Source organism: Candidatus Ozemobacteraceae bacterium (assembly GCA_035373905.1).
In the GTDB taxonomy this organism is placed as follows: domain Bacteria; phylum Muiribacteriota; class Ozemobacteria; order Ozemobacterales; family Ozemobacteraceae; genus MWAR01.
In genome coordinates this window covers 1-57671 of record DAOSOK010000022.1, presented here as the reverse complement: position 1 = coordinate 57671, position 57671 = coordinate 1, and the positions used below count along the sequence as shown (strand labels likewise).

Genomic DNA, 57671 nt, shown 5'->3' with positions numbered 1-57671 from the left:
TGTCCGCACCAAGCCCGCCGCCGATCTCGCGGAAGCTCTCGAAGACGAGTTATACACCCTCCGTCAGCAGATCGGCCCGGAAACGTTTCCGCGACCGGCCCTGGAGTATCTCAACGAGTGGGCAAAGCCCGAGAAGGGCTGGCTTCGGAAGTTCTACGCCCAGTCATCGGATGAACCCCAGTTCGATCTGACGCCCGCCGCCGAAAAAGCCATCGCCTGGCTGCACTCGCTCATCGAGCGGCAGTTCGTCGGAACCGAGTCGCGCCTGCTCACGCTGTTCGAACTACTCCGGCAGATGGACGAGGGCAGCGAGGCAGATCCCGTCAAACGGGTCGCGGAATTGCGGAAACGCCGCGACGAGATCGATGCCGAGATCCGCCGGATCGAGGCCGGCGACGTGGCTCTTCTCGACGATACGGCGTTGAAAGACCGGTTCCAGCAGTTCGTCCAGACGTCGCGCGAACTGCTCGCCGATTTCCGCGAAGTGGAGCAGAACTTCCGCCGGCTCGATCGCGACGCGCGCGAGCGTATCACCCTCTGGGAAGGCGGCCGCGGCACGCTCCTCGAAGAGATCATGGGAAAGCGCGACGCGATTGCGGAATCAGACCAGGGGCGAAGCTTTCAGGCATTCTGGGCCTTCCTGCTCTCGGACAGCCGCCAGAAGGAGTTTTCCCGGCTTCTCGAAAGGGTCCTGCAGTTGCCCCCCGTCTCCGCGCTGAACCCCGACCCGCGCCTCCGCCGCATCCACTACGACTGGTTGGAGGCGGGCGAGCACGCGCAACGGATGGTGGCGCATCTTTCCCAGCAGCTCCGCCGCTTTCTCGACGACCGGACGCGACTGGAGCACCGCCGCATCATCAATTTACTACACAACATAGAAACAAAGGCGCTGACACTCCGTGCCGAGCCGCCGAAAGGGGATTTCATGGAGCTCGCCGAGCCCGCCGCCGACATCCGGCTCCCCATGGAGCGGCCCTTGTATGTGCCTACGGCAAAGCATGTCGTAACAGACCTCAGACTCGAGCAGGGGGATGCCGACCTCGATGCGGCCGTCCTGTATTCCCAGTTCGTGGTTGACCGCGAACAGCTTTCCGCGAACATCCGCCGCGAACTGCAGACGTCTCCCCACATCAGCCTGAGCGAGCTGGTCGAGAAGCATCCGCTTCGACGCGGGCTCGCGGAGCTCGTCACCTATTTGCAGCTTGGCAGTGATTCCTTCCGAATCACCGTCGACGATGAGAAGACCGAAACCATCTCCTGGCAGAACGCCGATTCCGACGCCCCCACCGTCACGAGGCGCGCAACATTGAAGCGCATCATTTTCACGAGATGAATATGGAACGACACCCCCCCTCCGCCCCTCCCGCCGCCGATCTGTCGACTCTGTGCATCACGCTGCTCAAGGGCATCGTCCATCGGGCCGAAGACGAGCGATTATGGCAGTCGTTGCTGATCCTTCAGAACGACGTGCGCGATTATCTGAGCATCCTTCGACTGGAACTCATTCTCGACGAGTCCGAGGGATATGCCTACCTGCGCAACCGTGTCGACGCCTCGGATGACACTGCCGGGAAGATCCCGCAGCTCGTCGCGCGCAGGCAACTCACCTTTCCCGTGAGCCTCCTGATCGCTCTTCTTCGGAAACGGCTCGTCGAGTTCGATTGCGGCGGAAGCGACACGCGCTTGGTCCTGTCCCGCGACGAAATCGTCGACATGATGCGCCTCTTCCTGCCCGAAACGAGCAACGAAACGCGGCTGATCGACCAGATCGACGCGCACATCAACAAGGTGATCGACCTCGGATTTCTGCGCCGGCTGAAGACCAGCAGCGGGCCCGATCATTTCGAGGTACAGCGCATCATCAAGGCGTTCGTAGACGCCCAGTGGCTGAACGAGTTCGACGCGCGTCTGGCCGCTTACCAGGCCCATCTCGGGCCTGTTTCCACGGGGGAAGACCATGCATGAGTCTCTGACACCTCGACTCGATTTCGCAGCCGATGATGCTCTCACGGGCTTCCGGCTGAAGAGGCTCGAAGTCTACAACTGGGGCACCTTCGACGGGAAGGTCTGGACCTTGGAGCTGAACGGCAGGAATTGCCTGCTCACCGGCGATATCGGCTCGGGAAAATCGACGCTTGTCGACGCCGTGACCACGCTTCTCGTGCCCGCGAATCGCGTCGCGTACAACAAGGCCGCCGGCGCCGACCTCCGGGAGCGTACCCTGCGCTCCTACGTGCTCGGATACTACAAGTCCGAGCGGAGCGAGACGAGCCTTTCGGCGAAACCGGTGAGTCTGCGCGACTCGAACGGGTATTCCGTCATTCTCGGCGTTTTCTATAACGAAGGATATAACAGCACCGTGACGCTGGCGCAGGTGTTCTGGCTGAAAGATCCCCAGGGCCAGCCGGCGCGATTCTACGTCGGCAGCGAGCGAGAGCTGTCGATCGCAGCCGATTTCTCCAATTTCGGCACCGATATTTCCCAGCTGAAGAAGCGCCTTCGCGGTCTCGGCGCGGAGATCGAGGAGAATTTTCCGAAATACGGGGCCTGGTTCCGGCGGCGATTCGGCATCGGCAACGAACAGGCTCTCGAGCTGTTCCATCAGACCGTTTCGATGAAATCCGTCGGCAATCTCACGGATTTCGTCCGACATCACATGCTGGAGGCGTTCGACGTGGAGTCGCGCATCAGCGGCCTGATACGGCATTTCGACGATCTCACCCAGGCTCACGAGGCCGTCCTGAAGGCGAAGCGCCAGACCGAACTGCTCGACCCGCTGATCGCAGACTGCGATCGACACGCGGCCCTCGCGGAAGAGATCGGCGAGCTGCGCCGGTGCCGCGATGCGCTGCGTTCCCATTTCGCCGGCCTGAAGGTGGGCCTGCTCGAGAAGCGTATCTCGGGACTGGCCGAGGAACTGGCGCGTTGCGAGGCCAGGGTGAAGCAGCTCGAACAACGCAGGGATGACCAGCGTCTTCGCGTCGACGATCTGAAGCGCGCCGTCGCCGAGAACGGGGGTGACCGGCTCGAGCGGCTGGCCGCGGAGATCAGGCGGCTGGAAGCCGATCTCGAAATGACGAAAAAACGGGCCGCCCGATATCGGGAGCTTGCGGAGCATGTCGGGGAACGTGCTGCCGAAGACGTCGACGCATTCACCGCACAACGGCGCCGTTTTGCCGACCTTCGGGAGAACTGCCGAAGCCGCTCGGCCGAGGTGCAGAACGAGCTGACAGAGACCCAGGTCGAGTTCAAGGAACTCAGGAAGGCGCACGACGACACGCGAAAAGAGATCGACAGCCTGAAGCGCCGCCGGAGCAACATCAGCGGACCCCAGATCGAGATTCGCGAAGCTGTCTGCAAGGCTCTCGACATTGCCGAGGATGAAATGCCCTTCGCGGGCGAGCTTCTCCAGGTGCGGGAGGAGGAAAGCGCCTGGGAAGGCGCCGCCGAACGAATTCTGCACGGTTTCGGGCTTTCGATGCTCGTTCCCGAGCATCTGTACAAGCGCGTGTCCGAGTGGGTGGACGGAAATCACCTCCGCGGGCGGCTCGTCTACTACCTCGTGCGAAAGGCAAAAGGGGCCCCCCTGCCGGAGCTTCATCCCGATTCGCTGGTCCGAAAGCTGTCGATCAAGCCGGATTCGCCCTTTTTCGACTGGCTGGAGCGCGAAACGGCCCATCGGTTCGACGTGGCCTGCTGCGATTCGCCGGAGCAGTTCCGACGCGAGCCCCGGGCCATCACCAGGGCCGGCCAGATCAAGGATCCGGGCGGACGACATGAAAAGGATGATCGGTTTTCCCTCTTCGACCGGAGCCGGTATGTGCTGGGCTGGACGAACACGGCCAAGATTGCCGCCCTCGAGGCACAAAATCGGCAAAGGGAAGAGAAGATGGCCGGAGTCGCCGCCCGGATCTCCCGGCTCCAGACCGAGCACAAGGGGTTGTCGAATTGCAGTGATGCGCTGGCCAAACTCGAGGAAATCACGGAATTTTCCTCGATCGATTGGCAATCGATTCTTATCGATATATCATCACGAACCGATGAGTTCAGGAAACTCGAAGCTGCCTCCGACCGGTTGAAACAGCTCAATGAAAGCCTCAAGGAGGCCATGGGCGAATTCTCGCTCGCCGAAACCGACCTGGAATCGGCCAGGGAGAAACGGACCAGGACCGATGAAAAAAAACGCACGGCAGAAGCCTTGCATGCCGAAACGAAGGCGCTGATGGCGAGCGAGCCCCCGCAGGCCGTTTCCCCGGACCGCCTGGAGGAAATCCGTCTGCAAGCCCACGGCGAACACGCGCTGACCGTCGAATCGTGCGCCGGAGCGGAGCAGGTCGTTCGCAGCTGGCTGCAGGACAGGATCGATGCCGAGGACCACCGGCTGAGCCGTCTTCGCGAAAAAATCACCAGGGCGATGGTGGCGTTCAACGACGAGTTCAAGCTCGAGACGGCGGAGTTCGACCCCTCGATCGAATCGGCCGCCGAGTATCGCACGCTTCTCGACCGACTGAAACGAGACGACCTGCCGCGGTTCGAGGCCCGGTTCAAGGAACTGCTGAACGTGAACACGATCAACGAGATCGCCAACTTCAACGCCCAGCTGGCCCGCGAACGCGAAACGATCAGGGAGCGGATCGCACGTATCAACGGTTCTCTCACGCAGATCGATTTCAATACCGATCGTTATATCGTCTTGGAATCACAGGATTCTCCCGATGCCGAAATCCGCGACTTCCGGAGCGAATTACGCGCCTGCACCGAAGGCGCGCTGACGGGGTCGGACGACGAGCAGTATTCGGAAGCCAAGTTCCTGCAGGTCAAGAAGATCCTCGACCGGTTCCGCGGCCGGGAGGGATTCGCGGAGCTGGACCGGCGGTGGAGAGAGCGGGTGACCGACGTCCGCAACTGGTTCGTGTTCTCGGCCAGCGAGCGGTGGCGCGAAAACGATGCCGAATACGAGCATTATTCTGATTCGGGCGGCAAATCCGGCGGCCAGAAGGAGAAGCTCGCTTACACGATCCTCGCGGCCAGCCTCGCCTACCAGTTCGGCCTGGAATACGGCGCGGTCCGTTCTCGCACGTTCCGTTTCGTCGTCATCGACGAGGCGTTCGCGCGCGGCTCGGACGAGTCGGCGCAATTCGGCTTGCGGCTGTTCGCGAAGCTCAACCTGCAAATCCTGATCATCACCCCGCTCCAGAAAATCCACGTGATCGAGCCCTTCGTGTCCAGCCTGGGGTTCGTCCACAACGAGCAGGGCCAGTGTTCCAAACTGCGCAACCTTTCCATCGAAGAGTATCGCGAGGAAAAATCGAGGCAGACCTCATGAGCTGGACCCGCCCGCGGGATATTCGGGATCGCGTCTTGAAATGGTGGGAAAGCGGCGAACTGCTCTCGGGGCTCGTCACCGGTGCGGAGACCTTTCCGAAGCGGCTGCCCCTGAAAGGGCCGACCTCGGCGGAAATGACAGACCGGTTCGACGAGGTCCGGAAGTGGATCTCGGAGCTGTCAGCCGTTCCTTTGGTCCGCATCGAAAAGCGGGAACTCGTTCATCGCGTATTCGGCGCGAACGCGATTCCGCGCGAAGCCTGGATCGACACCCTCGACGACGCGCTTTCGCTGATCGGGAAAAAAAGGGAAGCAGCGCGCTTTGCTTCACTGGTCGCCCTGACGAGGGAACGTCTGCCCTGTCTCGTCGGCTGGCTGAGCAGGCGGCCCATGCGTGCGCTCGAGGCGGCAGACGCATGGGCCCGTCTTCTTGACATCGTCGGCTGGATGCTGGCGCACCCTCGTCCTGGCATCTATCTGCGCCAACTCGATCTTCCGGGGGTTCACACCAAATTCATCGAGGCACATCGGGGGCTTCTGGCGGAGCTGTTCGATATCGCCCTCCCCCCGGAGGCAATCGACGTGGCATGCACCGGCATCGGCGGGTTCACAGCCCGGTATGGGTTTCGCAACAAGCCGGAGCGCATCCGGTTCCGCGTTCTCGACGAGCATCTCTCGCTTTTTTCAGGCAGTCGAACCCCCGACATCGCGCTGGACGCGGACAGTTTCGCGGCTCTTTCGCTGCCCCTGCAACGCGTCTTCATCACCGAAAACGAGACGAATTTTCTGGCATTTCCCCCGGTTCCTGGCGCCATCGTGGTTTTCGGGGCTGGCTACGGCTGGAGCGCCCTCTCGAAGGCACGCTGGCTGGAGCGCTGTCCACTCCATTACTGGGGCGACATCGACACGCACGGCTTCGCGATTCTCGACAGTCTGCGCAGTCATTTCGGCCACGCCGCATCGTTCCTCATGGACCGAGAAACCCTGATGGCCCACGAAAGCTGTTGGGGCGAGGAGAAAGAACAGCTCATTCGCGATCTGAGCCGACTGACCGGCCCTGAGCGGGCCTTATTCGACGAGTTACGCTACGACCGTATACGCCCCCGACTGCGTCTCGAACAGGAAATGATCGGCTTCACCCGCCTTGAAACCGCGTTGCAGTCCCTATGCCCGCACATGGTGCAAGCCAGACAAATTTCACTCGGCTCCACAAAGCCAAAATCATTCTGATCCAGGCCATTGCCCGAGTTTCAGGCCGGGAATACGCCGGAAATCACGAAGGTTGTGCGTGACGAGGGTGAAGCCGTGGGCGATGGCCGCGCTGCCGATCCAGAGATCCTGAGAACCGATGATGACGCATTTCGCGTCGAGGCCGGCTCTCTCCACCGCGTCTGCATGATATACATGAGGGCATGAACATACTCGAACCGATGATCAACATGTCTCGCGCGCGCATTCCGAAGGATCTGTTTCAACGACCGCGGTTCTTTCGACGACGCTCCGGCGATTTTCTGATCTTTCTCGTGCTGATCTTCGCCATCTTCATATCTTGGAGAAGCAGCGCAGCCTCTGACAACACCGTTCTGCTCCTGGAAGACCATGCGCGGCTCACGGCGGAGGTTCGGCAGATCGCGAAGACGGGAGTGCCGGGACCGGTCGCCTGCGTCGGCGAGGGGGCGTTTCCCGTCGTTCTCGGCAAGGCGAAGGGATACGATCAGCCGGTTGTCGCTGCGACACGGTTCGGGAACGGGCGCGTCGTCGCGTTCGGGCATGGCGGGATGCTGAACGACGAAGGATTGAAGCAGGGGGACACGAAGCGGTTCGTCGTCAACGCGGCTCAGTGGGCTGTCCGAGCGCCCGCTTCCGGGAAAGGCAAACCCGTCGCGGGGCTGATTTTTGCGCTCGATATCGCCAGGCCGCTGAAGGAAGCGGGATTCGAGGTGACGTTTCTCCGGTCCCCGGGCTGGAAGGACCAGCTCGAGGGAATCGACCTTCTCGTAGGCGACAATATCGCGGTCGACGAAGAGCACGAGAAAGCTCTTACAAGGTTCATCCGCGATGGAGGCGGATATCTGGCCACGGGTCTCGCCTGGGGCTGGATGCAGGTGTATCCCCGGCTCGACTATACCAAAGACTATTCTTTGAACCGCGTTCTCGCCCCGATGGGGATCGCGTTCGTCGACGGCTACATCGACGACATCCCCCCGCTGAAGGCCGGCGATATCGCGTGGCTGCGGCGCGGCCACGCGCTCGACGCCCTCGCGCTGCTCGAGTCGCAACGCGGCGCGGGGGACGACGCATCGGCGGAACAGGCGCTCGCCGTCGTTTCCAGCGCGTATCGCTGGCTGCCGCAGGGAGCGTCGCCGTTCCGCGACCGCGTGCATGCCCTCGTCGGGAAGGCGGCCCGGCCCGTCGTTCCGACCGAGACACAGCCGATCCGCAAGAATGAGCCGCTTCCCCGGCTCGCCCTGCTCGTGGATCAGTTCGATTCGCTTATGAATATATCCTCAGATATACGAGCGGCCGATTCGGCGGCGGATTATCCCGGCGCTCCGCCGGAAGATGCCCCACGTGTCACCCGCGAGATCGACGTCGATCTGTCCGTCCCCGGCTGGGCGAGCACGGGGCTGTGGGCGCTCGCCGGCAACGCGGTCGAGGTCACCCTCCCGGAATCGTGTTCCGGCGAGGGATTCCGCATCAGGATCGGGTGCCATACCGATGTTCTCTGGAACAATCCCGAGTGGAAGCGGCATCCCGAGATCGCCCGCAGTTTCCCAGCCGCGGCGGGCCTCAACCGGGTGGCGAACCCGCACGGCGGGCTTCTCTATATCGATGTCCCCCGTTCCCCGGACGGAACGAATCCAGGTCACGCGAAGATACGCGTCGGCGGAGGGGTCGTCGAGGCGCCGTTCTACGTTCTCGGGAAAACCGGCGCCGCCGAATGGAAGCGCCTGCGCGACGCCCCCGCACCCTGGGCCGAGCTCCAGTGCGACCGCATCATTCTCACCGTGCCTTCCGCGGAGATCCGGTCTCTCGACGATCCGAAGCCGCTCATGGAGTTCTGGCACAAGGCGCTCGGCTGGTATGTCGATCTCGGGACCCGGCCGCTCGACCGGCGCCCCCAGCGCATCGTGACGGACCGCCAGATCTCGAACGGCTGGCTTCACGGCGGATATCCGATCATGGGCAACATCGCAGTATCGTACAAACTGGTGAAGCTCGAGGGGTTGACGAACCCGGAGAAGGACGTCGAAGGGGCGTGGGGCTTCTGGCACGAACTGGGCCACAACCACCAGCGGCCCGAGTGGACCTTCGCCGGGGCAGGCGAAGTCACCTGCAATCTCTTCTCGCTGTTCGTCGAGGAAAAGATCCGGGGAATCCACCCCAAAGACCATCCCTGGATGTCGAGCCATCGGGAAAGCGTCCGCGCCTATCTTTCCCACCCCGATTTCGAAGTCTGGAAGAAGAGCCCGGGAATCGGCCTGTGCTTCTTCGCGAATCTGCAGGCCGCCTTCGGCTGGGAGCCGTTCAAGAAGATGTTCGCCGGGTATGCGGCGGCCCCCGATCACGAACTGCCGAAAACGGACGAGGCGAAACGCGACCAGTGGCTTGTCAGGCTGAGCCGCGCGACAGGAAAGAATCTCGCCCCGGAATTCGACAGGTGGGGCATCCCGGTGTCGGCAACCGCCCGGAAGGAGGTCGCGGGGCTTCCCTCCTGGCGGTCGCCGGACTGAATCGTCCTATTCCTGCACGGGAGCCGTTCCGGATGCCTGGACGGTTTCCGAAGCCTGTTTCGGAGGGGCGGGAATCGTGACGTCGATCTGATGCACCGTTCCGAACTCGTCGAGCTTCCCGTCGAAATCGGCGGGCTTTCCAAGCACGATGATCTTGAGCTTGTCGGGCTGGAGATACTGCTTTGCGACCCGCAGAATGTCAGCCTTTGTGACCTTTTCGATATTCCGCTTCGTGATCTCGAGGAAGTCCCGCGGATAGCCGAAGTATTCCAGCTCCACGAGCCGATCGATGATCTTGGACCTGCTGTCGAAATTGAACACGAACGAGTTGAGATACATATCTTTCGCTGTATTCAGCTCTTCGTCCGTGATTTCCGCGGTGCGCAGATCCTCGATTTCCCGAAACAGCGATCGGATCGCCTTCACCGTGTTTTCCGACTTGGTCGAGCAGCCGAAATAGCAGATGCCTTCGTGATCGTATCCGGAACCGAAGGCGCCGAAAACAGAGTAGGCAAGTCCCTGGTCTGATCTGATCCGTTTGAACAGCCTCGAACCAAACCCGCCGCCCAGTACGTTGTTCATGACCTCGAGCGCAAAATAGTCCGGGTTATTCATCAACCCGCCGAGATGACCGATCAGGATCACGCTCTGGTTCACGTCGTCCTTGGCGATCAGGTTCACCTTCGCGGCGGCGTATTCGTGAACCCCTGGAACCTTGTTCGGAGGCGTATCGCCCCTGGGAAGGCTGCCGAACGCGTCCGTGAGCTTTTTCTTCATCTCGTCGATCTTGAAATCGCCGATGACCGCGACCATCATTCGTTCGGGATGGAAATGTTTCGCGTGGAAAGCGATCATGTCGTCGCGGGTGATCGCATCGATCGTGGCGTATTCGGTGTGCCGAGCGTACGGGCTGTCGGGGCCGTAGACGACCTTGAAGAACTCCCGCACGGCGATCGGAAAAGGCTCGTCGTTCCGGCGGGAGATCTTCGAGCGGGCTTCGATCTTCTTCAGTTCGATCTTGTCTTCCGGAAACGCGGGATTTTTCAGAATATCGATAAGAATAGAAAGTGTCTTGTCCCACTGTTCGACGAGGCTCGAAGCATAGAAACCGCCGCTCGACGTGCCGCCGCTGACCCCGACGCCGGCCGCGAGCCGGTCCAGTTCGAGGTCGATATCGTCGCCGCTCCGGGTGGCCGTGCCGCCGATGCGCATGACGGACGTCGTGAGGGAGATGAGGCCGACCTTGTCGGCCGGCTCGTCACCGACGCTGAACCGCACCATGCCGTACAAGCTGACGGTCGGAAGCTCGTGGTCCTCGAGCAGATACAGAGTCAGACCGTTTTCCAGGACGGTCTGGTCCACCGCCGGAATCTGGAAACTGTTCAGCGGCGGGAAACGCAGTTCCTTGTAGGAAACCTGCGCCCGTACCATCGGCGGCGTCAGGCCGAGAAGGAAGAGGACGACGATCAGACTCGCATACACCCTGTTCATGTTCATTCCCTCCCGTCACTGTTTCGCTTCGGAGCCGGCCGCCGTCCTGATGAGGGCGACCGAACGGTTTCCCGGAACGAAATACGTCTTCGCGAGCTCCCGGATGTCCGCCGCGGTCACCGCCGGAAGCTTGTCCAGGCCGCGGCGGAACATCTCCCGCCAGTCGCCCGCGAGAATTTCATAGTATGCGATATTATATGCAATCTGATCGTTCGTGGCGAGACTGTTGACCAGACCCGATCGAGTCCGGATCTTCGCTTTCTCGAGTTCCTCCGGCGTGACCGGCTCGTTCCTGAGCTTCTCGATCTCCTCGAGGATGGCGGCTTCGCACTCTTCGGGCGTATGGCCCTGCGCGGGCAGAGCGTAGAAGGAGTAGAGATTCGGATATTTGCTGCCGGGATAGCCGCTCCAGGTTCCGATGCTGACGGCGATCTTCTTCTCCTTCACGAGCTTCCGGTAGAGCCTTGAGGAGCGGCCGCCGGAAACGATGTCGTTGAGCACGTCGAACTTCACGGTGGCTGCGTCGTTGAAGTCGGGCACATGGTAGCCGATCACGAGATACGGCTGGCTCTGGAGTTCGAGCGTGACCCGCCGCTCGCCCTTCTGCGGAGGCTCTTCCGTGACCACGGGGTCGGGCTTCGGCTGGAGCGGGAGGCGCCCGAAATACGTTTCGGCCCATGCTTTGCACTGCGCCGGATCGGCATCTCCGACGATGACCGCGGTCAAGTTCGACGCCGTGTAATGCTTCCTGAAAAACTGTTCGGCCTTTTCCCGGCTGACCGCCTTCAGGTCGGACATGTGGCCGATGCCCGGCTCGCCGTAGGGGTGCGCGAGGAAGGCGAGGTGGCCGAACTCCTCGAACAGCTTCCCGACCGGCCTGTTGTCGACATTCATCCGGCGTTCCTCCATGATGACGTCCTTTTCCGTGTAGAACTCGCGGAGGCAGGGGTTGAGAAACCGGTCCGATTCCATCGAAAACCACATTTCGAGCTTGTTCGACGGCAGGCTCGAGGTATATCCGGTGAAATCGGCACTCGTGAAGGCGTTCAGGCCGACGCCGCCGGCTTTCTCGATCGCCTCGGCGAACTCGTTGTTCACGACGAACTGCTTCGCGGCCGCCTTCGCCTCGTCGAGCTCCTTCCGAAGCGCCTCGAGAAACTTCGGATCGGCCCGGGTCCCCTTGATCTCTTCGGCGCGGAGCTTCGCGAAGGCCTGGTCTTCCTTCTTCATGCACTCGAGCTCTTTCGCGAGGTCCTTCGTGCCGATGGTGCTCGTTCCCTTGAACGCCATGTGTTCGAAGATGTGGGCGATGCCGGTGATGCCCTTGGTTTCGTTGACCGAGCCGACGTCGGCGAACGTCATCATCGAGACGACCGGCGCATCGTGCCGCTCGACGACGATGAATTTCATCCCGTTTGCGAGCGTGAAGCTGGCCACCCTCTTTTCGAACTCGGCAAGGTTCTGCGCCCACAGGGCTATCGAGCCCAGAAGCGAGAACACCACGAGAAGCGGAATCAAGCCGTTGCGGTGACGGACCATCGTGCGGGAGCCTCCTGATACGGTGATACGAACAAGTCTGCGATCATGCCCGACATCATACCAGAGATTTTTCGTCCCCTCCGATTCTTCGCAAGGCCTGGAACCATTGGACAGACCGTTCGCGGTTTTACTTTCGAGGTCGACATGAAGTAGTCTTGCATCCGTCAGAGGAGACACTCCCGGCGCACAACCGCCGATTTTCCCCGTAACGCAGCCAAGAATGAGGGATCATCATGAAGCTCAGTCTGTCCCATCTTTTGATCTTCGTCCCCGTCGCGTTCCTGATCCACTTCGTCCCGGCGCTAAGCAACCAGATTGCCCTGTTCGCCGCCTGCTGCCTTGGCATCATACCGCTGGCGAAAGTCATGGGTGACGCGACCGAGATCATCGCCGACAAGTCCGGACCGACCGTGGGGGGCCTGCTGAACGCGACGCTCGGCAACGCGGCGGAGCTCATCATCGGCCTCATCGCCCTTTCCAAGGGGTATACGGACATCGTCAAGGCATCGCTGACCGGCTCGATCATCGGCAACCTCCTGCTCGTCGTCGGTATTTCAATGGTCGCCGGCGGCATGAAATACAAGACACAGTCTTTCAGCAAAACACACACCAATGCGGCCGCCACGGCCCTGATCATGGCGGCGATCTCCCTGTTCCTCCCGACCGTGTATCACTACACGGCTGAGCACTCGCAGGCCGGCTGGAGCGAAGCGAACGGATTCAAGGTGTCGGTTGGTATATCTTTCATTATATTGATCACCTACGCGTCCCAGCTCCTGTTTTCCCTGAAAACCCACGTCACGCCGACGGGAATGCGAGAGGGAACGCCGAAAGAACAGCAAGTGGGCATCGCCGAGCATGCGTGGTCCTTCCGCCAGGCGCTCGGCATCCTGGGGGTTACGACAGTCATCATCGCCGTTCTCTCGGAATATATGGTGGGATCTATAGAAGCCGTGCGGGAAGGGCTGGGCCTCTCCGCGGTGTTCATCGGCGTCATCGTCGTGGCCATCGTCGGAAACGCCGCCGAGCATTCAACGGCCGTCCTGATGGCGCTCAAGAACAAGATGGACCTCTCGCTCGAGATCGCCATCGGATCGAGCATGCAGGTGGCCATGTTCATCGCCCCTCTGCTGGTGCTCTGTTCCTGGTATCTCGGCCATCCGATGTCGCTCGAATTCACCATCCCCGAAGTGTTCGCCGTCATGTCCACGGTCTGGATCACCGCCCACATCGTCAGCGACGGCGAATGCAACTGGGTCGAAGGGGCGCAACTGTTGTCGGTCTATTTCATCCTCGGCGTCCTGTTCTTCTACCTCCCCTGACCACCCTCACGTCCCCGGCATTCCCTTCCTTGGCGCAAAACCTGCCGAAAGGCTTCAATCCATTCGGCAGGCTCATGACAAAGATCAGGTTTTTCGGTCCGGGATCAGTCTCTTTCCTTACCGTTCTTGCGAGGTTTCGAGAGGACGGGTTTCACGCGCCAGATTTCGTCGGCGTATTGGCTGATGGTGCGGTCGGAAGAGAATTTTCCCATCTTCGCGACGTTCAGGATGGCCATCCGGGCCCATGTTTCCTGGTCGCGGTAGGTATCCTCGAGCCGCTGCTGACAGCGCACGTAGTCGTCGAAATCGGCGAGCACCATGAAGTAGTCGCCGCCAGAGAGCAGGGAATCCACGATCGGCTTGAACAGGTCTGGCTGTTCGGGGCAGAAGCTCCCCCCGGCGATCATGTCGATGACCTGTTTCAGCTCGGGGTTCCGCTCGTAATACTCGGAGGGTCTGTAACCTGAAGCTCGGAGCGCCTGCACGTCCTCGGCCTTGAGGCCAAACAGGAAGAAGTTTTCGGGGCCGACCTCCTCCATGATCTCGATGTTGGCGCCGTCGAGCGTGCCGATGGTCAGGGCGCCGTTCATCGAGAGCTTCATGCAGCCGGTGCCGGAGGCTTCCATGCCGGCGGTCGAGATTTGCTCGGAGACATCGGCGGCCGGGATGATGTGCTGGGCCAGGGAGACGGAGTAGTTTTCCAGGAACACGACCCTGAGCCGTTTTCCCACGTCGGGATCGTTGTTGACCACGTTCGCCACCGAATTGATGAGCTTGATGATCAGTTTGGCCATGCGGTATGCCGGCGCGGCCTTCGCCCCGAAGATGAAGGTGCGAGGCACCATGTCGCCCGCCCGGCCAGATTTGATGCGGTTGTAGAGGACGACGATGTGGAGCAGGTTCAGGAGCTGGCGTTTGTATTCGTGGAGCCGCTTGATCTGGCAGTCGTAGATCGAAGCCGGGTCGATCTCGATGCCGGTCAGCTTCTTCACGAGGGCAGCCAGGTCTTTCTTGTTGGCGGCCTTCACGTCGCGGAACTGTTTGACGAACGTCATGTTGTCAGCGAGCGGCGCCAGCTTCTTCAGTTCGTACAGGTCGGTCATGAACTTCCCGCCGATCCGGCTCCCGATCAGGTCGGCCAGGCGCGGGTTGCAGAGTTTGAGCCAGCGGCGCTGGGTGACGCCGTTGGTCTTGTTGTTGAACCGCTCCGGCCAGAGCCGGTAAAAGTCGTTGAAGGTCTTCGCCTTGAGGATATCGCTGTGCAGTTGGGCCACGCCGTTCACCGAGTGGCTGCCGACGATGGCCAGGTGAGCCATCCGGACGGACTTGACGGCGCCCTCTTCGATGATCGAGAGTTTCGCGGCCAGTTCCGGTTCGTTCGGAAACTTCGCCGCCACCTCGTCGAGGAACCGGCGGTTGATCTCGTAGATGATCTCGAGATGGCGCGGCAGGAGTTTCTCGAACATCTGGACGGGCCAGCGTTCGAGGGCTTCGGGCAGGATCGTGTGGTTTGTATAGCCGAAGGTATCGATGCAGACCTTGAACGCTTCTTCCCAGGTGAAATCGTTCTCGTCGACGAGCAGACGCATGAGCTCGGGGATGCCGAGCGCGGGATGCGTGTCGTTGAGCTGGATGGCGACCTTCGTCGGAAGGAGGCGCAGGTTGGTGTTCTTGATCCTGAAGCGGCGAATGATGTCCTTGAGCGTGGCGGAGACGAAGAAATACTCCTGCTTGAGTCGCAGCTCCTTGCCTGCCTGGCGCTCGTCGGCGGGGTAGAGCACCTTCGAGATGTTCTCGTCGAGGATCTTTTCCTGCACGGCGCTCATGTAATCGCCTTCGTTGAAATGCCTGAGCGAGAACTCGCCGGGCGTTCGCGCAGACCACAGGCGCATGGTGTTGACCGTGCGGTTGAGATACCCCGGAATCGGCGTGTCGTAAGCGACGGCGACGACCTGGTCTTCCGGCACCCACCGGCATGTGAGCCGGCCGCGCTCGTCGACATTCTTTTCGACGTGCCCGCCGAATCCGACGTTGTAGCTGAACTCGGGCCTGACGATTTCCCACGGGTTGCCGTATCTGAGCCAGTGATCCGGCTTTTCGACCTGGAAGCCGTCCTCGAACTTCTGCTCGAAGATGCCGTACTCGTATCTGATGCCGTATCCTTCGGCCGGCAGGCTCAGCGAGGCCATCGAGTCGAGAAAACAGGCTGCAAGCCGCCCCAGACCGCCGTTGCCGAGGCCTGCATCCGGCTCGAGCTCGCGCAGCTCCTCGAGGCTGTAGCCCAGCTCAGACAGGGCTTTTCCGGCTTCGCCCGCGATGCCGAGGTTCACGAGGCTGTTGCCGAGCGTCCGGCCCATCAGGTATTCGAGCGAGAGGTAATAGACGCGCTTCACGTTCTCCTCGTAATACGTGTTCATCGTGTCGTTCCACCGCTCCATCAGCCGATCGCGGATCGAGTACGCCAGGCACTGGTAGAGATCGTGTTTCGTGGCGATGTACCGGTTCTTGGCCTGCGAATACTCCAGGTGGTCCGCGAACGACTTCTGGAGCGACTGGACGTCGTTCTCGAGATACGTATCCTCCATCAGCTTCCAGAGCTTCTCGTGCTCGTCCCTCGGCCGTTCCTGCCGGGCCTCCGCCGCGCGCGGCGCCTTCGCTCTCTCGGTGGACTGGGACTTCTTTGCTGCCATCGGCCTCTCCTCCGTCAGATCGTATTTCGGACAATCTATTCAGGCCGCCGAGCGTCTTCGGCGGGCTTTCCCGATCTCACGCGCGGAACCGGCGTGTCCCGGAGCCGCTCATATTATATCTATTTATATATAAGTCGTCCGGCGGTTCTTTCCCGGAAGACATCCTCTCGCCGCTCGCACGTCGATTCGCCCGCAGAGCGCGCATTCCCGCACACCTTACCATGCCCGGACCGGATCCGGCAACAATGCGCGGCCGGCGACTCAGTCGGGGCTTTTCCCGCTTCTCAGACGTATTCCATTCCGAGCAGGGTAATATCGTCAGCGGGTTTCGCCGCTCCGGCGAAGTTCGCGAGGGCCGTCAGGATGGTATCGCCGATCTCGTCGACGGGATCGCCGGCGCTTTTCTTCAGAATTTGCTCGAGACGCTCGAGTCCGAACATGTTCCTCTCGGGATCGTGCAACTCCGTCACCCCGTCCGTGTAGAGAACCAGCTTGTCACCGTGGCAGAGCGTCTCTTCCAGCTCCAGGAACCTGGGCTCACCGATGCCGATGAGAGGCCCGCCCTTGTTGAGATGAATGAGATCGCCGTTTTTTCTCACGATGAGCGGATAGGGGTGCCCGGCGGTGCTGGATAGAACCCTGCCGTTCTTCAGATCGATGACGAGGTACGCGATGGTGAAGCAACTTTGAAACCGGTCGAACGGGAACAACTCGGAGAGCTTGCCCAGGACCGCTCCGGGCCGTGCGATATCCGCCTGCGGCGGACATCCCCCCGCAAGCAGTCCCGAAAGCGGCTGCATGGCCTGGGAAATGGCGAACGTGACCATCGCCGCCGGCAGGCCATGCCCTGCCACGTCCAGGATATAGGCCCCCACGTGGTCCCGGTCCAACAGGAAATAATTCAGCAGATCGCCGCCGACGGTCTCGGAGGGCCGGAACCGCCACCTGCATCGCAGGCGCTCGTCCTTCAGGTCCTGCTTCGGCAGGAGGTTTTCCTGGATGCGCGCCGCCGCCCTCAGATTGTTCTCCAGCAATTCGTTGCGCTGACGGAGCACGTCGCGCGCCTGCTTCAGAAGAAGGTGCGTCCGCACTCTTGCGAGAACGATCGGCGGATGCACGGGTTTCGCGATGAAATCGACCGCGCCGGCATCCAGTCCGGCGGTTTCATCCTCCACGAAATTCCTGGCGGTCAGGAAGATGACGGGGATGTCGGCCAGAGCGGGATCCGCCTTCAGCCGCCGGCAGACCTCGAATCCGTCCATCTCGGGCATCATGATGTCGAGAATGATCAGGTCGGGCCGCGGCCCGGTCGCAAGGATCTTCAGGGCTTTTTCCCCGCTGCCGGCGGCTTTGACCTGGTATGTATCCCTCAGAAGACCGTCCAGCATGATGATGTTGTCCGCGACGTCATCCACGATCAGGATGCACGGTTTTCTTTCTTCGGATTTTTTCATGTTGTTTCCTGTGATCCGGAACGAAGTTTCCCGTCAAGAACGCGGACCATGTCCAGACACGTTTCGAATTCGAGCTTCATGAGCGATTTTTCGAAGGCAGCAACCTCGGATTTCACCCCCAGGCTCATCAGCGCGGGCTTCAGTTCCTCGAAACACGTCATCGAGCGCATGTCGCTGGATTCGAGCAGCCCGGCCAGCATGGAAAGCCGCTCGAAAACGTCGTTTACGTCGACCGGCGGTCCTTCAGCGGTCGCTGCCCCGGGCTTCTCTCCCGTTTTCAGGGCCGACCGGATCCGTGCGAACAGGGAGGCCAGCAACTCGGAAAAACGCCCGATGGTTTCCTCGAGCCGGTCGTCAGGCAGGCCGTCGCGAAGGCCGCGCTCGACGTCGCCGGCCCGCAACGCCAGTTCGAATGCGCCGAGATTTCCGGCAATGCCTTTCGTCGCGTGTGCGATGTGCTGGGCGGAAAGACGGTCCCCCTTCGCCAGGGCTCTTCGTATGTCTGCGGCGGACGCTTCCTGCTCCTCGACGAATTTCGCGAGAAGATTTATATATAGATAGCTATTATTAGCCACCCGACGGAGGCCGCCAGCGACGTCGAGGCCGGGGATTCCCGAAACTTTCGAGAGAACTCCTTCCGCCGTGCCGGGACGGCCCGGCGCATCGGCAAGGGTCTGCCGTTCAATGGGCGTTCGGACTCCGCTTTCGTCTCCGGGGGAGGGGCGGTAATGGCGGGCGAGCGTCAACACGAGCAGCTCGGGATCGATCGGCTTGGAAAGGTGGTCGGTCATTCCGACCTCGAGACACCGCTCGCTTTCCGTGGTCATGGCGCTGGCGGTCATCGCGATGATGGGGAGGTTCGCGAACCGCGGATCCCGGCGGATCGTCTCCGTTGCCGTCAGACCGTCCATGACGGGCATCTGCAGGTCCATGAGGACCGCGTCGTACGGTCTGTCCGGGAGACTTCGGGAAACCATCTCCACGCCCGCCACCCCGTTTTCGGCCACATCGACGATCACGCCTTCGGAATCGAGCAGTTCGACGGCGATCTGCCGGTTCACCTCGTTGTCTTCCACGAGAAGAACGCGCATGCCCGGCAGACGCCCGCAAACGATTCCCGCCTCCGGTCCGCCCGGCTCCCCCGGCGCGGGAACCGTCGCAAACATCTGCGTGATGGAGGCATTCATCTGACGGGGCATGACGGGCTTGTGCAGTACCCCGTCAACCCAGCGTTTTCCGGAGTCACTGTCGGTCAACTCCTGGCCGAACCCGGTCACCAGCAGGATCTTCGGCGGCTGTTTCAGAGAAGACTCTGCCTTGATGATCCTGGCGGCTTCGAGCCCGTCCATGTGCGGCATTTTCCAATCCATGCAGATGAACGCGAACGGTTCGGACGCGTCGGCGGCCTTCACGGCCTCGACGGCTTCATGCCCGGACGAAGCGACCGTCACCCGGAAGTTGGACTCACCGAGCATTTCCGCGAGAACCGCCCGCGCCGCATCGCTGTCATCCGCGACGAGAACGCGACTACCGGCAATCGATGAGGGAACGACGATCGACACGCCATGCGGAGACTCCGCATCGAACCAGGCGGTGAACCGGAACGTGCTTCCCTGGCCGGGCGAGCTTTCCAGGCCGATCCTGCCCCCCATCAGTTCGACCATGCGCTTCGAAATCGCAAGGCCGAGCCCCGTTCCTCCGTATTTTCGGGTGATGGTGCCGTCGGCCTGGGTGAAATCATCGAACAGGCAGCCGATTTTGTCTTCGGGAATCCCGATGCCCGTGTCGCGCACGGAAAACCCGAGTTCGACCCTGTTCCCGCGTTGTTCCGTCAGCTCCACGGAGACGACGATCTCGCCTCGTTCGGTGAACTTGACCGCGTTTCCCACGAGGTTCGTGATGATCTGGCCCAGTCGCAGCGAGTCGCCGTGGAGAATCGAGGGAAGAGCCGGCGAAAGGCGGAACACGAGTTCCAGCCCCTTCTCGAAAGCTCTCGGGCTCGTCACCGTAGCGACGTGGTCAAGAACATCGCCGAGATCGAACGCGGATTTTTCGAGCACGAGCTTCCCGGCCTCGATTTTCGACAGGTCGAGAATGCCGTTCACGATGCCGAGAAGATTATAGCTTGCGGTATGTATTCTGCCGACATACTCGCGCTGTCTGGCGTCGAGGTCGGTCCGGAGAGCCAGGTAGGCCATGCCGATGATGGCGTTCATGGGCGTGCGGATTTCATGGGACATGTTCGCCAGAAAATCCGACTTCGCCTTGCTGGCGGAATTGGCGAGCACCTCGAGATGCTGTGCCTCCTCCAGGGCCCCCTGGAGGAGCGTGTTCGCCTCGATCAGTTCGTGCGTTCTCTTTTCGAGAATCCCCATCATTTCGGACAACTCGACGAGGGAAGGCCGGAATACCATCAGGAATTCGGCGAGAAGAACGGCCAACCCGAGAGCGAGGATGACGAACTCGAGGAATCGCATCGAGTCGACGCGCTCCTTGGCTTCCCGGTCGAACTGGAACGTGATCTTGTCCATCAGGCGAAGAAAATGCGGCTCGTTGGCGATGAGAGTTTCGACGGTCATGCGAAGCGTGCCGGAAGCTGCGGCATCGTTCGCTTTCAGCCGGGCGATCGCTCCGCTGAGAACCTGGACCATGGATGCATAGTACGGCGCGATTTCCGCGAACAGGCTCCGGATCTCCGTGGAAAGCGCCGGGACCGGAAGCCCGAGGCGCTCGTTTCCCCGCTGAAGGCCTTCGTGAGCGGCCGTCCAGTCCGCGAAGGAACTCGCCATCTCTTCCCGAAGCCTGTCGCGCTCCCCGGCAGGAAGCTCTCTCTCGAGCGCAAGGGCGCATTTGGTCAGGCGCTGGCTCAGCATTCGCTGCCTTCCCGACAGGTTGATCACCCGCGAATCACCCCGCGAATGGACGATGATCCGATTCATCAGGAGGGAAGACGACAGAATCGTCATTGCGATCAGGCTGAGCGCGACCGCGTAAATGACTTTCAGTCTCTGAAGCTTGCGTTGGTGCTGAGAAAGAATCTCCATTCGAAGGAATTTCACACCATCCTCCGGGAAAATGCAATCGATTCCCTCCCTTCCCAACTTTCTTTCCAAAATGGCGAAACTTTTTTCCCCGTTTCCTGTATCCTGTACATACGGTGATAACGTGCCGTCGTCCTTCGAACTTAACGAATCTGAGGGAATGGCAGATGAACAAGACGCATGTGGCGATCAGGAACATCCTCCTGTCGATGGTCATTGGAATCTGGGCCTTCGCGGCTCCGGCCTTTTCTGCCGAGGGAGCGGCGTCGACGTTCGGCGGCACCTCCGTCACGGTGACCGACGACATCTTCTCCGCGAGCGACGCGGCCCGGCTGAACGAACTGACCAAGTCCGTCGACGAGTTGACCTCGCTGCTCGACCAGCTGACGAAGATGATCGATCAGCTCGAGCAGGCCGCAGGCACCAGGACGCCGGGCGATTCCACGCCCACGCCGCCCACGGCGCCCACGACGTCCACGACGCCTGCGAGCGATTCCACGGCGCAGGCCGCGTCGTCCGGCGGCGGGACGTATACCGTCGTTCCCGGAGACAGTCTGTGGAAGATCGCCTCGCGCTATCTCGGCAACGGCGCCCGCTACTGGGACCTCGTCGAAGCGAACAAGGATAAATACCCGAGCCTCGCCAAGAATCCGAACCTGATCTACCCCGGATGGGAACTGACGATTCCCGGAACCAGCGGCAACCTCTCTTCTTCGGAAACCCGCTCCACGTCTTCGTCCTCATCAACCCCCTCCAACGCAAGTTCGTTCGTCGCCAACCCGAACGTCGCCGCGCCGGCCGCCGGGGCGAGGGGCGGAAGAGCCCTTTTGGCCTGGCTGGAACGCGCCGGACTGTCAGGCGAGAATCTCAGGATGGCCTGGGCGATCGGCATGGCCGAATCGGGAGGCAACCCGCGGGCCTTCAACGGCAACGCCAGCACCGGCGACAGGTCCTACGGTCTCTTCCAGATCAACATGCTCGGCAACCTCGGCCCCGCACGCCTGAGACAGTACAACCTGTCCTCGAACGAAGACCTGTTCGACCCGGAGACCAACATCCGCGTCATGCTCCAGATGAGCAACAACTGCACGAACTGGCAGCCATGGAGCGTCTACAAGCGCGGCTCCTACAGGTCGTTCTACAACACGTTCCCGCCGCAATGACGCACGGTTTATATATCGGAGAGAATACATGAAACAGGCTTTCGCTCTTCTGATCGTCTCGCTCTGTCTCGCGCTCAGCGGCGCCGCCTGGGCGGCCCCCGTTCGGATCACCGGCGATGTGTCCGCAGACATGCAGCACCTGACCCGGCAGGTTCCTCCGCCGAAGACCGACAACAAGGACGTCATCGCCGCCGAGATCGATATCCGCTACCCCGTCCTGGTTTCGACCGGGAAAGCCGACGCCGCCGTTCCCGATGCCATCAACAAGGCAATCCGTGAGCGCCTGCTGGCCATCGTCGGCGAAACGCCGGCCCCGTCCGTCGAGAAGATGGTCGACCAGTTCGCCGCCGATTACGCCGCATCGGTGCGCGAAACGCCGGAGATGCCCGGCGCCTGGTCGCTCAAATTCGATACCGAGATCCGTTACGCCGACGAGGATCTGCTCTCCCTCTGGACGCTCGATTCGGTGTTCACCGGCGGAGCGCACCCGAACTCGAACTTCATCTACATGGTGTTCTCGATGAAAACGGGCAAGCCCGTCGAGCTGTCCTCCCTGATCGCGAAAGACAAGGCTGCCGAGCTGACCGCGATCGCCGAGAGGCATTTCCGGCGAGTCCGGGAACTGAAGCCCGACGAGACCTACGAACAGGCCGGTTTCCAGTTCGAACGGAACACGTTCGCCCTCAACACGAACTTTCTCGTCTCGAAAGAGGGACTGGCGTTCTGTTTCAACCCGTATGAAATCGCCCCGTATGCCATGGGCGTCACCGAGCTGGTCATCCCCTGGAGCGACCTGAAAGACGTGATCGACCCCGACGGTCCCGCCGCGCGCTTCCTGACGGATACAAAGTAAAACACCGCCGAAACCGGCGAGCCCTCCGCCGCGAAGCGTGGCAGAGGGCTCGTGCTCATTCACCGAGTATCGGCACGCTGGCCGGTCATTTCACCTCGGGATAGATCGGCCTGATGTCCACCGGCACGTGGGTCAGGCGGGTGAGCGCCTCTTTCACCTCGGCCGTCGGGGCGCCGTATTTTTTGATCAGGGCATCGGCGGCGGCGTAGTCACCTTTCGTTTCTATATCAAGCAGAATTCGGGCGAGTTCCCGGAAATGGCCGCGGATGTCGGCGGCGTGGGCCACGAATTTTTTCGTCGCCGCGTCGTAGGAGATCGCCCCCTTCTTGGCGAGGAAGTTGAACTGGATCATGACGCCCGTGCCGTGCGCCTCCTCGAGGCCGAACCGGATCGTCCGGAACAGCCCGGCCAGGTAGGTGGGAAGCAGCGTCTTTTCGAGTTCCTTCGCGACCGCGCCCTTGTCGAGCAGATACAGGGTGTTCAGCATCGAAAGCGTGTCGGCCTTCGCTTCCTCGATCGCCGAGTATTTTTCCTTCAGGAACTTGCCCACCTCGTCGGTCTTGCCGCCGACCGTCACCATCGACGGCCCGAGGCTGTGCCCGATCTCGTGCTGGAGCACGGTCAGGAAAAACGCCTCGGCGGAGAGGTCCTTTACGTCGGTCTCCGAAAGCACTTCGGCGGCGATCGGACGCAGGATGCCCTCGAATTTGGCGGTCATGATGTTCTTGAGCAGGACCTGCTTGTTTCCCTTCGCCTGCCGCACGCGCTCGTCGTTCGGCAGGTTGAACGCCAGCGTCTGAACGCCCTGGCGGCAGTCGCCGCCGGTGCCGATCACATCCACCACCCGGATCGGCGATTCGTACCGGTCGCGGATCCATTTCGCGCCGGCCGGCATCGGAAGGTTCTCGTCGAGTTCTTTCAGGTAATTCTGGTAGACCTGGAGCTTCTTCGACTCTTCGGGGTTCACGACGGTGATGAACGCTTCAAACGCGGCCTTGTAGCCGAACATCCGGTCTTCATACACTTCGTAGGGGCCGATCGTCACGTCGATCGGACTGTCGGCGACATCCATCCAGTCGATGTCGGACTGGTAATAGTCGTTCGAGGCGAAGGCGTCGGCGCGGCTTCGCAGGAACTTCTTCAGGCTCTCGTTCCCGCACAGCACCGCCGCTTCGCGCAGCAACTCAGCCGCGGGTTCAAGCCACGTTTTATAGACCTCGGAATAGGGAACCGCGACGAGTTTGCCGCCCTTTCGGGCGATGACCGTGAAGTTGCTCTTGAACGCCTGTTCGTCGGCGGGGTGGTCTTTGATCCAGGTCTCCAGTTCTTCTCGCGTCATGTCCACTGGGTACAGGTTCGACGTTTTCGGTCTCGTCAGGGAGCCGATGAACGGCCTGTCGCCGTCGATGCGGTCGAACGGACCGGCCATGATCTCAAAATACGTGGCGAAGTTCGGATCCAGATCCTTCGCGTTCCGGATGGCGGCCCTGAACTCGTTGTTCAGGTGGTATGTCTGGTTGAAGAAGATCTCGTCGATCAGGGCGGCGGCCTCGATCAGTTTCGCGAGGGCCCTCTTCTCGTTTCGGGAAAGGAACGAGAGGTCGACCTTCATCTCCACGGGCGCCAGCCTGGCGACCCGTTCGCCGATATCTCCGCATCTGGAAGCGATGTCAATGGTCACGATCTCGTCCTTTCCTCGAGCGACAGCCGTCCCCTCCCTCCCCTCCGCACCCTCCTCGGCGGACACGGGGCATGCTCCGCCGCAGGCGAGCGTCGCGACGATCGCGAGTGCGGCTGCCGTATGTTTCATGCTCATCATTCCTGTTCCTTCCTTCCGCCCCGAGATGCGCCGCGGGCCGAATCCGACCCCGCGGCATGGCGGCACGGAGGGATTATACCAGCATCCTTCCCGCCGGCATACTGCCTATTTGCGGAATGTCAAAAGCGGAAGTCGCGCTTCCCGAGATGGATCGAGGCAAGATACTCCCCGGCGATGCGGCGAACCTTCTCCGCGGGAATGCGTTTGAGTTCCTCGGCAATGACCTTTTCTCCTTTGGCGCGGGTGTCCGGGGAAGCATAGTCCTCGAGATACTCCTTCAGCGTCATCAGGGCGTTCGGCTGGCAGCAGTTCGCGATGCTGCCCGATTTCGCCAGCCTCATGAACCGGTCGCCGGTGCGGCCCTCGCGATAGCAGGCGGTGCAGAAGCTCGGGATATAGCCCAGGGACAACAGCCAGTTCACGACCTCATCGAGCGGCCGGGTGTCGCTCACCTCGAACTGGGCGGAGTTCTCGGCCTCCGGTTCGGGGGCGGCGTATCCCCCGACGCTGGTCTTCGAGCCGCCGCTGAGCTGGGAAACGCCCAGGTCGAGCACCCGCTCCCGTGATGCGCGCGATTCTCGGGTCGAGACGATCAGGCCGGTGTAGGGAACGGCGATGCGCAGCATCGCGACGATCTTGGCGAACGTGTCGTCGTCGATCGCGTTGGAGAAGGCGTTCGGCGAGATGTCGTCGGCGGGGCAGATTCTCGGCACGCTGATGGTGTGCGGCCCGACGCCCTTGGCCGCCTCGAGGTGCTCGGCGTGCATGAGCAGCCCGACGAAGTCGTAGCGGTACAGGTTCAGCCCGAACAGGACACCGCAACCGACGTCGTCGATGCCGCCGTCCATCGCGCGGTCCATCGCCTCGGTATGCCATGCGTAGTCATGCTTGGGGCCGGTCGGATGGAGCTTCTCGTAGGTTTCCCGGTGGTAGGTCTCCTGGAACAGGATATACGTGCCGATGCCGGCGGCCTTCAGTTTCGCGTAGTTCTCGACGGTGGTCGCCGCGATGTTCACGTTCACGCGGCGGATGGCGCCATTCTTGTGCCTGATCCCGTAGATCGTTTTTATACTATCGAGTACATATTCGATGGGATTGTTGACGGGATCCTCGCCGGTTTCGAGCGCGAGGCGCTTGTGACCGATATCCTGGAGGGCGATCACCTCGTTTTTGATCTCTTCCTGGGTGAGTTTTTTCCGGGTGATGTGCCGGTTCGAGCAGTGATACGGTCAGTAGACGCAGCCGTTGACGCAGTAATTCGACAGGTAGAGCGGGGCGAACATGACGATGCGGTTGCCGTAGATCTTCTGCTTGATCTCGCGGGCCAGGGCGAACAGTTTCTCGTTCGCGTCGGGCAGGTCGCACTCGAGCAGGATGGCGGCATCGCGATGGGAGAGCCCCTTGCAGGCGCGCGCCTTCTCGATCAGGGCTTCGATCAGCGGGCGATTGCTCTTGTTCTTCGCCGCGAACTCCAGGGTCTCCCTTATTTCCGCATCATCGATGAACTCGGCGGCACGAAGCGATCGGGGATCGTACATGTTCTATTCTCCTCGCTTTTTCGAATAGACGGTCTTGACGCTGATGCCCTCCAGCAGGCCGAGTTTGCCGGAAAGCGCACTGATGATCGTATTGGGGGCGTCGATGACGACGCTGATGATCCCGATGTTCTGCTTGGCGTAGGGAATCCCCATGCGGCCGACGATGTACTGGCGACAATCATGTAAAATCTGATTGAGCCGGTCGGTGATCTCCGGGTTTTCGACGATGATGCCTATCAACGCGATCCTGTTTTCCACGTTCCACCCTTTCCTGGCGCCAGAACGGGAAAAGAGAAGCCGGAGCAACCCCGTCTTGGCATGAATGCTTCAGAACGTTGTCAGAGGCCATGCGCTCTTCGAACCCGGTCGAAACCTCGTTCTCAGAGAACTATGTTAATTATATCACAATCCTTCCCGAAAGAGAAGTTGGAAGCGGAGCACGCGCACCGCCCGCGGTCAGAGCATGGTTTTTCGGAGTTCTTCGTCGGTTTTCGGAGACAGCCAGGCCGGAGGAATGTCGAACACGGTTTTTGCGCCGACGGCTTTTCCCGAAGCGAGCCGATTGGCGGCCCGGGCGTAGGCGACGAGGACGTTCGCCGTGAATTCCGGGTTCGAGTCGAGTTTCAGGGAATACTCGATCAGGTGGTTCGTGCCGGATCCGGTGGTGCCCCGCCTGAGAACGAAGCCTCCGTGCGGCATGCGGCCGTGGTCGCGGTCAAGCTCCTCCTGGGTCACGAAATTCACGGTGGTATTATAATCTGAGAAATAATTCGGCATCGTCCTGATTTCCCGCTCGATGCGCGCCTTGTCCGCTCCGGGCTCGGCGACCACAAAGCAGTGTCTCGTATGGCTCTGGCGGGGGGTGAGGTCCGGGCTCCCGCCGCCCCGCACGGCTTCGAGAGCATCGGGAACGGGGATCGTGTATTGTTTCCCGTCCACGACACCCTCGATGCGCCTGATCGCGTCGGAGTGGCCCTGGCTGATACCCTCGCCCCAGAAGGTGTAATCCTTCCCTTCAGGCAGAATGCAGTTCGCATACAGTCGATTGAGAGAGAACATGCCGGGATCCCAGCCGACGGAAATGATCGCGACGTTGCTGCCGCTGCGCGCGGCCCTGTCGACGGCGGCGAAGTATTCGGGAATCTTGGCGTGAGTGTCGAAGCTGTCGACGGTGTTGAACAGGGCGGCACATGCCGGCCCCTGCTCCGGGAGGTCGGTCGCGCTTCCGCCGCACAGGATCAGCACGTCAATGGAACCCCGCATCCGTTCCATCATGTCGGCTCCGTAGACGTTCACGCCCGGAGTCGCAATCCTGAGGGTTTCGGGGGCCCGGCGCGTGAAGACGGCCGTGAGTTCCATGTCGGGGTTCTGCCGGATCGCGAACTCAACGCCTTTTCCGAGGTTGCCGTAGCCAAGAATTCCAATACGTGTCTTCTGCATCGAATGAATCTCCTTCCGGATACCGCGTCCGTGCCGATTGTTTCGTCTCGCAGTCCGTCCGGGATATTCCCCGGGAGGCTTGACCTGCGAGGGTTCTTTGTCTACAACAGAAGAAACACCTTTTGCAAACGGAGTCCGCCATGAAGATGTTCAGATCGTCCGGCACATGCCTGCTCTTCGCACTCCTCCTCGTTTTCAGCGTGAACGTGGGATTCGCGGAGAGTCAGGACTTCCCCCCCGTGCGTTCGGACGATCCCTATGCGAACACGAATTACCAAGGATACACGGATGAAGACGATTCCTGGTATCAAACCGATGACGAGGCATCATCCCCCGGCTCGCCTGAGACGGAACCGCCCCAGCCGCCTCCGCCCCCGCCCGTGGTTCCGCAGCCACCAATCCAGCTGGATCAGAAATCGGTCCTGATCGGTCGGCCACCATATCTGAGCCTTTCGGAAATGATGCACCACGTCAGCACGCTTTTCGCGTTTCTGAAAAAGGAGATGGGGGTGAAAGAGGTCCGCCTTGTGACGGGCCAGGACTACACCAGCGTTCTGGCCGCCCTCATCCGCGGTAAGATCGATTTTGCCTGGGTGGGCCCGATGGCGTACGTCATCGCCAACGAAAAGGGAGACCTGATGCCGATCGCGAAGGCACGACATCCGGGCGGCACGGCATATCGGGGCGTTTTCATTACCCTGAACAACGGTCGCGTTCTCGGTCTCGACGACATTCGCGGAAAAACCGTCGGTTTCGTCGATCCCGAATCCGCCAGCGGCTATCTGTATCCGCTGTATCTCCTGAAACGCCTCAAGATCGACCCGCACAAAGCATGCAAGGTTCTCTTCCTCAAGAGACACGACGCAATCCTCGGCGCGGTTCTCGACGGGAAAATCGACGTCGGGGTCTGCCTCGAGGCTACGTTGAAAACGATCGGCGACCCGAAGCAGCTCAACCGCATTCTTGTCCTGGGCAAGACCGACGAAGTTCCTTCCGACGTGCTCGTCTGCCGGAAAGACTGCCCCGTCAACCTGCGCGAGCGCTTTTTGGAAGCTCTGCTGAAATGCACCGCCTCGGGCGCCGCCGAGCCTCTGCGACAGACGTTCGCGCCCGCCAAAGATGCCGACTTCCAGTCGGTTCAGGACGTATGGAACGCCGTCCGCCCGATGATCCCCCGGCCCTGAGCATTCTATTCCTTTACGTATGTATCGCGGCCGCATCGACGACGAGAACACTCGGGCATTCTGCAATTCGTGAACGTATCGGTTTCTTTCCGCATGTGGTACAATGGATGTGGGGAGGATTTCGCCCCATTTCCCGGCAACCCGTTCCTTTTGGACGAATGCCCTCGCATTTCCCATACAGCCCGCCGGTCAGACTCCCATAGAACGCACACCGGAAAAGGGAAGGAGAACTCCTCTATGAAACGCGGTTTCACGCTGATCGAGTTGCTGGTCGTCATATCGATCCTGGCGATCCTGGCCAGCGCCGCACTGCCCTACGTTCAGTCCTACGTCGAAGAGGCGCGCATCGCCAAGGCCAAAACCGACCTCGAGGAAATCGCCCGCGCGCTGATGGTCTATGAAACCCGGGAAGGCCCGTACAATTCGGACAGCGTTTCGCTTCTTACCGGCCGATATCTGAACAAGGCGCCGATCGACCCGTGGGGCAAAACCTATGCCGTTTCGACGGAGTCAGGCACCGTTGTCTCCGGCGGTCCCGACAGGTCCGTGTCAAGCGCCGAAGACAATATCTATTTTTCCTATCTTCCTCCGCTGACGCTCGTCCAGGTGAAGTGGCTCGACAAGAATAACTCCGGCGCCGTCGATGCGCAGAACGTCAACGACGAGCTCCACCTCGTCTTCAGCCGAAAGATGTCGGCAACCGGCGCCTCAGATTTTTTCACCGGGGCCTGTCAGGCAACTCTCGACAAATGCTTCCAGATCTCGACCGGAACCGTCGATAACAAGAGCGATATTTCGGCCGTTGTCGAAGCGACCGCGGCGGACGTGAAAATCGTGGCTTCGAAGACGCTGATTCTCAAGGTCAAGAACAACTCCCGCGACCTGTTCCTGATCGGAAGCCACAAGATCACCGTCAAAGCCGGCCACAACACCCTCCAGGACCTCGCGAACCCCCCGAATTACTGCATTTCCTCCCAGCCGGTCACGATCCTTCCCCAGTAATCCCTGTTCCCCGGCATTCGTATTTACCGGGAGAAACCCTCACATGCTCGTGCAGGGCCCTCTGGGTATGGCGGGAGAAACGAGCATGCGTCTCATAGAGCGGGCGTCTAGTATCGCATTCAATATATAGTATATCCGCATCGGCGCGCCCCCTGTTCGCCCAGAGCCTGTCGAAGGGCGAGAGCACTCGTGCTTCGGCAGGCTCAGCACGAACGGCATCGAGCATGTAAGCGATCGTCGTGTTCCTTGTGTGAGACGAGGAGTCAGGGAACGGCGATCCGTCTTCACCCCCGCGCCGCCTTCCGGACCCCGACGAACCGGTCGAAGTCGGGAAAAATCGTGCAGAGAAGATCCCTGAGTTCGGGCTGCCGGTCGAGCGCATCGATGTTCTGCCGGCAGCGAAGCTCGGCCATGGGGAACTTCTTCGCCCACACGAACGCCGTCACCTCGTCGATGCACGTCTTGAGTTCGGCCGGTGCGATCGCTGCGGCACGCATCATGACGAGTTTCGCCTGTTCCAGGCGCTGAGCTTGTTCCTTGAATCTCGAAGGCATTCGAATCCTCCCGGCGATCGCCGCCCAGCCTCGGGCTCGGATGTTTCCGGCGTTTCGGACGTTTTCACGGACAGGGATCAACGTTCGGCTTGATATATTCCAAAAACTCTTTCAACGAGAGCGTTTCCCTGCCGTCACCCGCGAGCGGAACGGGCTTCCCGTTGAAGAATGTTTTCACGGTGCAGTTCGCTCCGTCGCGATACAGTTCGAAATCGACGTGGGAGGCGTAGGCGGGATTGTTTGCGAGCGGCTTACCAAGGGCGCTCATGAGACCGAGAATCGAATCGTCGTGACCTATATATAATAAGCATTGATATTTTTGTTTTCCCTCCGAGGCGGCGCGCATATCGGCATCAAGTTTCGTCAGGAATCCCGACGCCATGTGCCGCGCCACCTCTTTCGGAACGAACCGGATCGCACAGGCGCTCATTTTTTCCCTGACGATCTTTTCCGTGTCGGCTTTCGTCAGCCCCTTCGGCATGGGAACGCCATGAACCGACATGCAGTAGACGTGGTCGGCCGGGATGAGAAACTCCTCCAGGTTTCGGATCTCGACGCCGAGAATCCTGCTCCAGCGTTTGAAGTCAGCCTCGAGTTCCTTTTCTTTCCTGATCCATTCGGGCTGGGTGAATCCGTGTTTGACGATGAGTTGATGCACCTTTTCCGCGTCCTCGTGCTCGGGATTGATGATGTTTTTGGCACCCCGTGGAATCGTCATGACCGGCACGGGCTGGCGCAGGTTCGGAAGGGCGCGGAACCCGTTCCCCAGACGCGGTCCCGTCCCGTCCGGATACAGGCCGGCGAGGAACGACTGGGCGCTCATGACCGTCCTGTTCGCGCTCGTCGACAGGACATACAGGGAATTCGGCCTGTAGGTCGGCGGAAGCAGTTTGAACGTGTCGACGTAACGCTCTCTGAATCGTTTTCCGAGCTGATATTCCTGGTTCATGCCCTCGGGGGTCAACTCCCCGATGCCGTCAGGCCACTCATAAGTGACGGTCGTGCTGTTCATGGCAGCATAGGGCGCACGATCGCCGTGCCTGATGAGGCTGACGGCGAATATCAGACGGTTTTCCGCCGCGGCAGCGGAGACGACCAGCAGAACGGCAAACAGCGCCCAGAACGAATACTTCCTGAATTTCACGATGCACCTCTCGGCTTCTGAGTTGTTTCGATGTTTTTTTCGAAACCGGCAATAGATCGCCCCACGGTGAACGTCGCGATTCTACCACGTATTTTTCCCCGTCACGCATCGTCCGCCGACATTGGATGATATGCGCCAGCGTCGGAGCGTTTCCCGAAACGCCCTTGAAGACGCCGTGACGGACGCGAGGCGCGAACCCCAGAAATTGCCCCAGTGTGGCATGTTTCCGGAGGGTGTATAATAGCCGGAGAGAGTTACAGGAGGAGGATCCATGAGTGAGAAGATCGAGGGCACATCCCTTCAGAACGCTGCAACGCTTCTTTCGTCGCTGGATGCGGGGAAACCGACAGGGAAGAAGGCCCCCGCGAGCCTGTCGGCGCTTCTGAGCGGCCTGAATGCCGATCAGTTGCAGCTGTCTGACGATTCACGCAGGAAGCTCCAATGGGCGAAATCCCAGTTCGAGTTGAGCTACCAGGTCATCAGGTCGCTCAACACCGCCGAGGGCGCGGTCACGTCGCAGGAAACGTTTTCGATCAAGGGAAGTTACGAGTTTCTTCAAAAGGTCTCCGGCCGCGAGATCGGCCCCGATCCCGAAAACCGGAGTGAAACCGGGGAAGCGAAGGAACCGGCGGAACAGGCGGAGAAAGACGCCCTCACCCAGCTTCAGGAGTATTTTTCCCCCGAGCGAACCGCAGAGCGTATTCTGGACGTGGCCCTCAGTTTTTTCGGGCTCAGCAGCATGGGCCAGGCAGAAGGGAACGTCGAATCCGGTCGCAGGAAGTTCGCCGATTTTATAGGGAGCGCCATTGAAGCGGGGTTCGCCCAGGCCAGAGGCATTCTCGGGAACCTGCCGGAGGAGATCGAAGCCGGCATCGGCCGGACCCACTCACTGGTTTTTTCCGGGCTCGAGGAGTTCGTGACCAACGGCATCGCTCCCGAGAAACTCGCGGCAGGCGGCGTCATGGAAAAAATCGTCGCCTACCGTCAGGAGATGTCCCTTCAAGTCGGATCGCTCAGACGCGCCGGCTCCGGAAATACCGTCAACTATACCGCGAGCGGCGATCTGAAACCCTCGTCGCCCGACTCACCCACGATCTCCACCAAGGGCTGACCCTGCGATTCGGAGCGTCGGAGAGACGCTCCGGAAGAAATTCCGCCTCTACGGGAGGATTGTATGCCGTCACGTATTCTTCTGATCGCCCTGCTCGCAACGACATTCTGCCTCGACGTGTCCGCCATGGCTCAGGCAGTTTCGCCGGCAACCCCGGCATCCGACACGCTCGTGACGTCGGCCGGCAGTCTCGACATCACCTTCGTCGGCCACGGCACCCTGATGCTTCGTTTTGCCGGAAAAACGATACATATCGATCCTTATAGTTCTCTCGCGGACTACTCCACACTGCCCAAGGCCGATCTCATCCTCGTCACGCACGGTCACGCCGACCATCTCGACGCGAAGGCGATCTCGGCAATCCGGACCCCCATGACGGCCATCATCTGCCCGAAAGCCTGCGTCGCCGAGCTGCCCGGCGGCACCGTCATGAACAACGGCGACACAAACACCGACCACGGGTTCACGATCGAGGCCGTCCCCGCCTACAACGTCGTCCATGCGCGCGACAACGGCCGCCCCTTCCATCCGAAGGGCGAGGGAAACGGCTACGTCCTGACCTTCGGCGAAACCCGGGTCTACGTGGCCGGGGACACCGAAAACACGCCTGAGATGAAGGCGTTGAAAAAGATCGACGTCGCATTCCTGCCCATGAACCTGCCGTATACCATGACGCCGGAGATGGTCGCCGATGCGGCCCGCTCCTTCAAACCGCGGATTCTCTATCCCTACCATTACGGCGACACCGACCCCGCCCGGCTGACGGCTCTGCTCGCGGACATGCCCGAAATCGAGGTCCGCATCAGGTCGATGAGGTAATGAGGGATACCTCGTCGCCGATGGGGGATATCTGGGGAGGCCTGGCGGCGATGCTGGTCGCCCTCCCGTCGTCGATCGCCTTCGGGGTGCTGGTCTACTCTGCGTTCGGCCCGTCGTTCGTGGCCCAGGGGGCAATGATCGGCATCCTCGGGGCAGCCGCCGTCGGCATCGTCGCGCCGTTCGTCGGCCGGAACGGGCCGCTGATTTCCGCTCCCTGCGCGCCCGCCGCCGCCGTTCTTGCCGCCGTGACGGCCGAGCTTCTCTCGGGCACCAACGGCCATCAGCTTTCGCCTGAGGCGATCGCCGCCGTTCTCGGCCTGGTCGTGCTCGCGTCGGGCTTGCTGCAGATCTTTTACGGGCTGGCCGGATGCGGCCGGCTGATCAAGTTCATTCCGTATCCCGTGGTGACCGGCTACCTGTCCGGCGTCGGCCTCCTGATCATCCTCGGCCAGCTCTCCAGGCTCTTCGGACTTCCCGAGGGAACCGCCCTGCGGGACGGGTTGCTCGCCCCCGATCTTTGGAAGTGGCCCGGACTGGCGGTCGGCATCACCTCGATGATCTTCATGGTCGTCGCCCCTCGCCTCACGAAACATGTCCCGGCGCCGGTCATGGGCCTGGCCGCAGGCGTGATCGCCTATTTCGGCATCGCCATCCTCAATCCATCGCTCCTCCGCCTCGACGGGAACGCGCTGATCATCGGGCAGATCCAGGCCTCGGGATCGTTCTTCGAGGCGGTCGCCGGCCGCGCAGGCTCGTTGTTTTCCCTCGACGTCGGGCTTCTCCGGCTTGTTCTCGTGCCGTCCCTGACGCTCTCCATCCTGTTGTCGATCGACACGCTCAAGACCTGCGTCGTTCTCGACACCCTGACCCGGAACCGCCACGACTCCGACCGGGAGCTCATCGCCCAGGGCGCCGGCAACGTCACAGCCTTTCTGGCCGGCGGCATGGCGGGAGCGGGAACCATGGGCCCGACGTTGGTCAACCTCTCCAGCGGCGGCCAGTCCTGGCGGTCGGCCGTCTTCGAAGGCTTCGCCGTGGTGTTCGCCCTGCTGGCGCTGTCGAAGCTGATCGCCTGGGTCCCCGTCGGAGCACTCGCCGGCATTCTTCTGGTCGTGGCATGGAGAATGATAGATAAAAGTATATTTCATCTCCTGGCCACTCCGGCCGGCCGCCAGGATTTCGCCGTCATCGCCGCCGTCGTCGTCACCGCTCTGACCGTCGATTTGATCGCGGCCTCCGGCGTCGGAATAGGACTCTCGATCCTGCTCTTCATCCGCGACCAGATCAAGGGAAACGTGATCCGCCGGAAACTGTATCTCAACGAGGTCTCCTCGAAGACCCGACGGCCGGCCCTGGAGCGTGAACTGCTCCAGAAGCACGGAGGCCAGGGCATCTTCTGCCAACTGCAGGGGAATCTGTTCTTCGGCACCACGGACCAGCTGTATTCCCAGCTCGAGCCCGACCTGCGCACGCGGCGTTACCTCCTCCTGGACATGCGTCACGTCCTGTCGATGGACTACACCGCCGCCCATCTCCTCCAACTGATGGATGGCCGGCTGAGGGAGCGCGACGGCCGCCTGCTGTTCAGCGGGATGCCTTCCGGCCTGCACAACCAGCGGAACTTCGAGGAATACCTCGGCCAGCTGGGCGTCATCCAGCAGTCCGACGGAATCACGGTATTTGAAACCCGCAACGACGCCCTCGCCTGGATCGAATCGCGCCTGCTCGAAGACTGCGGAGTGAGGCCGCAGACGGAGGAAAGTCCGCTCCCCGTCGAACATTTCGATCTCTTCAGGGAATTCGACGCCGATTCCCTCGGGGCGCTCGAATCCTGCATGCGGGAAGTCACGCTGGCCGCCGGAGACCGGCTGTTCTCCAAGGGAGACACGGGCGACGAACTTTTCCTGGTCCGGAGAGGCCGCATCAGCGTCCTTCTGCCTCTCGAGGGCGGGAAAATCCATCATCTCGCCGATATCGGGCGCGGCAGTTACGTCGGGGAACTCTCCTTCCTCGACCATCGCCCCCGCTCCGCAGATGCGATCGCCCGGGAAGCCACGAACCTGCTCATCCTCTCGCGGAAGCGATTCGACGAACTCGTACGCTCCTCGTCCCTGGTCGGCGTGAAAGTGTTCGCCCGGCTCGCCCTCGTCATCGCCGAGCGACTCCGCCAGACCGACATCGAACTGGAGAGTCTCGAAGAACGCTGACGATATATATTTATATTTGTATTTTTTCCGCTTTCCGCATGACAAAAGCCGATTTCGCGTTCCCGTTCGTGCAGATTCTGCCGAAGCATGAGAACTCTCGCCCTTCGACAGGCTCAGGGCGAACGATGGGGAATTCATCCACAACGCTCGATAGACCGCTGCGGCCCTTGACACCGTCGATGCTCGAGCTTACGTTTGCATCATCACGCCGAGAGAACAGGAGAAACACGATGGAGAGCGCTGCCGGAATCACCAGGGAAAAAGCCCTGGAGCTGTTGCACACCCACGTCAAAAACGAGAACATGATCCGCCATTGCCTTGCGTCCGAGGCGGTGCTAAAAGCTCTGGCACGCCGACTGGGCGAAAACGAACAGGTGTGGGGCCTGGCCGGCCTCCTGCACGATCTCGACGTCGAGATCACGAACGCCGATCTTTCGGTCCATGGCCTGAAATCGGTCGAACTTCTCGCGCAGGCGGGAGTGTCCCCCGACATCATCGACGCCATCCGGATGCACAACGAGCGGGCCCACGGCGAGACCCGCACGAAGCGGTTTCATCATGCCCTCGCAGCAGGCGAAACGATCACGGGCCTCGTCACCGCCACGACCCTGGTGTATCCCGACAAGAAACTGAGCAGCGTCAAGCCATCCTCGATTGTCAAGCGCATGAAGGAAAAGGCGTTCGCGGCGTCGGTCGACCGCGAGATCATCCGCGAATGCGAAAAGATCGGGATTCCGCTGAACGAGTTCGCCGCCCTCGCCGTCGAAGCCATGCAATCCGTCGCTTCCGACCTCGGCTTCTGACCCGCACGTTTTTCAGCCGACCTCAGGCCCCCTCTTTCCTGGGACGGCGTGCCGGTTTTTCGCCGACCCAGGTGACGGAAAACGGGCAGTTTGTCCGGCATCCGGCAAGGCATTTGCGGCCTTCTTCGCTCTGCACGCTCTTTTCATTGGTTCAGTCAAATCTGGCAGAAGAGTTGCGTATATTGGTAGCCCTTTGTATCGCCAGTTTCCGCCCGTATCTGAGAATGGAGAATAAGCGTGAATACGACGGTTGGACGAGTGACGGCTCTTGTGGTGACAGTTCTTTTGCTGGGCTTTTCCCCCTCGTGGGCGGAAGAGTCGCCTGACTGGGCGGCACTGCTGGCCTCTATCGAGGACCCCCAACTTCGCCAGACTCTCCAGAAAAGCATTTCCGCGGGTCTCATCGGCGACAGCCGCGAATTCGGGATCGCGCTTTCCCGCGCCCGCAGCCAGCGCGGCGGCAACCAGGACGGCTCCGGCCTCTCGGCGGCCATTTCCAAGGCATGCACCGGGCTCGCGAAACTCGACCGCGACGCCGTTTCCGGGATTACATTCGACGGCAAGAAGCATCTGTTCATGACATTCGCCGGCGAGTTTCCCCGAAGCTACCAGGCGGCGGTCAAGCTGGCCGCCCGCTTCGATCCCAAGGTCGGCACGCCCGAGTTGAAGAAGAACTCGAAGGAAATCAACGAATATCTTTCGCTGATCGAGAACGACCCGATCATCCAGCATGCCCTGAAGGTCACGAAGACCACGATGGAAGACCTGAAGGAGAACTGGTTCGGGGCCGGCGCCGGGTTCGAGCACGTGATCTGCGGCGAGATGAAGAGCACCTCGGTGAGCGGCTACCACTGGTGGTACAAGTTCTATGACGACGATCTGGCCGGCCGCGCGAAGATCCAGGGCAGCATCGACCACGCGAACGACACGGGCATCTACACCGGCCGCTTCACCTGGGACCCCGACGGCAGCGGCCCCCTCCCGGTCCTGAAGAAGAGCAAGGGCGGCTTCACCATCGGCAACTCCGCCCAGGCGCTTCTCGCCCTCGGTCACATCGCGATCGAGACGTCGCGCCGCAACGGCGGCAACGCCCCCTCCGCGATCCAGTTCGACGCCAACATCAACGGCCACGCCTACACCTGGCAGTTGTATACCTTCGGCAATACCATCCGCAGCCTCTACCCGATCTGCGGCTCTGGCGACACCGCCTCCGACAACGAAGGCTTCAACGCCGAGTATTTCGACCTCGAGGAAGACTGCCTCCGCGGCCTCTACGGCGAGGGTTCTCTCTCCGTCCACTGATCGCCCAGGAATCACCGCCGGGCGCGGCTCATCGAGAGCCGCGCCCGGTTTTCTTTCGCCCCCCAGGCCCATCCGATGCAGTGCCGCGGAGCGCCTCGGCGCCTGGCACGTGTGTTTCACTTCGAGGACCGATCCGCAGATGACGCAGATGAAGCGGATGTCGCGAATGAAATCCTGCGGATTGGTTCTTGTATGTTCGATCCGGTTCTCGCCGGTGCGATGGCGGGGCGGTTCGCGAACCGTCCCTACGGGGAAAGAATGGGAGAAAGCGAACGCAGGTTCCGAACGGGTGGTTCAGAACCTGCGTTTTTTGCGTTTTCAGACCCTGTCAGGGCCTGGGCCGAGAACCGCGCGGATCACCCCCGGCGGCCCTCAGGATAAGGGGCTTACTTGCCGGGCTGGCCCATGTAGGTCTTGAGGGCCGGGTCGCCCATGAGGTGGTAGACTTCCCAGTAATACTGCTTGCGGCTGGAGGTCGAGGCCTCGACGGCCAGGTTTCCGGCGACCATGAAGGCGGCGTTGCTCACGCCGGCGCCCTGGAACAGGGTGTCGATCGCGCCGATTCCGGTCTTTTCCTTGAGCGGCGGAACGCCCTGCTCGTTCGGCTTCACAATCGAGTGCAGGCCGATGCCCCACCAGATGTCTTCGTCCCAGTAGGTGCTGTTCGTGCCGCCGACGTAGCCGATGGCACCGGCGTCCTTGGCGCGCAGCCAGGCTTCGCCGAAGCAGGTCGCGACTTCGAACTTGCTGGTCAGGCAGCAGTTGCCGATGACGAACGGGTATTTGCCCTTGTTGCCCAGCTTGTTGATATCGCTGATCGACATGCCCGGGTCAGCCCAGGAGGTCGACGAGCCGTGGGCCGTGTAGTTCACGTAGCTGGCGCCCTTCGCGATGGCGGCCTGGATCGCGGCCACATTCTGCTGGGAACCGGCGGACAGATACTTACTCACGGTTCGGAAGCCGTGCTCGGCATTGAAGTAGTATTTCTCGGCATAGTTGATGTGCGGCCAGCCGTGGCTCTTCGCCCAGCTCGCATCCCAGCCGGCGACCAGGACCGCGTCGTCGAGGAACGACGGATCGGCGAACTGCCCTTTCTCGTATTCCATGGTCTTCTCGATCTGCGGCATCAGCTGGTCGAGCGTCTGCGCCGAGAAGCGGCCGGTCAGCATGTCAGGCAGGAAGTCGCCCGGGGTGACGGCGACGTAATACAGCTCGGTGATGTGGGAGCCGGTCTGGCCCTTGAAGGCCGGGATCTGCTCGTGGTCGCCGACGAACAGCACGTAGCTGGGGGCCGGGTTGTCGGCGGTCGGGTTGTTGTATCTGTCGTGTAGATACTTCTTGAGGTTCTCGGTGATCGCGGCGCCGGTGCCGAACTGGTCGGTCGTGACGACGTCGACCTTGAAGCCCTTCTGGGCCTTCGAGGCCGCAAACGGAGCGATGGCATCCTTGAACATCGGGGCCGTGACGATCACGTAGCTCTGCGGCGCGGTGTTCCGGCCGAAACGAAGAGCCTGGGGAACGACGACCATCTCTTCCGCCCAGGCGAACGCCGGGGTCGAAAGCGCGGCGTGCATCGCGCGGGTTTTGGCCATGTCGGCGCCGGTCAGCACGATCTCGAAATCGACGTTGTTGTAGACCACGATCTTGTTGGCGACCGGGTCATACTTGATCGGGGAGACGGCGACGTGGACGAGCCGCATCTGGCGCAGGAAGCCGACTTCCTTGATCGAGGTGAGCGGCATGCCGCCGAAACCCTTCGACACGTAGGCCGACTTCTCATACACGAACGGAACCTGCGAGCCATCCTTCGGAGCGGACGGCTGGCGGGGGAAAATCTTGTTGGTGATGCCGAACTTCGCCAGGTCATACTCGGTCGTGTCGTAGCTCTTCACATCGATCTTGAACTCGGCCCCGACCGGGATCTGGACGAGCTTGGTGAGCACCGGCAGTTGGGGGGCGCCGTATGCGCCGCCGAAGTAGAAGTCAGGGGCGTGGAGAACGGTGAACGTTCCCTTGGGGGTTTCGACGTCCCAAGAGGTCATCTTGTCGATGGAACAGGTCATGCGGATCGTCATCTCGTCCGCACTCGCCATCTTGTCGGAGACGACCTTCAGTCCGCTTCCGATCGCATCGGGGAAAACGATCTCACCGGCACATGCGGTTCCGCTCACAAAAACGATCAACGCCAACAGGGCAAAAAACTTCTTCACGATCTGTCCTCTTTTCCTTTCATTCGTCATACTCGGGACCGAGCGCGCAACAAAACGTATCGAACCGGTGTGTGACAACCCGAGTTCTCTCGGGCCTACTTCATCTATTCTTTCAGCCTAGTATGAACCCCGACGGAAGTCAATCACGCCGAACTCCGCAACATGGACAGTCATCGCGTCCATCTCCAGCCACGTCAATGAGCATACCAGCTCCGGAAAAAGAAAAGGTTCGCCCGTCGGTTGAAAAGGAGATGGGTTTCCCCGGAACCGCCGGCCGCCCTCTCGACTTTTTTCATGAACTTGAGATTCTCCGTATCTTTGATTGTTTCGGCATCTTCGGGGAAAGCCCTGAGGAACCACTCGACGACATCGCCGGGGTCGGATGCGGTGAACGCGTCCTCGTCTTTGAGCACCGGCTTTTCGGTCGATCGAAACCTGATGTAGACATCGACCCCGATCAGGGCCATCCCGCCCCCCGTCAGCTCGGTAACGGATGAAGCGGGCGAACGGAAATACGCCTTGAACGTCTCTTCCGGCGGAACGTCGAAGGCCTTTTTCAACTCGATCGCGGAAGAGGCCAGCATGACATCCATGTCCATCACCCGCGACGACGCGTCTTCCGAAAAGACAAACGCGCCGGAGGCCAGAACGGGGTTCACCTTCACGGCGGTCATCCGGGCGTCGAACTCGATCTTTTCACCAAGCCAGTCGTATTCCTGGAACCGCCGGATCACCCCGTCGGCTTTCCCTACGAGAATCGAGATTCGACGGGTGTCCGGCGATTCCGCGACGCTGAACCGCAATACCGGCTCACCGTCGAGCATTTCCTCCTGCTCGAACGTGAGACGGTTCTCAGGGATCCCTTTGAACGGCTCGAAAAAGAGCTCGGGAATTCTCAGTTCGGAGGGAAAAAGCCTCGACGCCGCCAGCCTCGGCGCCATTCCTGCCCCGGGGGTTCCGCCGGCCCCGAGTCGTTCCTCCATCTGCTTCGCCTTCGCGATGCCCGCGAGAAGCCCCTCGAACATCGCCATTTTCCCGGCAACCGATTCCCGCGTGACGACGCCCCCGGCGGGGCCGCCGACACCACAGCGCCTCGTCCAGACCGTCGTTCCGTCGGTGATGAACAGGCCGCTCCTGCCCGCCCCTCCCGCCGTGCTCTCCTGATCGAACCGGCAGTTCAGCCGAAGAGGCTTCTGGAAAACGATGCTTCCCGTCGTGGCTGTCCTCAGGGTTTTCCAGAGGTCCGGCCGCTCGGAATACGCCGGAATCTTGCCGGGCGGGAACTGGCCGGGAGGGGGGCCGACTTTGGTTCCGTGCATCGTCTCGATGCCGGTATACGCGCAGGAAAAAGCCGTCGTCCGATCGAACGCGGCGCGAATCTCGGCCGCCTTTTCCCTTGTCGCAGCCCGTTTTTGAGGCTCTCCGGCCGCATCTTCGTAAGATATCACACGCGATATTTCTACGGTTCTGCCGCCGGGGAGAAACGTCTTTTCATCGATCCGTGCGCCGGGCCTCAATTCCGGCCGGAACAGGTCGTCCGTCAGATCCCGGTTCACGGCGACGTTCCTGAACTCCTGCAGGAACCCCGAACTCCGCGGATCTTTCGGCGAAGGCTTCTGGAACTTCTTCCGGAGCAGGCCGTCGCGTGTCGAGATCCAGTACTCGTGCCATGCATTCTCGAAATGGAAGCAGGATTCGCCGGCCGCCTCTTCAACCCCGGTATAGGTCACCCCGCTCTCTCTGCGGCCGGAGCGCGCCGCCTCGAGCTCGACAGCCGGATTGGGAAGGAAGCCTGCCGGATGTTCCCATGTCACGTGGCTGATCGATTTCGGGTGAACCATGCTCCACGATTCACAGCCGCTCTCGATCTCGATCCTGTCATAATCGCCGGTCCCTTTCTCGGTTTTTCGCTTCAACCCGGGAAGCTTCACCTGCAGGAGATACTCCCTCTGCTGGAAGGTCTCTCCCGAAGGCCTGACGAATGCCTCATGAACGGTGCAGGTCACATCCCCGACGTTCCGGCGAAGTTCCCCGATCCTCCCGAGGACTTCCGCGGCCGCAGGCCCGTCCGCCATGGCCGGTTCCGCCGCGCCGATGGCGCCGGATACGGCAAGAAACAGACCGAACAGGCACCCGAACACCGCCGGCAGACGCTTCATCTCGATCCTCCCCGGACGGCATCGTCCGAATGTATCATGCGTTCTCCGGATCGACGGCGACGCGGGCAGGTCAGGTTTTACGCGCGCCGGAGGGGTAGGTATAATCGGGATAATAGCGGTTGAAGCAGCCGGGACAAAGGCCGTGGGTGAAGGTGATGTCGGAATGCGTGCTGAGATAGGTGTCGACATCCTGCCATTCGCCGTGGTCGTCGCGGATTTTCTTGCACCCCGAACAGATCGGAAGGAATTCCTTCAGCACCTTGATCTGGGCGAGAGCCGACTTCAACGCCTCGTTCTGCGCCCGGAGTTCGGCCGTCAGCGCCTCGAGAGCGCGGTTCTTCTCTGCGACGTCGCGCTTGGAGCGGGCAAGCTGGATGTGGGTGTTGACGCGGGCGAGCACCTCTTCCACGTGGAAGGGCTTGGTGATGAAGTCCATGCCGCCGGCCTGGAAGCCCCTGAGCTTGTCGGCCTCCTCGTTCGCGGCGCTGAGGAACAGCACCGGGATGTCTTTCAGCAACGGGTTCTGCCGCATGGCGGCGCAGACCTCGTATCCGTTCATCTCGGGCATGCTGACGTCGAGCAGAACGAGATCCGGCGGGTTCGTTTCCATGGCGGCAAGCGCCAGACGGCCGCGCGGAAACGATGCGACCTCGAACTGGCGCTCGAGAAGGATGCCTTCCAGGAGGGACAGGTTGACGGGCACGTCGTCGATGATCAGAACGCGGTTGGGCCGGTTTTCGGTCATGTGCTGCCGCCATCCTCGCCGGGGATTTTCAGAACTTCGAGAAGCCTATCATATTCGTAGGCGTTGACCAACTCCCGAAGGCGCTCGCCAATGGCGGCATCACGTTCCGGCAGGGTGTTCAGCAACTCGAGGCATCCTTTTCGCTCGCCGCGTTGAATCGCGCGACGGAGCTCCCGGATAAATTCGTGCGAGAGGCTGGACAGATCCACGAATGCCCCGGCAGACTCCTTCTCGCGGCGTCCTCCGGCAGATGCGTCTTCGTAGACGTAAGAGACGCCCAGACATGTACCGAGTTCCCGAAGAAGATCGTCTTCGCGAAAGGGCTTGCAGATGAATCCGGTCGCCCCCGCGAGGAGTGCCTCCCGGCGGTTTTCATCGACGCCCTGCGCGGTGATGATCAGGACGGGAACCTGTCGCCCCCGCTCGCTCGCCCGGATCTGCCGGAGAGCCTCGATACCGCTCATTTCAGGCATTTTCAGATCCATGAGCACCGCGTCGGGAAGGAGTTTCTCGAACTTCTCGACGGCGTCGCGTCCGTCGACGGCTTCGCCGACGCCGAACCCCACCAGGTTCAGCAGGGTCGTCAGGACCGACCGGTTCGACTCGAGGTCATCCGCCACCAGGACGGTCATCCGCCGCGACCCGGGAGCAATCCCCCGAACGCGCCTCGCGGGAGCGACGTCGGACGCGAGCACCCCTTCCCTCGGAAGATCGACCGGCAGCGTCAGCCGGAACGTGGTTCCCTCGCAGGGGCGGCTTTCCACGGTGATATCCCCCTTCAGGAATCGCGCGAACCGGAGGCTCAGGGCCATTCCCAGGCCGGTGCCGCTCCCGACCCGGCGGCCGCTCGAGGTCTGCTCGAACTTTTCGAAAACGAGCGCCAGCTCCTCGGGCGCGATGCCGGTTCCCGAGTCTTCGACCTCGATCTGCAGCGTCCCTTCCCGATACGAGGCGGTCGTCGTGATATGGCCTTTCTCCGTGAACTTGACCGCGTTGCCGACGATGTTGACGAGAATCTGCCGCAGTTTTCCCTCGTCGGTCACCAAGAGTCGGGGAATAGTTGCGTCGGTCACGAACTCCATCCTGACGCCGTGCATCTCAGCTCGCGCGGCGAACATGGTCTTCACCGAGTCCAGGAGAAGCCTGAGGTCGAAGGGCGCGGGCCGGTATTCGAGATGGCCGGCCTCGATCCTGCTGATTTCGAGGATGTTGTCGATGAGGGAAAGCAGGTGTGAGCCGCTGTTCATGATGGTGGTCAGATACGCGATCTGCGTTTCGTTCAGGCCGGCGTTTCTCGAAAGGAGCTGGGAGTACCCGATGATCGCGTTCAGCGGCGTGCGGATCTCGTGGCTCATGTTCGCCAGGAACAGGCTCTTGGACTGGTTCGCCGCATCGGCAGCCTGGCGAGCGCGAATCGCCTCGTCCTTCAGGGCTTCGGCGAGATTTTTCTGTTCGGTGATCTCGGTGAGATCGATCGATACGCCGAGCAGAGAACGCTTCCCGCCATCCTCGGACTGGAAGGGAATCTTATTCGTCTGAAGGAAGCGGCGGGGACCGTCGCGTACGAACGTCCGGTAATCCGAGATGCTCATCGGCCTGTTCGATCGAATCACTTCCCTGTCCTCGTTGTTCACCCGCTCGATCTCGTCTTCAAATCCGCCCAGATCCGCGTAGGTCAGCCCGATCATCTCTTCTACCGAGCGGCGGCAGACCTCGGCGAACGCCCGATTCACCAGGAAATATCGCCCGTCTTCATCCTTTGCGTAGATGAAATGCGGGACCAGGTCGATGATCTGGCGCAGCAGGGCTTCGCTGAGCCTCACCTGGCGTGTTCTGTCGAGGATGTTCTGCTCGAGGGTGCGCTGGTGGAGCAAAATCTTTTCCCGGGACGTCTTCAGCTCGTCCGCCATCGTGTTGAACTGCCTGCCCAACTCTCCGAACTCGTCGGACGAATCGATCTCGACCAGCCGGCCGTATTCCCCCGCCCTGATCGCCGCCGTGGCATCGAGAAGCCGGGTCAGAGGGCGACTGAGGCTTTCCGAAAAGAAAATCGTGGCGAAGGCCGCCGTGCCCACGGAAAGGACGAAAAATGCGACGAGGATGACCAGCGCCCACCACTGGAACGACAACAGGCGCTGTTTCACCACCTCCTCGGCGGCAAGGCAGGCGTCTCTCAAGGCGAAAAAGCTCTGATGAAGCTCCAGTTCCTTCGATTTGAGATGCTCGAGATTGAGGCGATACCGGTGGAACGTATCGAGATACCGGTTGCCCGTTGCCGCAAGCCGATATCCCTCGAGCTTGTCCGCCGGCTTCAGGGCCGTTTCCCTGACCGACTTGCCGAAGGCGATGATCGACTGCAGATTCTCGTTCATCGTGCGTTCCGCGGACTCCTGCTCATGCCATGCGGAGAGAGCCACGAGGCGGATGATCGCGTGGAGTTCGTCTGAAAGGCCGGCCTCCTCTTCCCGCATTGCGTCCGCGATCGTCAGAAGGTCTCCCGACAGGCGTCGGGCCTCGCTGTCGAACGCTTCCAACTGGTCGACAAGGATCACGTATTCGTCGAAGGTGTGCTCATGCCTTTCCAGAAGGTTCCGAAGATTCATCAGGTTGAAAGACGGCTGAAGCTCGGCGGCAAAATCCAGCCGTTCCTCGAAGATGCTGCGGCTTTGCCGGATAAGCTCGTAGGCTCGTGCGGAGTTCGCACGGTTCTTCGAAAAGCCGTAGACGAGTTCTTCCGCGTGCATGCCCTCGAAGTTTCTTCCGAGCACCGCCAGCACCTGGGTCATGGTGCCGGCGCGAATGGTGAACAGCAGGGAGACGAGGAAGACCAGGAACTGGACGACGATCATCAGGAGAAAGAAGGAGAACACCGCCACCAGCCTGGACCGGAAGGTTCCGCCCCGAACGAAGGTCCGGAAGCGGGAAAACAGCGTCTGGCCAGATTCGGCGGTCATCGCTCAGCGTTTTCTCCCGGCAAGGGCCGCCGCACCCTGCTCGAGCCTCCGGAATATCTCCTCGTGAAGCTCGGGAAACTCCAGGAACTCGTTGAATGCCTCGAGGCCGAGATCGGCCACCGCCGGCGGAACGGCCAGATCGTAGTTGAACGCCCAGAACCGGCAGTTCTGGAGATCTCTGCGAATCCGTTCCTGGAGATCGCAGTAGGTCGAACTCGCGACCGTGAGATTCGGGGCGAAAGCGCCCGACCCGCGGCTCATGATCGCCTGGTTCTCTGCCCCGGCGAGCAGGCGGATGGTTTCTTTCGCTCCCTCGGCATTCAGGGCGTTCTTGGGAATGACCAGCCCGTCGATGGGGCCCAGAGCGACGGGCGGAACGCCCTTATCTATAGCAGGAAACATAAAATAATCGAAATCCTCGCCGCCCTTCCATTTATGGGTCTCTCCGCAGTAGGAGCCGATGATCCACGTTCCCATCAGGGTCATTGCCGCCGTTCCCCGGAAGACCATCTCGTTCGCGCCTGTGTCCCACATGATCTTCGTGGCATCGGCGTTGAAGTATCCCGCCGTGACGACCTGTTTCCAGAGTTCGCAGACGCGCTTCACTTCGGGATCGGTGTAATGCGCCTCGCCCCGCGTCAGGCGCTGGCGGTACTCGAACGGGGCCGTGCGCAGGAGGAGGTAGTCGAACCAGAACTGGGCCGGCCACGGCGCTTTCGAGCCCAGCGCGATCGGAACGATGCCAGCCTTCTTGATCGTCTCGCAGACCGCGAGAAACTCGTCCCAGGTCGCCGGCGGCTTCAGGGACAGCTTTTGGAAGATCGACCGGTTGTAGAAAAAGCAGACCAGATGCTGCGTGATCGGCAGCAGGTATTTTTTTCCCTGGTAGGTGCAGGCCGACTCGATGATCATCGGGGAAAACAGCCGGTCGAAGCCGCCGGCGGCCCAGACGTCGTCGATCGGCTGCAGCTTGTCGAGCACCGACACGACGCGGGCCCCCGCCCAGTAGGAATACAGGTCCGGCGGACTGCCCGTCTCGAGAGTCTTGCGGATGCTGGTCTTGAACGCCTCCATCTCGAGCGGCGTCACGGCGACCTCGTAGCTCGACTGCTGCGCGTTGAAGGCTTTGACCATGTCATCAATGCCCCCGCTCAGCGTGTCAGAAAAGTAATGCAGAAACGTGACGCGCTTTCGCGCCGGCGCCGGCCGCCCCGAATCCGTGCATCCCGTCATCCAGGCCAGACAGACCAGCAACGCGGCCGCGCACGCCGGAAATAAGACGCGCCCTCCCCTTGAACGAACCCCCTCAAACATGCCCGCATCCTCTCTCTCGCCGGCTTCGTCGCCTTCCGTCCCGACGAAGCCCGTCTTTCCCACTCCTGCACGTCAGGAGTCGTTTTCGCGTCCCGTCCGTGCCGAGCCCGTCGAGACACGAAAGCCTTTCGCCCTTCGACAGGCTCAGGGCGAACGGATGGCGATCATCCTACATGGCTCACTTTTTCACCGCCACCCAGGTCGCAGGCGGCACATTATATATAAGTCTCGATACAATAACACGGTCACTTTCCCGAAAGCATCTCGCCGATGACGTCCCATTTCATGGCATCGAGGAAGCGGCGGCCGCGGGCCTTGTCCCCGCGTACTTTCACCACGAGGTTCTGGGCGGTGGTGTGCGGCAGCCCGAGGTTCCAGGCGGGCGTCATCACCGGTCTGCCGTCCTGGTCGACGGTTTTCCAGGCGCCGGCGAACGCGAGCCATTCGCCTTCGAAATCGCCGTCGTGGTCGGCCGGATTCTCGTGCCAGTAGGCCTGGTGCCCGGCCACCGGTGCTTCCGCGGCATATCCGGACAACTCGACGTCGTAGGCGTTCACGGCGAGCGCAGCCTGAAGATGCGCGTCACGAGCCTTGACCACGGCGGCCTTTTCCTTCAATTCCTTGTTCATGGCGTCCCCCATCGTCTTGACGGGGGCCTGGGCCTCCTCGATCTCTTTGGTGATGCGCTGGATGGCCGCCACATCGTTTTTCCCGATCGCCTCCTCCATCTGTCTGGAGAGGACATCGAGTTTCTTCTGCATCTCTTCGATCATCTTCGCGGTCTGGTCGGCGGTATACGTCTGGGCAACCTCCTCGTATATCTTGTTTTCCTTGATGGCCGCCTCTTCGATCTTCTTCTCGTCGCGAGCCTCCATGACGAATTCGACGCGCATCGGATCCTTTCCAACCCCGGTGCTGACGCTTGTCAGGGGCTTGATTTCCGTGCGGTCGCCGGCCGTCCAGCCGTCCGGAACCGGCGGCAGGGCTTTGTCCAGCAGGCCCTGGACCTTCAGGGCATACTCGCGCTCCGCAGGCGTCGCGGCCCGAGCATCGCCGTCGGCGAAAGCGGTGAAGGGAATGGCGATGGAAAGGGCAAAAGCGAGCACGAACGACGTGATGCGAGACATCTGTTGCTCCATGGCTTCGTAAGATGGCCCCGGCGCGCAATCCACTTCCGGCGATGCGGAGCTCCCGTTCATGATAGGACCGGGCATCCCGCCATGCAAGTGTAACCTGAGAAGCCATCCCCCTGATGAAAAATGGGCACGGCAGGAATCACCGACTGCATATTTCATGTAACACCCGTGCGAGCCGCCGCCGGGCGGCAGTGATCAGGAGCGGCTCCTTTCAGCGGCGCATTCCGCTCGTTGCCGGAAGCGGCAGGAAGAGCGATGATTGGAGAGAGATTTATCCGGGAGGGAACAAACATGATCCGCCATGCATCCAGAGTGGTTCTTTTCGCCGCGGTTCTGGTCGCGGCCACGCTTCTCCAGCCGCTCGGCGCCGAGACAATCAGCCAGACCTTCACGCACGACCTCGTCGTGAACGCCCCGGCGCAGAGCTGGGAACACCGCATCGATCTTCCCGAAGACCTGGCGATGAAGGGCCAGATTTTCGTCAAGCGCGCGCTCGCCATGGACGGCCGCATGGTCATCGAGCGCGAGCAGTTCACCCCGACCTACTACTACGTCAAGGTCCGCCTGCCCAAGCTTGTGGGCGAGTACATGAAGGGCATCCTCAAGGTCAGCCTCGAAACCGGCACCCAGCCCGCCGTCACGCCCCTTCCCGGCCAGCCGACGGATCTCGCTCTGGCCCCGTATACGGCGGCCCTCCGCCCCGTCCTCACCTGGAAGGGCACCGGCCCCTACTACGCCGTGACGCTATATGACGTGAACGAGAACCGCACCGTCATGGAGCGCGTGACGATCGCAAAGACCTTCTGCGAATCGACCCGCGAGGAGTGGCTGCAGCACCACCACTACAGATGGGCCGTGAAGCAGGCTGACGAGACCGGCCGCTGGTCGCGCGAGGCCCAGGCCGGCTTCCGCATCGAAGTGAAAGACGGCATCGTGGTCGCGATTCCCGAGTAACGAGCCCCCGCAACGACAATCCCCTTCGGGTCATCGCACGAAGGGGATTTTTATATGCCAGAAAATATATTACCGGTTCAAAGCGGCTCTGCTCGCGCGGGAATTCTATGTTTCCGTCAGCAGCCTGACCGGCCCGGATGACGCGTCATGAATCCCTCGGTGAATGCGGAGTTTTCGACCTGCCTCTTTGCCGGCTTCGATAACGTTGGGATCGATCATGCGCGATTTTCCGGTGGTGGTTCTGATCCGGGGGTAGCGGGTCCGGAAGTAGGCGTGAAGCTCGGCGTCGCGCGCCAGGATGAGCGCCGAGGTCTGCGTCCCATCCGCCTTTGTCGCTTCATCGCGGGTGAGGGTTTCATGGAACCCCTTGACGACCCCGACCGCGAAATCGGACTGCCGGCGGCGGCCGGAAACCCCGCTCCGGCTGCGGAATTCCGCCCAGGCATGTTCGATGTAGCGGTTGATGAAAGCGAAGACGTATTCGGCCATGGCGAGGTTTTCCGAGGTGCCGCTGATCTCGAGCACGCGCCCCAGGCGGTTTCGCTCGACGACCCAGGCCTGTATCCAGATCGTTTCGACGAAGTAGAACGTGCGCAGCAGGCCGCCCAGAACCGAGACTTCGGGCGGATGCCGCAGGGCGGGCCGTCCCAGGAACATGCTGTAATGATTCCGATGCGGCCGCGTCTCGATGGATTCGACGTTGTAGGCGCGCATCAACTCATGGGCCTTCCGCATCGCCTCGCGTGCCTCGTGCTCCGACGAACTCTGGGCCAGGGCGAGCAGCTTGTTGACCTTGTCAAGGATCCGGTCGGCTTCGGAGGCCTTCCCGTCGCGGATGCACTCGTGCAGGGTCTTGTATTCGGCCGACGCACGCGGATCGGCGCGGATCATCCGGCAGGCCTGCAGGAAAGCGGGGCCATGCATGACTTCACGCCTCGCGCCGAGCAATTCATGCGCGATCTGGTGCGCGACCTCGTGCTTGAACACGTCGACGACGGCATCCCACGTGTGATTGAAGACGAGATTCCGTTGCAGGCTGATGAGCCTTCGCTCGTCGCTCCACTCGCCAAGGGGGCCCATCTCGCAGATCGTGAATCCCGGCTTGCGCAAGCCGTCGACATGGCCCCGGCAGACGTGGTTCAACTCCCGGAAAATCTCGTCCCATAAAGCGGAAAGCCCGTTCAGAATGCTTCGTTCGACGAACTGTGCGACTTCTTCGCAGATACGCTCATGCATGGAAAAACGTCTCCCGCGCCGCTCGAAATGCCTGCCCGCAAAAATCGGGGAATGCACCATATTCTACCACGGCGGGAGCGGTTCTTTGTTGAGAAGCACCATTGCGGGGAAACCGGCCGTTGCGTTGTTCTGCGGTATACTGACGTCATGAGAGAGCAGTTGGATCGAGTCCTGGATCTTCTGGCGGAAAACGGGGCTCAGGCGGCCAAAACGTGGCTCGCCGAGGCCCTCGGACGATTGCCCGGCGACGCCAGCCTCGAGGCGCTTCAGCGGGTTCTCGACCGGGAGGCGACCGCGCTGGCCGGCTGGAAACCGGCCGACGAGCCCTCGTTCGCCCTGCAGCAGATCCGCAATCGGGCCGTCGCGTGCGGTTTCGCCGACCTCGCGGCTGAAGCCGAACGACGGTTCGAGGCCGCCGGCCTGGCGTGGTTCGAAGACCTCCTCGCATCCGTTCCCGACAATCCCGCCCTGGTCAGAAGGCTCCCGGGCGGCACGGGAGAGCGCCAGCCGCCCCTGACGTCGGACGGACGGGCCACGATCAACCGCCCGCCGGGCCTGGTCGAGATACGCGATGTCCGGACCGGCGCCCTGATCACAAGCCGCGCGGCCGGAAACGGCAGGCTTCTCGCCGGCTCCGGAGGCTGCGTCCTGATCGAAGAGAGCGACAGAAAGAACTTCCGGCTCCGAAATCTCGCGAATGACCAGCTCGTGGCGAACATCGCACGTCCCGAGATCAGCCGGTTCGTCTTCAGCCGCGACGGCTGGATGTTCTCCTTCGGCACGCAGACCTCCACCGGCTTCGACGGGGAGTATTTCTCCTCGTTCGACGTCGAGGTCTGGGATGTCAGACAGGGCCGGGCCGTCTGGGCGATCAAGGGCTCCGACGAACGTTCCGGCGGCCTGACCGCGCTCGCCATCAGCCCCGACAACCGACACGCGGCCGTCATCGGCTGTTCAAACCTGTATCTGCGCCGGATCACGGACGAGGCGACGATCGGCACCTGGCCCTCGGCGTCGATTCTGCACTCCGACCTCGCCTTCACGCCGGACGGCCGTCACCTCGTGATGAACGACCGGAAGGCGATCCGGGTGATATCCGTGGAGAGCGGGAACATGCGTTCGATCGACGCAGGCGGGGAGTACATCCAGGTCATGGCGCTCTCATCAGACGGAACGCGCATCGCCGGAACGGGCGGCGGCCGCCTTCGCCTCTGGAACCTCGCTGACGGCCGTCAACTCTGGGAACAGAGGATTCCCGACCAGTTCAACCAGCCCGTCTGGTTCCTTTCGGAAGCCGGCCCGCTTGCCGTTTCCGTCTCGACCGGCCGCCTCGCTCTCTTCGACATGGCTGACGGGAAGAGCCTCTGCTGTTTCGACGCGCACCCCGGCAGCATCGACTCCGTCGCGGCCTCTCCGGACGGCCGGCATCTCGTCACCTCCGGAGCGGGCGAGGTGAAGGTCTGGAACATGGCCCTGCTCGTCTCGGCCGGCGCGCCTCCGAAATCCGCTTTCGAAGCCTTCAGAGTGCTGGTCTCCCCCGACGGGAACCGGGCGGTGCTCCAATCGAAGACCGGCGTGAACGTCGTCCGGCTCGACAATATTCCATATTCTATACTATGGGAATCAGCGTCCATTCCGTCATTCAACGGCGCTTCGCTGAGCCCCGACGGCGGATGGCTGCTCTGCAGTTCATCCGATGGGACGGCCCGGCGGTATCCCGTTGACGGCGGGGAGCCGGCCATGCGGCCGGAGTTCGGGTGGCGCCTGAGTTCCCTCGCCTGGAGCCCCTGCGGCACCTGGATCGTCGCCGTCCTCGACTCGGGAGCATTCATCGAAATCCGGAAAGCCGACCCCGGGCCGGGGATCGCGACCGACGAAGAGCCCTGGCGCCTGGAGTTCGGGAAGTATGAGCGGATGCGGGACGTCGCGTTCAGCCGGGACGGGTCTCTCCTGGCCGTCCTCGACGAAAAGAACGTGCAGGTCCTCGTTCCTGCCGAACGGCGCATCGCCGCAACCGTTCGCTGTTCCGCCGACAGGGTGGCCATCTCCGACGACGGATTTCTGCTCACAACCAAGGCGCACCATTTCGGCGTCCAGGTGTGGAACTGGTCCACGGGCGAACGCCTTGCCGAAGGCCGCGCGGAAGGCTATAACGGGGCGGCCCTGAGCCCCGACGGAGTCTGGGCGGTCACCGGAAGCGACCGGCTGAAGGTCGAGGCGCGTCTTCCCGGCCAGGCGCTGATCGAGACGATCGGCGAGATCGCCGGCACCGTGGAGGACACGGTCGAGCGCCAGCGACTCGGCGCGGTGTTCGTTCCGGACGGCCGCCACGCCCTCACGGTCATGGGCGAAGCCGGTCTCGGCCTCTGGCGCCTCCCCGACTGCCGCCTCATCGCCCGCTTCCGCGGCTTCGAACCGTTCTCCTGCCTGGCCTCGAGCCGCGACGGCCGCACCGTCGTCGCGAACGACAAGCGACTTCGCGCCTGGTTTCTCCGCCTTCGCGGCCCCCTTCCCCCGAACAACCAGAGCGTGTGATCCAAGAGACCGAACCACAGAGGCTCGGAGAAACGCTTCATTCTATTGAGTCCTGCATATCAAAAACCAGCTTCGTGTCTCCGTTCGTGCTGAGCTTGTCGAAGCACGAACAGCCACTTGCCGATGGTTCCTCATTTCGCCCTTCGACATGCTCAGGGCGACCGGTTGGTTTTCAATCTGCAGATGAGCGACGCCGCCCGGCTTCCCGGGCGGCGTCTTTGATTCGGACAACGAGTCAGATATTATATCTATAGATTTACTTCTCTTCGAGAAGCTTCTCCATCTCGTCCATGACGGTGTTCATCTCCTTGATGGCCGCGTTGAACGGCTCGGAGGTGGTCATGTCGACGCCGGCCTCCTTCAGCAGGTCGATCGGGTATTTCGACGAGCCGGAGGAAAGCATCTTCAGATATGCTGTGCGAGCCGCATCGGCGGTCTTTTCCGAGCGGATGTTCGCGGCGATCATGGAGGAGGCGGTGATGCTCGTCGCATACTGGTACACGTAGAAGTTGTAGTAGAAGTGAGGGATGTAGGCCCACTCGATGCCGTACAGGTCCTTGATGTTGCACACGCCCTTGTCGTGCCCGTAGTATTCCTTCAGGAGCTTGAGATACAGCTCGGTCAGCTTCTCGCCGGTGAGCGGCTCGCCCTTCTCGGCCATCTCGTGGATGAGCATCTCGAACTCGGCGAACAGCGTCTGGCGGAACAGCGTCGTGCGCAGGCCGTCGAGGTGGCTTCCCAGCAGGAACAGCCGGGTGGCCTTGTCGGTGGTTTTCCTGAGCATCAGGTTGAGGAGCAGGTTCTCGTTCAGCGTCGAGGCGACTTCCGCGACGAAGGTCTTGTAGTCGTGGGTCGCATACGGCTGGTTCTTGTCGGACAGGTAGGTGTGGATCGAGTGGCCGAACTCGTGGGCCAGCGTCGAGACTTCCTCATACAGCCCGGTGAAGTTCTGGAGCTGATAGGGATGGACGCCGAACACGCCCGTGCTGTAGGCGCCGGACTTCTTGCCGGTGGTCGGAATGAAGTCGATCCAGCGGTTTTCGTAGCCGGTTCTGACGGCGTCGACGTATTCCTTGCCGAGCGGTTCGACGGCCTCGAGAACGAGCTTCATCGCTTCTTCCGGGGTGTATTTCAGGTCGACTTCCTTCACGATCGGGGCGTAGAGGTCTTCGTAGCCGAGCTGGTCGACGCCCATGATGCGCTTGCGCAGCTTGAGATATCGATGCAGGGTCGGCAGGTTCGCGTGAACGTCGGCGATCAGCTGCTTGTAGACGGCAACCGGCACGTTCGCGTCGAACAGGGCCGCTTCGAGACAGCTGTTGTATTTGCGGATCTCTTTGGTGAACAGGTGGGTCTTGACGTGGCCGCTGAGGGTCGTGCCGAGCGTGCGCTCGAACTTCTTGTATTTTCCCCAGAAGTTCCGGAACACTTTCATGCGGTCATCGCGGTTGGAGGAGGCGCGATAGTTGGTGTAGGCCGACGCGTCGAGCCTCACCCGCTTGCCGTCGGAAAGAACCACTTCGGGATACGGCATGTCGGCGTTGGTGAAGATGCTGTAGGCGCTGCCGGGGCCTTCGGCCATCATGTTCGCCTGGGCAGCCACTTTCTCTTCGGCCTTCGAGAGGGTGTGCGGGGCATAGCGCAGGATATCTTCCAGCCAGGGTTTGTAGGGCCGGAGCTTCGGCTCGGCCTGAACGAACCCCATGACCTTCTTTTCGCCCAGTTCGAGAATCTCGGGGCGCATGAAGGAGACGGCGGCGGTGAACTTCACGGCGAGGTCGCTCGAGGTCTGTTCCATCTCGCGGGGCTTGCCGGCGCGGGTGTCTTCGTCGCTTCTCATGCTGGCGTAGGTCATCAGCCGGACGAGGTCGAGGTCGAGGGCCATGATGGTATCGAGGGCGGTATAGAATGCCGTGGCATCCGCGCCCATCTTCCCCTGGAAATCGGCCAGCTTCGGAATGCGCGCGGCGATGTCCTTCGCCTTCTCGGCCCACGCGTCCTCGGTGGCATACAGGTCAGCGGTGTTCCACGTGAGGTTTTGCGGCACTTCCGCGCGCTCGGTCGCATGGAGCCCGGGAGCCGCCAGCACGTTCACGGCCAGCATGGGCAGGAAAAAATACGCCAGATGCTTCTTCATGTTCTCTCCTTATGGGTATGTCTTGCCGAACGGCAACCATCATAGAATCGTGTCGGCCCCGAGGCAACTATTTTGTACAGAAATGCCCCGCGCGGAACTCGTGCCACATGATTCCGGCGCCTCTCGTTCGAAGCACGAGAGGCTCTCTCCATTCGACCTCGGGGCAATCGGAACGCGCTTCGTCTCCTCGGCTCAACAGCAAGAAACGCGGAGCCGAGCGTTCACGACACGGTCGTCAGCGGATTCCGGCGGCGCCTTTCTGGAATGGCTCCGAATGCTTCCCGGGACGGTTTTTCGACGAATCGACGGCTGTCAACCCGGGTTTGGCGGAGGCGGGTGGCGCCGTGAGGCGGGACAGCTTCGCTTTCGCTTCGGGATAGTCGGGTTTGAGACGCAGGGCCTCTTTCAGCGAGCAAATCGCGTTCTCGGTTTCGCCCATCTGGACGAACAGGTCGGCGAGGCGCACGTGGAGGTCCGGGAAGCCGGGATGCCGGTCGAGGTAGCGCCGGTGCATCTCGACGAGGTTTTCCAGTTTCCGGAAATAGGCGCTCATGCTTTCGAGACGATCCTGGAGATCGTGATACTCGGCCAGGTGCGCGGCGGCCTTCTTGAACTCGCTGAACGCCTCGGGAAAATTGCCGAGAAGCTGGTGAAAACACCCTGCGAGGTAATGGCCGCGCACGCCGCGGTCCTGGAGCGGGGCCAGCACCTCGAGGCCGCCGGTGGGATTTCCGTCTTCGCCGCAGGCGATCGCGAGGTTGATCCGCCCTTCCCGGAAGTTGGGATTGATATCCAGGGCTTGCCGGAAGGCTTTCTTGGCCTCGGCGAACTGGCCCGCGAAGAAATGGAGCCTGCCGAGATCGTTGATCAGATCGGGAAAGTTGGGGCAGCCCTTGAGCCGCTCCTGGAGGAGGCCGATGCCTTTGAGAATGAGGTTCTTCTCGCCGGTGATCGACCCGACGAGGCCGATGGCCATGCCGTTGGACGGATCGGTTTCCGCAGCCTTGCGCAGCACCAGAAGCGCCTCTTCGGCGACGCCGCGGCAGAGAAGAATCTCGCCGAGGACCTGATACAACTCGCTGGAATCGCGGCAGAAGTGAAGCAACTGGCGTGCTTCAGCCTCGGCTTCGGTCAGCAGGCCTTTCTCGAGCAGAAGCTTGATGCCGTGGATAAGTCCGGAGATCGTCTCCCGCTGGATGCTGTCGATCGAAGTTCCGTTGTTTTTGCCCGAGTCAGGAACTGCCGGGACGGCGGAAGTTCCGCTTCCCATGGGTTGCGGCGCCGCCAGTCGGTTCAGGAAGCCGGCCGCGGGTGCGGCAACCGAAGCCGTCTCCTGGAGCAGGGTCCGAACCAGGTTCCGAACGGCTTCGCAGAATCGGTGCTGGGGATTGACCTGGTAGAGGGTTTTTCCCTCCTGGCGGGACGAATCCTGGACTTCGGGAAGGATACCGGAGATACGGAAGCGCGTCGTGGGCACCGTCTCGGGCCGGTAATCCTCGCGGGCCTTGTTCGATATGACCGTGATCTTGTTTTCCGGGAACCTCAGGCCGCTCAGGGCCTGGAAGAAGCGCACCGTGTTCTTGACGCTGAGAATATCGCGGGAATCGAGCAGAAAGATCGTCCGCTCCGCGATCTCCATCGCGTTCAGCACCGTCTCGCTCAGCCCCTCGTCGGTATCGAGAATGAGATAGTCGAACAGCTTCTGGCAGGTATGCACCATGCCTACGAGATCCTCGACGCGCATCTCCTCAGCTTCGAGAATGTTGCTGAGCGCGGGAAGGATCCAGAGGCGCTCGACGAGGGGCGTGAAATGCATCATCAACTCCTCGGTCGAGAGGGAAGCCCCACGGAGCGCACGGCAGAGCGTCGCGACGGATTTCTGGCTGTAGCCGCCCATCAGGAAGCTGCCGTCGCCGTAGTGCCGGTCGAGGTCGATGAACAGGACGCGCTTTCCCGTCTCGCGGGCCAGAAGATACGCCAGGTTGGTCGCCAGCGTGGTCTTGCCGCACCCGCTGCGGGCCGAGACGATCGAGACGATACGGCCCAGGGCCGCCTCGGGAGCCTTGATGAGACCGGCGGCCCGCTGCGTGATGTCGCGGAGCCGGCGGCTCAGGGCGTGCAGGATCTTGCCGTGGATGCTGCGGCTGAGCGGCGTCTGCGCATCAAGCAGAGGCTCGAGGCGGGCGGCAGGAAGCTTGAGCAGGACCGTGTTGCGGGTCGCGCGCGCCGTGGCGGATCGTGTGGCTTTGCGATCGAGGAGGGACATCTCCCCGAAGAATTCGTTCTCGCCGAAGGTCGAGATGAGCTTGGGCGTTCCCGCCAAGTCGCGGACGCTGATTTCCACCTCGCCCGAATGGACGATGAACAGGTCGCGGGTAGCATCGCCCTCTTGAAAAATGACGTCGCCGCGCCGCACTTCCTCGCGACATATCATGGATTCGAGTTCTTTCACCTCTTCGGCGGAAAGCTCGCTGAACAGAGTGACGTTTTCCAGCATGACAGACCCTTTCCCACAAAACGGATTTTTTTTCTATGGTAACCGCTCCCCGAGGGCAACGCAACATGCCATTCGAGATACATTCCTCCTCGTCTCACACAAGGAACACGGCAATCACCCGCATACTCGATATCGTTCGTGCTGAGCTTGTCGAAGCACGTATGCACTCGCCCTTCGACAAGCTCAGGACGAACGTCTGTGCCATGTCGGTCTGGAGGAATTATATTTTACTCGTGATAGCTGTTGCCTAACATATGAG

General features: G+C 61.4%; 37 protein-coding genes and 1 pseudogene (1 of these 38 running past the window's edge). 17 read left to right on the top strand and 21 right to left on the bottom strand.

Annotation, left to right across the window (positions count from 1 at the left end; all coding sequences use genetic code 11):
- The 4 genes in view from PLU72_12140 to PLU72_12125 are tightly spaced (each overlapping or abutting the next) and all read left to right on the top strand, a layout consistent with a single transcriptional unit that may run on beyond the window.
- Positions 1–1333: the 3' portion of a DUF3375 domain-containing protein gene (locus PLU72_12140; protein HOT28933.1), read on the top strand. 122 nt of this gene lie to the left of the window's left edge; the window shows 1333 of its 1455 coding nt (coding positions 123–1455); the start codon falls outside the window, past its left edge; its stop codon occupies positions 1331–1333.
- Positions 1330–1965 carry a DUF4194 domain-containing protein gene (locus tag PLU72_12135; protein HOT28932.1) on the top strand — a complete coding sequence of 212 codons (636 nt, stop codon included), beginning with the start codon at positions 1330–1332 and terminating at the stop codon, positions 1963–1965. Before PLU72_12140 ends, PLU72_12135 begins: the two co-directional genes overlap by 4 nt.
- Entirely contained in the window at positions 1958–5326 is a 3369-nt protein-coding gene (locus tag PLU72_12130) for an ATP-binding protein (protein ID HOT28931.1), read from the top strand. Before PLU72_12135 ends, PLU72_12130 begins: the two co-directional genes overlap by 8 nt.
- Positions 5323–6555, top strand: a complete 1233-nt coding sequence (locus tag PLU72_12125) for a DUF2220 family protein (protein ID HOT28930.1) — start codon at positions 5323–5325, stop codon at positions 6553–6555. Before PLU72_12130 ends, PLU72_12125 begins: the two co-directional genes overlap by 4 nt.
- On the opposite strand, the gene PLU72_12120 is transcribed toward PLU72_12125, so the two are convergent.
- Positions 6547–6711, bottom strand: a complete 165-nt coding sequence (locus PLU72_12120; protein HOT28929.1) for a hypothetical protein — start codon at positions 6709–6711, stop codon at positions 6547–6549. The two genes, PLU72_12125 and PLU72_12120, sit on opposite strands and share 9 nt — an antisense overlap.
- A 26-nt stretch (positions 6712–6737) precedes the next feature.
- On the opposite strand from PLU72_12120, the gene PLU72_12115 reads away from it, so the two are divergent.
- A complete protein-coding gene (locus PLU72_12115; protein ID HOT28928.1) occupies positions 6738–9059 on the top strand; it encodes a M60 family metallopeptidase in 2322 nt (773 codons plus the stop codon).
- Between the two features lie 6 nt (positions 9060–9065).
- Here the strand turns inward: PLU72_12115 and PLU72_12110 are convergent, their stop codons facing one another.
- Both PLU72_12110 and PLU72_12105 read right to left on the bottom strand, forming a co-directional pair.
- Positions 9066–10550, bottom strand: a complete 1485-nt coding sequence (locus PLU72_12110; protein ID HOT28927.1) for a pitrilysin family protein — start codon at positions 10548–10550, stop codon at positions 9066–9068.
- 15 nt (positions 10551–10565) lie between these two features.
- Positions 10566–12089: a pitrilysin family protein gene (locus PLU72_12105; GenBank protein HOT28926.1), complete on the bottom strand. Its 1524-nt coding sequence runs from the start codon at positions 12087–12089 to the stop codon at positions 10566–10568.
- Between the two features lie 233 nt (positions 12090–12322).
- Between PLU72_12105 and cax the strand changes: the two genes are divergently transcribed.
- Positions 12323–13411: a calcium/proton exchanger gene (cax, locus tag PLU72_12100; protein HOT28925.1), complete on the top strand. Its 1089-nt coding sequence runs from the start codon at positions 12323–12325 to the stop codon at positions 13409–13411.
- A 104-nt stretch (positions 13412–13515) separates the two neighbouring features.
- Here the strand turns inward: cax and PLU72_12095 are convergent, their stop codons facing one another.
- The 3 genes from PLU72_12095 to PLU72_12085 form a co-directional block, all read right to left on the bottom strand.
- Complete coding sequence (locus tag PLU72_12095) at positions 13516–15996, bottom strand: glycogen/starch/alpha-glucan phosphorylase (protein ID HOT28924.1); 2481 nt, start codon at positions 15994–15996, stop codon at positions 13516–13518.
- 389 nt (positions 15997–16385) lie between these two features.
- Positions 16386–17555, bottom strand: a complete 1170-nt coding sequence (locus tag PLU72_12090; GenBank protein ID HOT28923.1) for a SpoIIE family protein phosphatase — start codon at positions 17553–17555, stop codon at positions 16386–16388.
- Positions 17552–20614: a response regulator gene (locus PLU72_12085; GenBank protein ID HOT28922.1), complete on the bottom strand. Its 3063-nt coding sequence runs from the start codon at positions 20612–20614 to the stop codon at positions 17552–17554. The genes PLU72_12090 and PLU72_12085 overlap by 4 nt, the downstream gene beginning before the upstream one ends.
- A gap of 149 nt (positions 20615–20763) precedes the next feature.
- Here PLU72_12085 and PLU72_12080 point away from each other — a divergent pair, with 149 nt between their 5' ends.
- Together PLU72_12080 and PLU72_12075 are read left to right on the top strand one after the other, a co-directional pair.
- Complete coding sequence (locus tag PLU72_12080; protein HOT28921.1) at positions 20764–21759, top strand: LysM peptidoglycan-binding domain-containing protein; 996 nt, start codon at positions 20764–20766, stop codon at positions 21757–21759.
- 28 nt (positions 21760–21787) lie between these two features.
- Positions 21788–22612, top strand: coding sequence for a DUF3298 and DUF4163 domain-containing protein (locus tag PLU72_12075; GenBank protein ID HOT28920.1), 825 nt, complete (start codon positions 21788–21790; stop codon positions 22610–22612).
- Between the two features lie 85 nt (positions 22613–22697).
- Here the strand turns inward: PLU72_12075 and PLU72_12070 are convergent, their stop codons facing one another.
- The 4 genes and pseudogenes from PLU72_12070 to PLU72_12055 all read right to left on the bottom strand — a co-directional run bounded on the left by PLU72_12070 (position 22698) and on the right by PLU72_12055 (position 27409).
- Positions 22698–24422 carry a peptidase gene (locus PLU72_12070; GenBank protein ID HOT28919.1) on the bottom strand — a complete coding sequence of 575 codons (1725 nt, stop codon included), beginning with the start codon at positions 24420–24422 and terminating at the stop codon, positions 22698–22700.
- Positions 24423–24550: 128 nt separating this feature from the next.
- Positions 24551–25969 (bottom strand): annotated as a pseudogene (gene hydG / locus PLU72_12065) ([FeFe] hydrogenase H-cluster radical SAM maturase HydG).
- Positions 25970–25972: 3 nt separating this feature from the next.
- Positions 25973–26227, bottom strand: coding sequence for an iron-only hydrogenase system regulator (locus PLU72_12060; protein ID HOT28918.1), 255 nt, complete (start codon positions 26225–26227; stop codon positions 25973–25975).
- A 198-nt stretch (positions 26228–26425) separates the two neighbouring features.
- Entirely contained in the window at positions 26426–27409 is a 984-nt protein-coding gene (locus PLU72_12055; protein HOT28917.1) for a diaminopimelate dehydrogenase, read from the bottom strand.
- 140 nt (positions 27410–27549) lie between these two features.
- Between PLU72_12055 and phnD the strand changes: the two genes are divergently transcribed.
- On the top strand, positions 27550–28593 hold the full coding sequence (phnD, locus tag PLU72_12050) for a phosphate/phosphite/phosphonate ABC transporter substrate-binding protein (protein ID HOT28916.1): 1044 nt from the start codon (positions 27550–27552) through the stop codon (positions 28591–28593).
- Positions 28594–28830: 237 nt separating this feature from the next.
- Positions 28831–29595, top strand: coding sequence for a prepilin-type N-terminal cleavage/methylation domain-containing protein (locus PLU72_12045; GenBank protein ID HOT28915.1), 765 nt, complete (start codon positions 28831–28833; stop codon positions 29593–29595).
- A 284-nt stretch (positions 29596–29879) separates the two neighbouring features.
- Here the strand turns inward: PLU72_12045 and PLU72_12040 are convergent, their stop codons facing one another.
- Both PLU72_12040 and PLU72_12035 read right to left on the bottom strand, forming a co-directional pair.
- Positions 29880–30149, bottom strand: coding sequence for a hypothetical protein (locus tag PLU72_12040; GenBank protein ID HOT28914.1), 270 nt, complete (start codon positions 30147–30149; stop codon positions 29880–29882).
- A gap of 64 nt (positions 30150–30213) precedes the next feature.
- A complete protein-coding gene (locus PLU72_12035) occupies positions 30214–31293 on the bottom strand; it encodes a histidine phosphatase family protein (protein ID HOT28913.1) in 1080 nt (359 codons plus the stop codon).
- Between the two features lie 271 nt (positions 31294–31564).
- Between PLU72_12035 and PLU72_12030 the strand changes: the two genes are divergently transcribed.
- The 5 genes from PLU72_12030 to PLU72_12010 all read left to right on the top strand — a co-directional run bounded on the left by PLU72_12030 (position 31565) and on the right by PLU72_12010 (position 37535).
- Complete coding sequence (locus PLU72_12030; GenBank protein ID HOT28912.1) at positions 31565–32404, top strand: DUF5610 domain-containing protein; 840 nt, start codon at positions 31565–31567, stop codon at positions 32402–32404.
- Between the two features lie 63 nt (positions 32405–32467).
- Positions 32468–33223, top strand: a complete 756-nt coding sequence (locus PLU72_12025; protein HOT28911.1) for an MBL fold metallo-hydrolase — start codon at positions 32468–32470, stop codon at positions 33221–33223.
- 20 nt (positions 33224–33243) lie between these two features.
- Positions 33244–35430, top strand: a complete 2187-nt coding sequence (locus tag PLU72_12020) for a SulP family inorganic anion transporter (protein ID HOT28910.1) — start codon at positions 33244–33246, stop codon at positions 35428–35430.
- Between the two features lie 230 nt (positions 35431–35660).
- Positions 35661–36233, top strand: coding sequence for an HDIG domain-containing protein (locus PLU72_12015; GenBank protein ID HOT28909.1), 573 nt, complete (start codon positions 35661–35663; stop codon positions 36231–36233).
- Between the two features lie 237 nt (positions 36234–36470).
- Positions 36471–37535: a hypothetical protein gene (locus PLU72_12010; GenBank protein ID HOT28908.1), complete on the top strand. Its 1065-nt coding sequence runs from the start codon at positions 36471–36473 to the stop codon at positions 37533–37535.
- 386 nt (positions 37536–37921) lie between these two features.
- On the opposite strand, the gene PLU72_12005 is transcribed toward PLU72_12010, so the two are convergent.
- The 6 genes from PLU72_12005 to PLU72_11980 all read right to left on the bottom strand — a co-directional run bounded on the left by PLU72_12005 (position 37922) and on the right by PLU72_11980 (position 48044).
- A complete protein-coding gene (locus tag PLU72_12005) occupies positions 37922–39745 on the bottom strand; it encodes a C25 family cysteine peptidase (protein HOT28907.1) in 1824 nt (607 codons plus the stop codon).
- Positions 39746–39939: 194 nt separating this feature from the next.
- On the bottom strand, positions 39940–41904 hold the full coding sequence (locus PLU72_12000) for a hypothetical protein (protein ID HOT28906.1): 1965 nt from the start codon (positions 41902–41904) through the stop codon (positions 39940–39942).
- A gap of 70 nt (positions 41905–41974) precedes the next feature.
- Positions 41975–42649, bottom strand: coding sequence for a response regulator (locus PLU72_11995; GenBank protein ID HOT28905.1), 675 nt, complete (start codon positions 42647–42649; stop codon positions 41975–41977).
- Positions 42646–45603 (bottom strand): ATP-binding protein, encoded by a 2958-nt coding sequence (locus PLU72_11990; GenBank protein HOT28904.1) that lies wholly within the window; start codon positions 45601–45603, stop codon positions 42646–42648. The genes PLU72_11995 and PLU72_11990 overlap by 4 nt, the downstream gene beginning before the upstream one ends.
- Positions 45604–45606: 3 nt before the next feature.
- Positions 45607–46917 (bottom strand): extracellular solute-binding protein, encoded by a 1311-nt coding sequence (locus tag PLU72_11985; protein HOT28903.1) that lies wholly within the window; start codon positions 46915–46917, stop codon positions 45607–45609.
- Positions 46918–47162: 245 nt separating this feature from the next.
- The gene (locus PLU72_11980) at positions 47163–48044 is read right to left on the bottom strand and encodes a hypothetical protein (protein HOT28902.1); all 882 of its coding nucleotides are present in this window, start codon (positions 48042–48044) and stop codon (positions 47163–47165) included.
- Between the two features lie 300 nt (positions 48045–48344).
- Here PLU72_11980 and PLU72_11975 point away from each other — a divergent pair, with 300 nt between their 5' ends.
- Positions 48345–49007 (top strand): hypothetical protein, encoded by a 663-nt coding sequence (locus tag PLU72_11975; protein ID HOT28901.1) that lies wholly within the window; start codon positions 48345–48347, stop codon positions 49005–49007.
- Between the two features lie 105 nt (positions 49008–49112).
- Here PLU72_11975 and PLU72_11970 read toward each other — a convergent pair whose 3' ends face one another.
- A complete protein-coding gene (locus PLU72_11970; protein ID HOT28900.1) occupies positions 49113–50243 on the bottom strand; it encodes a DUF2786 domain-containing protein in 1131 nt (376 codons plus the stop codon).
- A gap of 159 nt (positions 50244–50402) precedes the next feature.
- Here PLU72_11970 and PLU72_11965 point away from each other — a divergent pair, with 159 nt between their 5' ends.
- Positions 50403–52778 carry a WD40 repeat domain-containing protein gene (locus tag PLU72_11965; protein HOT28899.1) on the top strand — a complete coding sequence of 792 codons (2376 nt, stop codon included), beginning with the start codon at positions 50403–50405 and terminating at the stop codon, positions 52776–52778.
- Positions 52779–53034: 256 nt separating this feature from the next.
- Here PLU72_11965 and pepF read toward each other — a convergent pair whose 3' ends face one another.
- Entirely contained in the window at positions 53035–54915 is a 1881-nt protein-coding gene (gene pepF / locus PLU72_11960; protein ID HOT28898.1) for an oligoendopeptidase F, read from the bottom strand.
- 235 nt (positions 54916–55150) lie between these two features.
- On the bottom strand, positions 55151–57412 hold the full coding sequence (locus PLU72_11955; GenBank protein ID HOT28897.1) for a cyclic nucleotide-binding domain-containing protein: 2262 nt from the start codon (positions 57410–57412) through the stop codon (positions 55151–55153).
- Between the last annotated feature and the right edge of the window lie 259 nt (positions 57413–57671).

Excerpts from the sequence above, each read along its gene's own strand:
- PLU72_12040 (HOT28914.1), bottom strand. The coding sequence starts at position 30,149 with ATGCCTTCGAGATTCAAGGAACAAGCTCAGCGCCTGGAACAGGCGAAA.
- PLU72_12115 (HOT28928.1), top strand. The coding sequence starts at position 6,738 with ATGAACATACTCGAACCGATGATCAACATGTCTCGCGCGCGCATTCCG.
- PLU72_12130 (HOT28931.1), top strand. The coding sequence starts at position 1,958 with ATGCATGAGTCTCTGACACCTCGACTCGATTTCGCAGCCGATGATGCT.
- PLU72_12015 (HOT28909.1), top strand. The coding sequence starts at position 35,661 with ATGGAGAGCGCTGCCGGAATCACCAGGGAAAAAGCCCTGGAGCTGTTG.
- PLU72_12080 (HOT28921.1), top strand. The coding sequence starts at position 20,764 with ATGAACAAGACGCATGTGGCGATCAGGAACATCCTCCTGTCGATGGTC.
- PLU72_12125 (HOT28930.1), top strand. The coding sequence starts at position 5,323 with ATGAGCTGGACCCGCCCGCGGGATATTCGGGATCGCGTCTTGAAATGG.
- PLU72_12090 (HOT28923.1), bottom strand. The coding sequence starts at position 17,555 with ATGAAAAAATCCGAAGAAAGAAAACCGTGCATCCTGATCGTGGATGAC.
- PLU72_12030 (HOT28912.1), top strand. The coding sequence starts at position 31,565 with ATGAGTGAGAAGATCGAGGGCACATCCCTTCAGAACGCTGCAACGCTT.
- PLU72_12110 (HOT28927.1), bottom strand. The coding sequence starts at position 10,550 with ATGAACAGGGTGTATGCGAGTCTGATCGTCGTCCTCTTCCTTCTCGGC.
- PLU72_11980 (HOT28902.1), bottom strand. The coding sequence starts at position 48,044 with ATGTCTCGCATCACGTCGTTCGTGCTCGCTTTTGCCCTTTCCATCGCC.
- PLU72_11970 (HOT28900.1), bottom strand. The coding sequence starts at position 50,243 with ATGCATGAGCGTATCTGCGAAGAAGTCGCACAGTTCGTCGAACGAAGC.
- PLU72_11955 (HOT28897.1), bottom strand. The coding sequence starts at position 57,412 with ATGCTGGAAAACGTCACTCTGTTCAGCGAGCTTTCCGCCGAAGAGGTG.
- PLU72_12105 (HOT28926.1), bottom strand. The coding sequence starts at position 12,089 with ATGGTCCGTCACCGCAACGGCTTGATTCCGCTTCTCGTGGTGTTCTCG.
- cax (HOT28925.1), top strand. The coding sequence starts at position 12,323 with ATGAAGCTCAGTCTGTCCCATCTTTTGATCTTCGTCCCCGTCGCGTTC.
- PLU72_12025 (HOT28911.1), top strand. The coding sequence starts at position 32,468 with ATGCCGTCACGTATTCTTCTGATCGCCCTGCTCGCAACGACATTCTGC.
- phnD (HOT28916.1), top strand. The coding sequence starts at position 27,550 with ATGAAGATGTTCAGATCGTCCGGCACATGCCTGCTCTTCGCACTCCTC.
- PLU72_12000 (HOT28906.1), bottom strand. The coding sequence starts at position 41,904 with ATGAAGCGTCTGCCGGCGGTGTTCGGGTGCCTGTTCGGTCTGTTTCTT.
- PLU72_11995 (HOT28905.1), bottom strand. The coding sequence starts at position 42,649 with ATGACCGAAAACCGGCCCAACCGCGTTCTGATCATCGACGACGTGCCC.
- PLU72_12070 (HOT28919.1), bottom strand. The coding sequence starts at position 24,422 with ATGAAACATACGGCAGCCGCACTCGCGATCGTCGCGACGCTCGCCTGC.
- PLU72_12095 (HOT28924.1), bottom strand. The coding sequence starts at position 15,996 with ATGGAGGATACGTATCTCGAGAACGACGTCCAGTCGCTCCAGAAGTCG.
- PLU72_12055 (HOT28917.1), bottom strand. The coding sequence starts at position 27,409 with ATGCAGAAGACACGTATTGGAATTCTTGGCTACGGCAACCTCGGAAAA.
- PLU72_11975 (HOT28901.1), top strand. The coding sequence starts at position 48,345 with ATGATCCGCCATGCATCCAGAGTGGTTCTTTTCGCCGCGGTTCTGGTC.
- PLU72_12135 (HOT28932.1), top strand. The coding sequence starts at position 1,330 with ATGAATATGGAACGACACCCCCCCTCCGCCCCTCCCGCCGCCGATCTG.
- PLU72_12020 (HOT28910.1), top strand. The coding sequence starts at position 33,244 with ATGGGGGATATCTGGGGAGGCCTGGCGGCGATGCTGGTCGCCCTCCCG.
- PLU72_11985 (HOT28903.1), bottom strand. The coding sequence starts at position 46,917 with ATGTTTGAGGGGGTTCGTTCAAGGGGAGGGCGCGTCTTATTTCCGGCG.
- PLU72_11990 (HOT28904.1), bottom strand. The coding sequence starts at position 45,603 with ATGACCGCCGAATCTGGCCAGACGCTGTTTTCCCGCTTCCGGACCTTC.
- PLU72_12045 (HOT28915.1), top strand. The coding sequence starts at position 28,831 with ATGAAACGCGGTTTCACGCTGATCGAGTTGCTGGTCGTCATATCGATC.
- pepF (HOT28898.1), bottom strand. The coding sequence starts at position 54,915 with ATGAAGAAGCATCTGGCGTATTTTTTCCTGCCCATGCTGGCCGTGAAC.
- PLU72_12075 (HOT28920.1), top strand. The coding sequence starts at position 21,788 with ATGAAACAGGCTTTCGCTCTTCTGATCGTCTCGCTCTGTCTCGCGCTC.